Annotated in this window: 70 protein-coding genes, 4 tRNA genes and 1 riboswitch (1 of these 75 running past the window's edge); of the genes, 58 read left to right on the top strand and 16 right to left on the bottom strand. The window is 38.2% G+C overall.

The window, feature by feature from the left end:
- The 12 genes from rplR to rplQ all read left to right on the top strand — a co-directional run.
- Window positions 1–297, top strand: the 3' portion of a protein-coding gene (rplR, locus tag M4974_RS06370; RefSeq protein WP_089939642.1) for a 50S ribosomal protein L18. 57 nt of this gene lie to the left of the window's left edge; 297 of the gene's 354 nt are visible here — the last part of the coding sequence; its start codon lies beyond the left edge, outside the window; it ends in the stop codon at window positions 295–297.
- A gap of 18 nt (window positions 298–315) precedes the next feature.
- Window positions 316–822 (top strand): 30S ribosomal protein S5, encoded by a 507-nt coding sequence (gene rpsE / locus M4974_RS06365; protein ID WP_089939638.1) that lies wholly within the window; start codon window positions 316–318, stop codon window positions 820–822.
- An 11-nt stretch (window positions 823–833) separates the two neighbouring features.
- On the top strand, window positions 834–1,016 hold the full coding sequence (gene rpmD / locus M4974_RS06360) for a 50S ribosomal protein L30 (protein WP_089939636.1): 183 nt from the start codon (window positions 834–836) through the stop codon (window positions 1,014–1,016).
- Window positions 1,017–1,041: 25 nt separating this feature from the next.
- On the top strand, window positions 1,042–1,476 hold the full coding sequence (gene rplO, locus M4974_RS06355; protein ID WP_248706734.1) for a 50S ribosomal protein L15: 435 nt from the start codon (window positions 1,042–1,044) through the stop codon (window positions 1,474–1,476).
- On the top strand, window positions 1,476–2,777 hold the full coding sequence (gene secY, locus M4974_RS06350; protein ID WP_248706735.1) for a preprotein translocase subunit SecY: 1,302 nt from the start codon (window positions 1,476–1,478) through the stop codon (window positions 2,775–2,777). The genes rplO and secY overlap by 1 nt, the downstream gene beginning before the upstream one ends.
- A 26-nt stretch (window positions 2,778–2,803) precedes the next feature.
- Window positions 2,804–3,370 carry an adenylate kinase gene (locus M4974_RS06345; protein WP_248706736.1) on the top strand — a complete coding sequence of 189 codons (567 nt, stop codon included), beginning with the start codon at window positions 2,804–2,806 and terminating at the stop codon, window positions 3,368–3,370.
- A 90-nt stretch (window positions 3,371–3,460) separates the two neighbouring features.
- On the top strand, window positions 3,461–3,676 hold the full coding sequence (gene infA, locus M4974_RS06340; RefSeq protein WP_089939625.1) for a translation initiation factor IF-1: 216 nt from the start codon (window positions 3,461–3,463) through the stop codon (window positions 3,674–3,676).
- 50 nt (window positions 3,677–3,726) lie between these two features.
- The gene (rpmJ, locus tag M4974_RS06335) at window positions 3,727–3,846 is read left to right on the top strand and encodes a 50S ribosomal protein L36 (RefSeq protein ID WP_089939621.1); all 120 of its coding nucleotides are present in this window, start codon (window positions 3,727–3,729) and stop codon (window positions 3,844–3,846) included.
- A gap of 77 nt (window positions 3,847–3,923) precedes the next feature.
- A complete protein-coding gene (rpsM, locus tag M4974_RS06330) occupies window positions 3,924–4,295 on the top strand; it encodes a 30S ribosomal protein S13 (protein ID WP_089939618.1) in 372 nt (123 codons plus the stop codon).
- A 182-nt stretch (window positions 4,296–4,477) separates the two neighbouring features.
- Window positions 4,478–4,864 carry a 30S ribosomal protein S11 gene (gene rpsK / locus M4974_RS06325; RefSeq protein ID WP_089939615.1) on the top strand — a complete coding sequence of 129 codons (387 nt, stop codon included), beginning with the start codon at window positions 4,478–4,480 and terminating at the stop codon, window positions 4,862–4,864.
- Window positions 4,865–4,911: 47 nt separating this feature from the next.
- Complete coding sequence (locus M4974_RS06320; protein WP_248706737.1) at window positions 4,912–5,856, top strand: DNA-directed RNA polymerase subunit alpha; 945 nt, start codon at window positions 4,912–4,914, stop codon at window positions 5,854–5,856.
- Between the two features lie 38 nt (window positions 5,857–5,894).
- Window positions 5,895–6,278, top strand: coding sequence for a 50S ribosomal protein L17 (rplQ, locus tag M4974_RS06315; RefSeq protein ID WP_089939609.1), 384 nt, complete (start codon window positions 5,895–5,897; stop codon window positions 6,276–6,278).
- A gap of 44 nt (window positions 6,279–6,322) precedes the next feature.
- On the opposite strand, the gene M4974_RS06310 is transcribed toward rplQ, so the two are convergent.
- Window positions 6,323–7,342, bottom strand: a complete 1,020-nt coding sequence (locus M4974_RS06310) for a polyprenyl synthetase family protein (RefSeq protein WP_248706738.1) — start codon at window positions 7,340–7,342, stop codon at window positions 6,323–6,325.
- 71 nt (window positions 7,343–7,413) lie between these two features.
- The gene (locus M4974_RS06305; RefSeq protein ID WP_248706739.1) at window positions 7,414–9,090 is read right to left on the bottom strand and encodes an FAD-dependent oxidoreductase; all 1,677 of its coding nucleotides are present in this window, start codon (window positions 9,088–9,090) and stop codon (window positions 7,414–7,416) included.
- A gap of 171 nt (window positions 9,091–9,261) precedes the next feature.
- Between M4974_RS06305 and M4974_RS06300 the strand changes: the two genes are divergently transcribed.
- The 10 genes from M4974_RS06300 to M4974_RS06255 all read left to right on the top strand — a co-directional run bounded on the left by M4974_RS06300 (window position 9,262) and on the right by M4974_RS06255 (window position 16,647).
- A complete protein-coding gene (locus M4974_RS06300; protein ID WP_248706740.1) occupies window positions 9,262–10,083 on the top strand; it encodes an energy-coupling factor transporter ATPase in 822 nt (273 codons plus the stop codon).
- Window positions 10,059–10,916 carry an energy-coupling factor transporter ATPase gene (locus M4974_RS06295; protein ID WP_248706741.1) on the top strand — a complete coding sequence of 286 codons (858 nt, stop codon included), beginning with the start codon at window positions 10,059–10,061 and terminating at the stop codon, window positions 10,914–10,916. The genes M4974_RS06300 and M4974_RS06295 overlap by 25 nt, the downstream gene beginning before the upstream one ends.
- On the top strand, window positions 10,909–11,712 hold the full coding sequence (locus M4974_RS06290; protein WP_248706742.1) for an energy-coupling factor transporter transmembrane component T family protein: 804 nt from the start codon (window positions 10,909–10,911) through the stop codon (window positions 11,710–11,712). Before M4974_RS06295 ends, M4974_RS06290 begins: the two co-directional genes overlap by 8 nt.
- A 10-nt stretch (window positions 11,713–11,722) precedes the next feature.
- Window positions 11,723–12,490: a tRNA pseudouridine(38-40) synthase TruA gene (gene truA / locus M4974_RS06285; protein ID WP_248706743.1), complete on the top strand. Its 768-nt coding sequence runs from the start codon at window positions 11,723–11,725 to the stop codon at window positions 12,488–12,490.
- Between the two features lie 22 nt (window positions 12,491–12,512).
- Window positions 12,513–12,920, top strand: coding sequence for a pyridoxamine 5'-phosphate oxidase family protein (locus tag M4974_RS06280; RefSeq protein WP_248706744.1), 408 nt, complete (start codon window positions 12,513–12,515; stop codon window positions 12,918–12,920).
- Window positions 12,921–13,072: 152 nt separating this feature from the next.
- Window positions 13,073–13,516 carry a 50S ribosomal protein L13 gene (rplM, locus tag M4974_RS06275; protein WP_248706745.1) on the top strand — a complete coding sequence of 148 codons (444 nt, stop codon included), beginning with the start codon at window positions 13,073–13,075 and terminating at the stop codon, window positions 13,514–13,516.
- A gap of 17 nt (window positions 13,517–13,533) precedes the next feature.
- Window positions 13,534–13,929 (top strand): 30S ribosomal protein S9, encoded by a 396-nt coding sequence (gene rpsI / locus M4974_RS06270; protein WP_089939580.1) that lies wholly within the window; start codon window positions 13,534–13,536, stop codon window positions 13,927–13,929.
- A gap of 156 nt (window positions 13,930–14,085) precedes the next feature.
- On the top strand, window positions 14,086–14,943 hold the full coding sequence (locus M4974_RS06265; RefSeq protein ID WP_248706746.1) for a DNA adenine methylase: 858 nt from the start codon (window positions 14,086–14,088) through the stop codon (window positions 14,941–14,943).
- Window position 14,944: 1 nt separating this feature from the next.
- Entirely contained in the window at window positions 14,945–15,730 is a 786-nt protein-coding gene (locus tag M4974_RS06260; RefSeq protein ID WP_371831397.1) for a DNA-methyltransferase, read from the top strand.
- Window positions 15,727–16,647, top strand: a complete 921-nt coding sequence (locus M4974_RS06255) for a type II restriction endonuclease (RefSeq protein WP_248715867.1) — start codon at window positions 15,727–15,729, stop codon at window positions 16,645–16,647. The genes M4974_RS06260 and M4974_RS06255 overlap by 4 nt, the downstream gene beginning before the upstream one ends.
- A 29-nt stretch (window positions 16,648–16,676) precedes the next feature.
- Here the strand turns inward: M4974_RS06255 and M4974_RS06250 are convergent, their stop codons facing one another.
- Together M4974_RS06250 and M4974_RS06245 are read right to left on the bottom strand one after the other, a co-directional pair.
- Window positions 16,677–17,246, bottom strand: a complete 570-nt coding sequence (locus tag M4974_RS06250; protein ID WP_248706748.1) for a xanthine phosphoribosyltransferase — start codon at window positions 17,244–17,246, stop codon at window positions 16,677–16,679.
- Window positions 17,243–18,541, bottom strand: a complete 1,299-nt coding sequence (locus M4974_RS06245; protein ID WP_248706749.1) for a nucleobase:cation symporter-2 family protein — start codon at window positions 18,539–18,541, stop codon at window positions 17,243–17,245. Before M4974_RS06245 ends, M4974_RS06250 begins: the two co-directional genes overlap by 4 nt.
- Before the next feature lie 49 nt (window positions 18,542–18,590).
- A riboswitch (purine riboswitch) is annotated at window positions 18,591–18,688 on the bottom strand.
- 94 nt (window positions 18,689–18,782) lie between these two features.
- On the opposite strand from M4974_RS06245, the gene M4974_RS06240 reads away from it, so the two are divergent.
- The 6 genes from M4974_RS06240 to M4974_RS06215 all read left to right on the top strand — a co-directional run bounded on the left by M4974_RS06240 (window position 18,783) and on the right by M4974_RS06215 (window position 24,556).
- Window positions 18,783–19,490 carry a CPBP family intramembrane glutamic endopeptidase gene (locus M4974_RS06240; RefSeq protein ID WP_248706750.1) on the top strand — a complete coding sequence of 236 codons (708 nt, stop codon included), beginning with the start codon at window positions 18,783–18,785 and terminating at the stop codon, window positions 19,488–19,490.
- 233 nt (window positions 19,491–19,723) lie between these two features.
- Window positions 19,724–21,079: a sugar porter family MFS transporter gene (locus tag M4974_RS06235; RefSeq protein ID WP_248706751.1), complete on the top strand. Its 1,356-nt coding sequence runs from the start codon at window positions 19,724–19,726 to the stop codon at window positions 21,077–21,079.
- Window positions 21,080–21,206: 127 nt separating this feature from the next.
- Window positions 21,207–21,671: a PASTA domain-containing protein gene (locus tag M4974_RS06230; RefSeq protein ID WP_248706752.1), complete on the top strand. Its 465-nt coding sequence runs from the start codon at window positions 21,207–21,209 to the stop codon at window positions 21,669–21,671.
- Window positions 21,672–21,860: 189 nt separating this feature from the next.
- Window positions 21,861–22,583: a hypothetical protein gene (locus tag M4974_RS06225; RefSeq protein ID WP_248706753.1), complete on the top strand. Its 723-nt coding sequence runs from the start codon at window positions 21,861–21,863 to the stop codon at window positions 22,581–22,583.
- 56 nt (window positions 22,584–22,639) lie between these two features.
- Window positions 22,640–23,941 carry a serine-rich family protein gene (locus M4974_RS06220; protein ID WP_248706754.1) on the top strand — a complete coding sequence of 434 codons (1,302 nt, stop codon included), beginning with the start codon at window positions 22,640–22,642 and terminating at the stop codon, window positions 23,939–23,941.
- 78 nt (window positions 23,942–24,019) lie between these two features.
- On the top strand, window positions 24,020–24,556 hold the full coding sequence (locus M4974_RS06215; protein ID WP_248706755.1) for a YiiX/YebB-like N1pC/P60 family cysteine hydrolase: 537 nt from the start codon (window positions 24,020–24,022) through the stop codon (window positions 24,554–24,556).
- Here M4974_RS06215 and M4974_RS06210 read toward each other — a convergent pair whose 3' ends face one another.
- Window positions 24,557–25,063 carry a TetR/AcrR family transcriptional regulator gene (locus M4974_RS06210; protein WP_248706756.1) on the bottom strand — a complete coding sequence of 169 codons (507 nt, stop codon included), beginning with the start codon at window positions 25,061–25,063 and terminating at the stop codon, window positions 24,557–24,559.
- Window positions 25,064–25,190: 127 nt separating this feature from the next.
- On the opposite strand from M4974_RS06210, the gene M4974_RS06205 reads away from it, so the two are divergent.
- From M4974_RS06205 to M4974_RS06185, 5 genes are all read left to right on the top strand, one after another.
- A complete protein-coding gene (locus M4974_RS06205; protein ID WP_248706757.1) occupies window positions 25,191–27,470 on the top strand; it encodes an MMPL family transporter in 2,280 nt (759 codons plus the stop codon).
- A gap of 126 nt (window positions 27,471–27,596) precedes the next feature.
- The gene (locus M4974_RS06200) at window positions 27,597–29,387 is read left to right on the top strand and encodes a glycerophosphoryl diester phosphodiesterase membrane domain-containing protein (protein WP_248706758.1); all 1,791 of its coding nucleotides are present in this window, start codon (window positions 27,597–27,599) and stop codon (window positions 29,385–29,387) included.
- Between the two features lie 61 nt (window positions 29,388–29,448).
- Entirely contained in the window at window positions 29,449–30,801 is a 1,353-nt protein-coding gene (locus M4974_RS06195; protein WP_248706759.1) for a DHA2 family efflux MFS transporter permease subunit, read from the top strand.
- Between the two features lie 64 nt (window positions 30,802–30,865).
- A tRNA-Tyr gene (locus tag M4974_RS06190) sits at window positions 30,866–30,948 on the top strand.
- 38 nt (window positions 30,949–30,986) lie between these two features.
- Window positions 30,987–31,058: transfer RNA gene (locus tag M4974_RS06185), tRNA-Gln, on the top strand.
- Between the two features lie 69 nt (window positions 31,059–31,127).
- Here M4974_RS06185 and hflX read toward each other — a convergent pair.
- From hflX to M4974_RS06170, 3 genes are all read right to left on the bottom strand, one after another.
- Window positions 31,128–32,414, bottom strand: a complete 1,287-nt coding sequence (hflX, locus tag M4974_RS06180; RefSeq protein WP_248706760.1) for a GTPase HflX — start codon at window positions 32,412–32,414, stop codon at window positions 31,128–31,130.
- A 16-nt stretch (window positions 32,415–32,430) separates the two neighbouring features.
- Complete coding sequence (locus M4974_RS06175; protein WP_248706761.1) at window positions 32,431–33,096, bottom strand: histidine phosphatase family protein; 666 nt, start codon at window positions 33,094–33,096, stop codon at window positions 32,431–32,433.
- 98 nt (window positions 33,097–33,194) lie between these two features.
- The gene (locus M4974_RS06170) at window positions 33,195–34,613 is read right to left on the bottom strand and encodes a hemolysin family protein (RefSeq protein WP_248706762.1); all 1,419 of its coding nucleotides are present in this window, start codon (window positions 34,611–34,613) and stop codon (window positions 33,195–33,197) included.
- 279 nt (window positions 34,614–34,892) lie between these two features.
- Here M4974_RS06170 and nrdH point away from each other — a divergent pair, with 279 nt between their 5' ends.
- The 4 genes from nrdH to nrdF are packed head-to-tail and all read left to right on the top strand — an operon-like array spanning window position 34,893 to window position 38,759.
- Window positions 34,893–35,120, top strand: coding sequence for a glutaredoxin-like protein NrdH (gene nrdH / locus M4974_RS06165; RefSeq protein ID WP_248706763.1), 228 nt, complete (start codon window positions 34,893–34,895; stop codon window positions 35,118–35,120).
- Between the two features lie 36 nt (window positions 35,121–35,156).
- The gene (nrdE, locus tag M4974_RS06160) at window positions 35,157–37,328 is read left to right on the top strand and encodes a class 1b ribonucleoside-diphosphate reductase subunit alpha (protein WP_248706764.1); all 2,172 of its coding nucleotides are present in this window, start codon (window positions 35,157–35,159) and stop codon (window positions 37,326–37,328) included.
- A 19-nt stretch (window positions 37,329–37,347) separates the two neighbouring features.
- Window positions 37,348–37,794 (top strand): class Ib ribonucleoside-diphosphate reductase assembly flavoprotein NrdI, encoded by a 447-nt coding sequence (locus M4974_RS06155; protein WP_248706765.1) that lies wholly within the window; start codon window positions 37,348–37,350, stop codon window positions 37,792–37,794.
- Window positions 37,791–38,759 carry a class 1b ribonucleoside-diphosphate reductase subunit beta gene (gene nrdF / locus M4974_RS06150; RefSeq protein WP_248706766.1) on the top strand — a complete coding sequence of 323 codons (969 nt, stop codon included), beginning with the start codon at window positions 37,791–37,793 and terminating at the stop codon, window positions 38,757–38,759. The genes M4974_RS06155 and nrdF overlap by 4 nt, the downstream gene beginning before the upstream one ends.
- Window positions 38,760–38,791: 32 nt before the next feature.
- Here nrdF and M4974_RS06145 read toward each other — a convergent pair whose 3' ends face one another.
- Window positions 38,792–39,460, bottom strand: coding sequence for a phosphatase PAP2 family protein (locus M4974_RS06145; protein WP_248706767.1), 669 nt, complete (start codon window positions 39,458–39,460; stop codon window positions 38,792–38,794).
- 109 nt (window positions 39,461–39,569) lie between these two features.
- Window positions 39,570–39,713: a hypothetical protein gene (locus M4974_RS06140; protein ID WP_165806786.1), complete on the bottom strand. Its 144-nt coding sequence runs from the start codon at window positions 39,711–39,713 to the stop codon at window positions 39,570–39,572.
- Between the two features lie 93 nt (window positions 39,714–39,806).
- On the opposite strand from M4974_RS06140, the gene mutY reads away from it, so the two are divergent.
- From mutY to M4974_RS06120, 4 genes are all read left to right on the top strand, one after another.
- Complete coding sequence (gene mutY, locus M4974_RS06135) at window positions 39,807–40,850, top strand: A/G-specific adenine glycosylase (protein ID WP_248706768.1); 1,044 nt, start codon at window positions 39,807–39,809, stop codon at window positions 40,848–40,850.
- Window positions 40,837–41,937: an AI-2E family transporter gene (locus tag M4974_RS06130; RefSeq protein ID WP_248706769.1), complete on the top strand. Its 1,101-nt coding sequence runs from the start codon at window positions 40,837–40,839 to the stop codon at window positions 41,935–41,937. Before mutY ends, M4974_RS06130 begins: the two co-directional genes overlap by 14 nt.
- 58 nt (window positions 41,938–41,995) lie before the next feature.
- Window positions 41,996–42,077: transfer RNA gene (locus M4974_RS06125), tRNA-Leu, on the top strand.
- Window positions 42,078–42,147: 70 nt separating this feature from the next.
- A tRNA-Thr gene (locus tag M4974_RS06120) sits at window positions 42,148–42,220 on the top strand.
- Window positions 42,221–42,368: 148 nt separating this feature from the next.
- Here the strand turns inward: M4974_RS06120 and M4974_RS06115 are convergent.
- The 4 genes from M4974_RS06115 to M4974_RS06100 form a co-directional block, all read right to left on the bottom strand.
- Window positions 42,369–43,439: a site-specific integrase gene (locus M4974_RS06115; RefSeq protein WP_248715866.1), complete on the bottom strand. Its 1,071-nt coding sequence runs from the start codon at window positions 43,437–43,439 to the stop codon at window positions 42,369–42,371.
- A 586-nt stretch (window positions 43,440–44,025) separates the two neighbouring features.
- Entirely contained in the window at window positions 44,026–44,385 is a 360-nt protein-coding gene (locus tag M4974_RS06110) for a hypothetical protein (protein ID WP_248715865.1), read from the bottom strand.
- Window positions 44,386–44,432: 47 nt separating this feature from the next.
- Window positions 44,433–45,668 carry a DUF4041 domain-containing protein gene (locus tag M4974_RS06105; RefSeq protein ID WP_248715864.1) on the bottom strand — a complete coding sequence of 412 codons (1,236 nt, stop codon included), beginning with the start codon at window positions 45,666–45,668 and terminating at the stop codon, window positions 44,433–44,435.
- A gap of 4 nt (window positions 45,669–45,672) precedes the next feature.
- Window positions 45,673–46,356 (bottom strand): helix-turn-helix domain-containing protein, encoded by a 684-nt coding sequence (locus tag M4974_RS06100; RefSeq protein WP_248715863.1) that lies wholly within the window; start codon window positions 46,354–46,356, stop codon window positions 45,673–45,675.
- Window positions 46,357–46,484: 128 nt separating this feature from the next.
- Here M4974_RS06100 and M4974_RS06095 point away from each other — a divergent pair, with 128 nt between their 5' ends.
- Window positions 46,485–46,709, top strand: coding sequence for a helix-turn-helix domain-containing protein (locus M4974_RS06095; protein ID WP_248706554.1), 225 nt, complete (start codon window positions 46,485–46,487; stop codon window positions 46,707–46,709).
- 168 nt (window positions 46,710–46,877) lie between these two features.
- Here M4974_RS06095 and M4974_RS06090 read toward each other — a convergent pair whose 3' ends face one another.
- Window positions 46,878–47,069: a hypothetical protein gene (locus tag M4974_RS06090; RefSeq protein ID WP_089940464.1), complete on the bottom strand. Its 192-nt coding sequence runs from the start codon at window positions 47,067–47,069 to the stop codon at window positions 46,878–46,880.
- Window positions 47,070–47,164: 95 nt separating this feature from the next.
- On the opposite strand from M4974_RS06090, the gene M4974_RS06085 reads away from it, so the two are divergent.
- Complete coding sequence (locus M4974_RS06085; RefSeq protein WP_248706775.1) at window positions 47,165–47,314, top strand: hypothetical protein; 150 nt, start codon at window positions 47,165–47,167, stop codon at window positions 47,312–47,314.
- Window positions 47,315–47,317: 3 nt separating this feature from the next.
- On the opposite strand, the gene M4974_RS06080 is transcribed toward M4974_RS06085, so the two are convergent.
- Window positions 47,318–47,557, bottom strand: coding sequence for a hypothetical protein (locus tag M4974_RS06080; RefSeq protein WP_248706776.1), 240 nt, complete (start codon window positions 47,555–47,557; stop codon window positions 47,318–47,320).
- 78 nt (window positions 47,558–47,635) lie between these two features.
- On the opposite strand from M4974_RS06080, the gene M4974_RS06075 reads away from it, so the two are divergent.
- The 15 genes from M4974_RS06075 to M4974_RS06005 all read left to right on the top strand — a co-directional run.
- On the top strand, window positions 47,636–47,842 hold the full coding sequence (locus M4974_RS06075; RefSeq protein WP_116585382.1) for a hypothetical protein: 207 nt from the start codon (window positions 47,636–47,638) through the stop codon (window positions 47,840–47,842).
- A 129-nt stretch (window positions 47,843–47,971) separates the two neighbouring features.
- Window positions 47,972–48,133 (top strand): hypothetical protein, encoded by a 162-nt coding sequence (locus M4974_RS06070; protein WP_248706555.1) that lies wholly within the window; start codon window positions 47,972–47,974, stop codon window positions 48,131–48,133.
- 82 nt (window positions 48,134–48,215) lie between these two features.
- Window positions 48,216–48,539 carry a hypothetical protein gene (locus tag M4974_RS06065; protein WP_248715862.1) on the top strand — a complete coding sequence of 108 codons (324 nt, stop codon included), beginning with the start codon at window positions 48,216–48,218 and terminating at the stop codon, window positions 48,537–48,539.
- Window positions 48,539–49,336, top strand: a complete 798-nt coding sequence (locus M4974_RS06060; protein ID WP_248715861.1) for a recombinase RecT — start codon at window positions 48,539–48,541, stop codon at window positions 49,334–49,336. The genes M4974_RS06065 and M4974_RS06060 overlap by 1 nt, the downstream gene beginning before the upstream one ends.
- On the top strand, window positions 49,333–49,995 hold the full coding sequence (locus M4974_RS06055) for a hypothetical protein (RefSeq protein ID WP_248715860.1): 663 nt from the start codon (window positions 49,333–49,335) through the stop codon (window positions 49,993–49,995). Before M4974_RS06060 ends, M4974_RS06055 begins: the two co-directional genes overlap by 4 nt.
- Before the next feature lie 15 nt (window positions 49,996–50,010).
- A complete protein-coding gene (locus M4974_RS06050) occupies window positions 50,011–50,874 on the top strand; it encodes a helix-turn-helix domain-containing protein (RefSeq protein WP_248715859.1) in 864 nt (287 codons plus the stop codon).
- An 11-nt stretch (window positions 50,875–50,885) separates the two neighbouring features.
- On the top strand, window positions 50,886–51,353 hold the full coding sequence (locus M4974_RS06045; RefSeq protein WP_248715858.1) for a helix-turn-helix domain-containing protein: 468 nt from the start codon (window positions 50,886–50,888) through the stop codon (window positions 51,351–51,353).
- The gene (locus M4974_RS06040; protein ID WP_248715857.1) at window positions 51,328–52,041 is read left to right on the top strand and encodes a putative HNHc nuclease; all 714 of its coding nucleotides are present in this window, start codon (window positions 51,328–51,330) and stop codon (window positions 52,039–52,041) included. Before M4974_RS06045 ends, M4974_RS06040 begins: the two co-directional genes overlap by 26 nt.
- On the top strand, window positions 52,038–52,244 hold the full coding sequence (locus tag M4974_RS06035; protein WP_248715856.1) for a hypothetical protein: 207 nt from the start codon (window positions 52,038–52,040) through the stop codon (window positions 52,242–52,244). Before M4974_RS06040 ends, M4974_RS06035 begins: the two co-directional genes overlap by 4 nt.
- Window positions 52,245–52,247: 3 nt before the next feature.
- Entirely contained in the window at window positions 52,248–52,622 is a 375-nt protein-coding gene (locus M4974_RS06030; RefSeq protein WP_248715855.1) for a DUF3310 domain-containing protein, read from the top strand.
- Window positions 52,588–53,001, top strand: a complete 414-nt coding sequence (locus M4974_RS06025; protein WP_248715854.1) for a dTDP-glucose pyrophosphorylase — start codon at window positions 52,588–52,590, stop codon at window positions 52,999–53,001. Before M4974_RS06030 ends, M4974_RS06025 begins: the two co-directional genes overlap by 35 nt.
- Before the next feature lie 24 nt (window positions 53,002–53,025).
- A complete protein-coding gene (locus M4974_RS06020; RefSeq protein ID WP_248706870.1) occupies window positions 53,026–53,475 on the top strand; it encodes a hypothetical protein in 450 nt (149 codons plus the stop codon).
- Between the two features lie 8 nt (window positions 53,476–53,483).
- Window positions 53,484–53,891: a YopX family protein gene (locus M4974_RS06015; RefSeq protein WP_248715853.1), complete on the top strand. Its 408-nt coding sequence runs from the start codon at window positions 53,484–53,486 to the stop codon at window positions 53,889–53,891.
- 140 nt (window positions 53,892–54,031) lie between these two features.
- Window positions 54,032–54,307 carry a hypothetical protein gene (locus tag M4974_RS06010; protein WP_248715852.1) on the top strand — a complete coding sequence of 92 codons (276 nt, stop codon included), beginning with the start codon at window positions 54,032–54,034 and terminating at the stop codon, window positions 54,305–54,307.
- A 97-nt stretch (window positions 54,308–54,404) separates the two neighbouring features.
- On the top strand, window positions 54,405–54,914 hold a 510-nt coding region (locus M4974_RS06005), incomplete at its 3' end, for an N-6 DNA methylase (RefSeq protein ID WP_248715851.1).

Raw genomic sequence — 54,914 nt, 5'->3', positions numbered from 1 at the left:
GGTAAAATTTCTGGTACTGCTGCTCGCCCACGTTTGAACGTTTTCCGTTCTAATGTTAACATCTACGCTCAATTGATTGATGACGTAGCGGGTGTAACGCTAGCAAGTGCCTCATCACAAAGTGCCGATGTTACCGGTACAAAAACTGAACAAGCCGTTAAAGTCGGTGAATTAATTGCTAAACACGCTCAAGCAGCTAACATTGAAGAAGTTGTTTTTGATCGTGGTGGTTACGTTTATCATGGTCGTGTAAAGGCTTTGGCCGATGCAGCCCGTGAAAACGGATTGAAGTTCTAAGGAAAGGAGGAATATAAAATGGTTGAATTCGTTAGTCCTAATTCAGTTGGTGAATTAGAAGAAAACGTTGTTGCTATTAACCGTGTTACCAAGGTTGTTAAGGGTGGACGTCGTTTGCGTTTTGCTGCCTTAGTTGTTGTTGGTGATAAGCAAGGACACGTTGGTTTTGGAACTGGTAAAGCTCAAGAAGTTCCTGAAGCAATCCGTAAGGGTGTTGAAGATGCTAAGCGTAATCTTATAACTGTGCCAATGGTTGGTACAACTATTCCTCACGATATTATCGGTGAATGGAGTGGTGGTAAGATTCTTGTTAAGCCTGCCAAGGAAGGTGCTGGTGTTGCTGCCGGTGGTTCTACTCGTTCTGTTATGGAATTGGCTGGAATTAACGATGTGACTGCTAAGTCTCTTGGATCTTCTACTCCAGTTAACGTTGTGCGCGCAACATTTGACGCTTTGTCAAAGCTTAAGAGTGCTGACGAAGTTTCTAAGATGCGTGGAGTTTCACTAGAACACTTAGCTGAATAAGGAGCGATAATATGGCTGATTTAAAAATCACTTTGATTAAGAGTGCGGCTCATCGCTTACCCAAGCAACGTGCCATTGTTAAGTCTCTTGGACTTAATCGTGTGTCTAGTTCAGTGGTGAAGCCTAATAACGAAGCGATCCGTGGCGCTATTTTCCACATTGCTCACCTTGTGAGTGTTGAAGAAGTAAAGTAAAAAAATAAAAAGGAGGGACCAAAAGATGAATTTGAATGAATTACAGCCAGCAGCTGGTTCACGTCAAGTACGTAACCGCGTAGGTCGTGGTACTTCATCCGGAAACGGTAAAACCGCTGGACGTGGTCAAAAGGGTCAAAAGGCCCGTGGAAAGACACGTTTGGGGTTTGAAGGTGGACAGATGCCATTGTACCGCCGTATTCCAAAGCGTGGATTCACAAACATTTCTCGTAAAGAATTTGCTATCGTGAACTTGGAAAAGTTGAATACTTTTGCCGATGGTACTGAAGTTACTCCAACTTTGCTAATTGAATCAGGTTTGGTAAAGAACGCAAAATTTGGAGTTAAGATTCTTGGCGAAGGTAAGATTGAAAAGAAGTTGACTGTCAAGGCTAATAAGTTCTCTAAAGCGGCAGTTGAAGCAATCCAACAAGCTGGTGGCTCAACCGAGGTGATTTAATGCTTAGCACGTTATTTAATGCAGTACGTGAGAAAGACATTCGGAAGAAATTGGGCTGGACTATTCTAATTCTTTTTGTTTATCGAATTGGAATTCATATCACAGTGCCTGGTGTTAATCCGGCCGCTATGAATTCGATGGCTAGCAATGGGCTTTTGAATATTCTAAATATTTTTTCTGGTGGTGGACTACTGAACTTCTCGTTATTTGCAATGGGAGTTTCGCCGTATGTTACTGCACAGATTGTTGTGCAACTTTTGCAATTAGATATCGTGCCTCGCTTTGTTGAATGGAGTAAGCAAGGGGAAGTTGGTCGACGAAAGTTGAATAATGCAACGCGTTGGTTAACCATTGTGTTTGCTTTTCTACAGTCAATCGGTATTACAGCCGGATTTAATTCCCTTTCCGCTTATGGATTAGTTAAGCAGACGAATAATGTTATGTCCTTTGTTATTATTGGGGCAGTTATGACCATAGGTACATTTTTTGCTGTTTGGCTGGGTGAAATGATTACTGAAAAAGGTTTAGGTAATGGGGTTTCCATGATTATCTTTGCTGGTATTATTTCCCAAATTCCAGATGGCCTTTATGAAATTTATAAAGAGAATGTCCTACAGGCTGGGAGTCAAAGTGATTTGATTACTGGTTGGGTATTTACCGCAGTGATTATCGCTGCCATTATTTTGGTTGTTGGTATAACGACTTGGTTCTATGAAGCAACTCGTCGGTTGCAAATACAATACACTAGGTCGGCTGCTTCTTATGGAAGCGAAGCCTATCTACCACTTAAATTAAATGTTTCTGGAGTTATTCCAGTTATCTTTGCTTCTTCATTTATTAGTACACCACAGACAATTTTGTTTGCCTTTCAAGATAAGTTTGGAACTGCGCAGTGGTATAAGGTGCTTCAGCAAGTCTTTAGCATGACTACTGTTTCAGGTGCCATTTTCTATACAGTATTGATTATTATCTTTACTTATTTTTACGCCTTTGTTCAAGTTAATCCTGAAAAATTGGCAGAAAATCTTCAAAAGCAAGGGGCTTACATTGTCAATGTGCGACCCGGCTTAGAGACACAAAAGTTCATCACGCAGATGCTTTTGCACCTAAGTTTTGTGGGAGCGTTGTTCCTTGGTTTTGTGGCATTGGTTCCTTTAATTGCCTCAGATGTTTGGGGCTTAAACGAAAAAATTGGATTGGGTGGTACCAGTTTGCTAATTACAATCGGGGTTACACTTGATTTAATTCGACAAATTGAAGGTCTGATTCAAAAGAAGAATTATGTAGGATTTATTCAATAACTTTTTAGCTTAATAGGAGGCTATTAATGGCTATTAATTTAATTCTCTTGGGTTTGCCTGGTGCAGGTAAAGGAACTCAAGGTGATTTAATTGTCAAAGATTATCCCGTTGTTCATATCAGTACAGGCGATATTTTCCGTGCTAACTTAGCCCAGAATACTGAATTAGGTGAGCAAGCGCGTTCGTATATGGATGCTGGAAATTTGGTTCCTGATGAAATAACAAATGCTATGGTTGCTGATCGACTAGGTCAAGCAGATGTTCAAGAGCATGGCTTCATGCTTGATGGATATCCTCGTAATGAGGACCAAGCGCGTTTCTTAGATCAGTACTTACAAGAGCATGGCACCAGTGTGTCAGCTACTCTTTATTTTGAAGTTTCAGATGACATTTTGCGTCAACGCTTGTTAGGGCGTGGTCGTGCTGATGATACTCCTGAGATTATCGATAATCGTTTGGCTGTTAATAAGGCTGCTAATTTACCATTGGTTGATTATTACCAAGCTGAAGGTGTTTTACACACTATCAATGGTAATGGTGATTTAGATGGTATCTATAAGTCAGTTAAAGAAATCCTAGATGCTTTAGCATAGACTAAGTTTCTTGATAAAGATTAATAATTCTGATATAATTCGATAGGTTATGCACTTATCAATTGTGTCGTTTACTTGGAGGTAACGTGCGTGGCTAATGATGTCATTGAAATTGAGGGTAAAATCAAAGAGACGATGCCCAATGCAATGTTTCAAGTTGAACTTGAAAATGGGGCGGTAATTTTAGCTCATGTTTCTGGTAAGATTCGTAAGAATTTTATTCGTATTTTACCTGGAGACCGTGTTACAGTGGAAATGTCGCCTTACGATCTAACTAAGGGTCGTATTACTTACCGTTTCCGTTAATTTAAACGGGACGGTCTAATAATCAGTTAACCGAATAGGAGGAATAGATTATGAAGGTACGTCCATCAGTTAAAAAAATGTGTGATGCTTGCCGTGTTATCAAGCGTAATGGTCGGACAATGATTATTTGCCCTGCAAACGCCAAGCATAAGCAACGTGCTGGTAAGTAAACTTACCAGCTTCATTAATATTGATTGAAATTAAACATAAATGTTATTTTCAAAATACAACAAGGAGGTAAATTGTTATGGCTCGTATTGAAGGTATTGATTTGCCACGTGACAAGCGTATTGTCATTGGCTTAACATACATCTACGGAATCGGTAATTCAACTGCACAAAAGATTTTAGCAGAAGCTAAGGTTTCAGAAGACGTGCGCGTACGTGATTTAAGCATTGATCAAGAAGATGCTATCCGTAATGCTATCGGTGAAATGAACTTGCAGTTGGAAGGTGATTTGCGTCGTAAGGTGTCACTTGACATCAAGGGATTGCAAGAAATCGCTGCTTACCGTGGTATTCGTCACCGTAAGGGATTGCCCGTTCGTGGACAACACACGAAGAACAACGCCCGTACTCGTAAAGGCCCAGCTACAGCAATTGCTGGTAAGAAGAAGTAAAGATTACTTCTTTAGCAGTACTCGTTTTTGGAGAATAGCATTTGTAGGGAAGGTCTAACTTTCGTTATAAGCGTTGTATCCTAATCGATGCCGCACATGATTATCACAACCTTAGTTGTGTAATGTTGGTTATTTAATTAACCCGAGAAATTATAAAAAGTATTGAAAAGGAGGCAAATATTATGGCAGGTCGCACAACGCGTAAGCGTCGAGTGAAAAAGAATATTGAAACTGGCGTGGCTCATATCCATGCTACTTTCAACAATACCATCGTCATGATTACTGATGCTCAAGGTAATGCTGTTGCATGGTCATCAGCCGGTGCATTAGGCTTTAAGGGAAGTCGTAAATCAACTCCCTTTGCTGCTCAAATGGCAGCTGAAGCTGCAGCCAAGGGCGCTATGGAAATGAACATGCGCTCAGTTGCAGTTACTGTTAAGGGCCCTGGCTCTGGTCGTGAATCAGCAATTCGTGCTTTGGCAGCAGCTGGTCTGGAAGTTACATCTATTAAGGATGTTACGCCAGTTCCCCATAACGGATCACGTCCACCAAAGCGTCGTCGTGTTTAATTGAATTTCATTGCTTCTGCTTTGAAAGAGGGGGTACGAATTTACTGATGATTGAATTTGAAAAGCCAAAAATTCATCCCATTGAAGAGGATGCCAGCTATGGCCGTTTTGTCATAGAACCCCTTGAACGTGGTTATGGTACGACACTAGGAAATTCCTTGCGTCGAGTAATGCTATCATCGCTTCCTGGTGTGGCAATCAACACTGTTCAAATTGATGGTGTCGTGCATGAATTTTCAACTGTAGATGGTGTTGTTGAAGATGTGACACAATTAATTTTGAACCTTAAAAAAGTTGTTTTGGCAACTGATTCAGAAGAAGAACACAGCTTAGAGATTGATGTTCAAGGTCCATTGGATGTCACAGCTGCTGATTTGCAAGGAAGTGCAGATATTGAGGTGCTTAACCCTGATTTGCACATTGCTACATTAGCTTCTGGTAAGTCACTGCACATGACAGTTACTGCTGTAAAGGGTCGTGGATACTCTTCTGCCGATGAAAATAAGAATTTGCGTGAAGAAATGCCAATTGGTGTTTTGACAGTTGATTCTATTTATACGCCAATTGATCGTGTTAATTATCATGTAGAAAACACTCGTGTGGGTTCTCGTGATGATTATGATAAGTTGACGATGGAAGTTTGGACAAACGGTTCAATCACACCTAGTGACGCTTTAAGTTTAGGTTCAAAGGTTTTGACTGAACACTTAAATTTGTTTATGGACATTTCACCTGTAGCTTCTGAAGCTAGTGTAATGGTGGAATCAGAACCTGTTGTTGCTAGTTCAACCGATTCAGCACCAATTGAAGATTTGGATTTATCAGTTCGTTCATACAATTGTCTGAAAAGAGCTGGTATCAATACCATTGTTGAATTAACTGATCGAACTGAAGATGATATGATGAAAGTTCGTAACTTGGGTCGTAAGTCATTAGACGAAATTCAAGAAAAGTTAACTGACATGGGATTGGGTTTCCGTAAAGAAGATTAATTGATCTTTTAAAATATTTGGAAAAGGAGGATTCACTGATGGGATACCGTAAGTTAGGCCGTACATCTTCTCAGCGTAAGGCAATGTTGCGTGATTTGACTACTGATTTGCTAATCAATGGTCGTATTACTACAACTGAAGCGCGCGCTAAGGAAGTACGTAAGACTGCTGATAAGATGATTACCCTAGGTAAGCATGGAGATTTGTCTTCACGTCGTAAGGCAGCTGCCTTTGTTCGTAACGAAATCGCTGACGTCAAGGAAAATGATGGTGACATTAAGGTTCAAACTGTCTTGCAAAAGTTGTTTGATGATGTTGCTCCTCGTTTCTCTGAACGAAATGGTGGTTACACTCGCATTCTAAAGACTGTTCAACGCCGTGGTGATGCGGCTCAAATGGTTATTTTGGAGCTTGTTGATTGATTTATATGAAAAACCCTGTTACTTATAAGTAACAGGGTTTTTTATTAGCTTTGGCGTTTAATTAGTTTATTAACTAATCGCTGTAGGTTTTGTTGTAAGTCTGGTGAAGGTAATTTCTCGATGAGGTCGTTTAAATCTTGCTGGTACTTATATAATAAGTCTTCCAAACGTTCCATGGCCGATGTTGCCAGAATCAATTCCTGTAATTCATCTAGTTGTTGATCACTGATATTATCTCGTAAGTTCAACAAATCTAAAATGGCTTCACGATATTGTTCGTCCTCTAGGCTAAACAGTACAGGAGCAGTATATATGCCATTTCGAATATCTTGATTTTTGGGCTTACCAAGGGTACTTAAGTTACCATTATTACTGAAGTCTAGATAGTCATCAAACAGCTGAAAAGAAATTCCTAATTTACGACCAAACTCGTTGACCAATTCGTTGATTGTACTTGAAGCATTCCTAGTCCCGGAATGAATACCGTAAAACATAGCAAGTTCAAAGAGTGCACCGGTTTTACCATCCATTTGTTGGACATAGTTTTCAAAAGTGTTTTCTGTATTATAGCGATTTTGTTTTTGATATAATTCGCCAAAAAGAATACGTTGAATACTGTGGATGACTTGGTTGTTTAAATTGGGTTTATTAACTTGACTAATTAAAGAAAACATACCAGTTAATAGATAATCACCAGCGTAGACGGCAGTGTCTTTGCCAAAAGCACTCTGGATACTAGGACTACCTCGGCGAAGCTTGGATTCGTCGATAATATCATCGTGGATAAGAGTAGCTAAATGTAAGAGTTCTACACTGGCAGCCATCTTAATCGCTTGTTCGTGGCTATTCCGGTCTGGTTCAACACTTAATTCAGTAAATAACAGAGTTAGAGCTGGTCGTAGTAGTTTACCCGCAGCTAGCTGGCTGCGAATAGCTTGGTCAATTTCTGAAAAATTGATTTCCCAGCTGTCGTTAATTACAGCGATTACTTCTTTTAATTCAGTTTTTAATCTGGGAAAATCATCCCAAATTGAGGATAGGGTAAAGTCGTTGGGCATTGCCATATCATACTTTCTTACTTAATTTATTATGTACAAAAGGGTCTGGATAAAAATCCACACCCCTCTATTATACGCTATTTATCAAGATCATCGTATTGTGATTTACTTTGACCATACCAAGCTTTTCCGAAAATCTTTTGAAGTAGTGGTACGGCAAAGAAATCAACACCAAATCCGCGACCAGAACCGTTCATTACGGCTAAACTACCAAAGATGATAAAGAGTTGAGAAATATCAAATCCATTAAAGATCCAGGCAGCTAGAGCCAAAAGAATTGAAAGAAAACCGGCCGACCAAGTAAAGAGACCAATTAACAAACCAGCACCAGCAATGATTTCAAGGAAGCTAGCTAGGCCACCTTGCCAGTAGAAGTTGCCCAAATGGCCTAGACTTTCCACCGCAGCCAAAATCCAAAATATACCTAAGAAAATTCGAAGTGGCGTCGCCCAGAGTACATTTCCCTGACGTGAAACTGTACCACGGAAAGGATTACGCCCGTCGGCTGTGCGAAAGAATTCATCGAGCATGTAGTGGAAGATTGAATAACCAGAACGAATTTGAGAATAGAAGTAAAGATTGATGCCGTGCTTAGCCAAGCTAGCAAAGAAGCCAGAGAAGTTCCAGTTTTTTATTAGAGAGGCTACCGTATAGTGCGAACCGATGGAAACGGCATAACCATGGTACTTAACCAAGTCACCAAAAGTCTTAGCATCAACGACTAAACCAAGGTCATTTAAAATATTATTGCTGGCAGTCTTAGCGGCATTTTCAGCACCTTCAACTGTTTGTGGTACGGGTCCAGTTTTTTCATCAACATAGGAAATGGTATCACCAGCTGCGTAAATGTCCTTGTTGACCTGTTCGTCATCATTGATGGCATGCATGTAGTCATCGACTTCAATTCGACCGCCACGACCGGTTTTAAAGCCCCAGCCAGCAACTGCTGACTTAGCTTTAACTCCAGCAGTCCAAATCAAAGACTTGGTTGGTAGGGTGCTACCATCATCAAAGATAACGCCGTTTTCATCGACACCAGTCACTTTTGAGTTCATGCGCAGGTCCACACCGTTGTTAACCATGTATTGGTAGGCTTTATCGGCTAAACGGCGGTCACTAAGCATCCGCAAAATGGCATCACCAGCTTCTAACAAAACTAACTTGATTTCACTTTCATCAAGTTTGTAGGTTTGAGCAAGAACTTTACGTTGATCAATAAATTCACCCATTAATTCAGCACCGGTAAATCCAGAACCAACGACTGCGATGGTTAGTAGTTGTTCACGGCGCTTAGGATCTGATTCGGCCGCCCCTTGAGCAACAATATTTTCAATTTGTTGGCGAATACGTAATGATTCTTCCATTGACCAGAGTTCAAAACCAAACTCTTTAACACCGGGTGTACCAAAGTCATTGGATTGTCCTCCGACTGAAATGATTAACTTTTCATAAGGGAGGGTACCGCGCGTTGTTGTAATGGTTTTATTGTCTTTGTCGATAGACTCAACTTCAGCAGTTACTAATTCAACATTAGTATCGTGGGCAAAAAGATGTTCTAAATCTTCTTGGACGTGGCCTGGTTTAACTCGTTGAGCGGCTACTTCGTGCAACTCCGTCATATAAGTCATGTAGGAGTGCTTATCAATTAAGATAATGTTGTAATCTTTTTTAGCGCGGAGTTTCTTAGCTAGTTTTTTGGTAGCAAAAACACCACCGAAACCGGCTCCGACGACTATGATATTTTTTTTAGTCATATTTTTTCCTTGTGAAATATTATTTTTTAATACATAACTCAATTTATAATTATAATCCCTATAGAGCATTTTTTGAACCGTTATTAGGTGATAAGTTTGTGAAAAATGAAAACTGGACTGATAGTTAGTGAGAAAGTCATTGTTATTTTAATTATGATAAAATAGCCTTTAATGGAAAAAGCAATTACAATTAAAAATTTAAAATATCAATATGATCAAAATCAACCTCTATTCGATGGATTGAACCTGAATATTGAGCAGGGACAATGGGTAGCTTTAGTCGGTCACAATGGCTCCGGAAAGTCGACCTTAGCTAAGTTGATTTTAGGCTTATTAGTAGCCGATGAAGGCGAGATTGCAGTTCTGGGTCAGACTTTATCAGAAGATTCCGTGGATGAAATTCGGGGTCAAATTGGTATGGTTTTTCAAAATCCTGATAACCAATTTGTCGGTGCAACGGTTGCTGATGATGTTGCCTTTGGTTTAGAAAACTTAGAGGTTCCTAGTGAAGCAATGTCGGCTAAAATTCAGGCTGCTTTAGAAGTGGTCGGCATGGAAGAATTTACTGATCGTGAACCGCATCATCTTTCTGGTGGACAAAAACAACGGGTGGCCTTGGCCAGCGTCTTGGCCCTGGAACCTAAGATTATTATTTTGGATGAGGCGACGGCCATGTTAGATCCTGATGGGCGACAAATGGTTCAAGCTACTTTAAAAAAATTAAAGCAGTTATATGGATCAGAGTTGACCTTAATTACGATTACCCATGATATGGATGAAGCCAGTTTAGCCGATCGAGTGGTGGTTGTTAATGATGGTCAGTTAGTTATGGACGGGCAACCTAATCAAGTCTTTGCCCAAGGAGCTACTCTAGCAAAAATTGGTTTGGAGCTACCCTTTAGTATGCAGTTGATTCAACGATTAGACCCACGGCCACAAAATTATATGAACCAGCAGGAGTTGTTAGCATGGCTATCACCTTTGAACAAGTAAATTTTAGTTATGGCCAGGGTAGTTTATCTCAGCCAATTTTAAAAGACATTTCAACGACAATTCCATCTGGAAAAATAACCGCTATTATTGGACAAACTGGTTCGGGTAAATCGACCCTAGTTCAGCATATTAATGGTTTATTGAAACCCACCAACGGAAAAGTAATAATCAATGACTTTGAGTTAACCTCACAAACAAAAGAAAAGCAATTAGTAGCCTTGCGGGCGCAAGTAGGGATGGTTTTTCAATTTCCTGAAAGTCAGCTTTTTGCTAACACGGTGCTAGAAGATGTGATGTATGGTTCTTTAAACTTTGGGCAAGACCACTTGGCCGCCAAAGAAGCTGCTCAAGCTGCTTTAACGATGGTGGGTTTGCCCAGTCAACATTGGGATAAGTCCCCGTTTGCTCTCTCTGGAGGACAGATGCGTCGAGTAGCGATTGCCGGGACCTTAGCCTTGAATCCGCCAATTATCGTTTTAGATGAGCCGGCAGCTGGTTTAGATCCATTGGGACAAGCTGAATTAGTTAAGCTGATGCTTAATCTAAAAAAGCAGGATAAGACGGTAGTATTGATTTCACATCAAATGGATCAAGTGATGACTGTTGCTGATTGGACCTTAGTCATGCACCAAGGGCAAGTTATTGCTGCTGAAACTCCGACAACATTGTTTAATCGGCCCTTATCTTGGTTTAAAAAGGTACATTTGGATTTACCTACGGCCGGACAGTTTGCTCAGCAATTAATGGCGCAAGGATGGCAATTTAAAGAGCGGCCATTGACGCTTGAACAGCTGGCTCAAGCCATTAATCAGGAGGTTACAATCCATGAATAGTATTGTGATTGGCCGTTATATTCCTGGCAACAGTTGGATTCATCGGTTGGATCCACGGACGAAAATTATCTTAACCTTTGTCTATATTATGATTTTACTGTTTGCTAACAGTTGGGGAACCTATTTAGTGGCGACGATTTTTTTAGCCGGTGTGATTTATCTGACCAAACAGCCATTAAATCTGTATTGGCAAGGGATTAAACCGATTCTATGGTTGATTCTTTTTACTGTTATTTTACAAATTTTTTTCACAGATGGGCAGCCAGTTCTATGGCAGTGGCGATTTATCAAAGTTACACTACCTGGTTTGATTAACGCTATTTATGTGGTGATTCGCTTTGTTTTAATTATTTTAATGTCGACGATTATGACCTTAACAACACCACCAACTAGTATTGCATCAGCGCTGGAGTCATTACTTGGTCCTTTAAAAAAACTGAAAGTACCCGTTGCTGAATTGGCCTTAATGTTGTCAATTGCCTTACGATTTGTGCCCTTGCTAATGGATGAGACGCAAAAAATTATGAATGCGCAAAAATCACGGGGGATGAGTTTTTCTACCGGAGGACCGATTAAGCGGGCTAAGGCAGTTGTACCGTTATTAGTACCACTTTTTGTCGGAGCTCTACAACGGGCCTTAGATTTGGCCAATGCCATGGAAGTGCGTGGCTTTAAAGATGCTGATCATCGAACTCGGTACCGAATTTTGGCCTATCATCGAGCTGACTATATCAGTGGCTTAATGATGGTGCTGTTTATTATTGTTTTTAGTTTAATTAATTTAAAGGGTTGGTAAGGAGTGAGAAATGCCACGTTATCGAGCAGTTGTTGCCTATGATGGCTCCGGTTTTGCCGGCTTCCAAGTGCAAAGTAAACGCGGAGTAGAGCGTGAACGTACGGTTCAAGGCGAACTAATTAAAGCAGTTAATCAAATGGGGAAAAATCCTCAGCCGGCTATTAAGGTGGTAGGCGCATCAAGGACTGACACGGGGGTGCATGCATATGGCCAGGTCATCCACTTTGACTTACCCTTTAACATTCCAGCCGAAGGGGTTCGCAAGGGCCTCAATACTATTTTGCCCCGTGATATTTTGATTAAAGAAGTTTTGGTAGTTTCAGACAACTTTCACGCTCGCTTTAGCAGCCACTCTAAGCGCTATTTTTACCGCGTGTCAACTCAGGATTACGTTGATCCCTTTAAACGAGTTTACACAGGCCATTTCCATTGGCATTTAGATGCCAAACGGATTGAAGAAGCTTTACCCGATTTAATAGGCGAGCACGATTTTGCCTCCTTTGCTGCTTCAGGTAATGAAACGGCCACGACCGTGCGGACAATTACTCGAGCAGATGTAATCGTTAAAGCTGATGAGCAGGAATTGGTTTTTATTTTTGAAGGAAATGCTTTTTTATATAATCAAATCAGAATCATGGTGGGTGTGCTCTTAGAGATTGGTACTGGCCGTCGACCAATACATGATATTGTGCGCTTGATTGAGGTTAAAGATCGTGAACAAGCCCGTTATACTGCCCCAGCCGCTGGCTTATATCTGGACGAAATAGCGTATAATTAATATCAAATGGAGGTTATTACTGATGACATTATTTGAAGAGTATATGCAAGCAGCTAAAGGTTTGGTTGTGATTTCAACTGCTGCTGATAATCAACCAAGTTCTCGCTTAATGGGCTTTGCCCCAGATCCTCAGCAACCGAATGTTTGGTATCTGGTAAGTCAGCCGGATGCTACTAAGGTTAAGGAATTGGCCCAAAATGAACGAGTTGCGATTTTAACTTTATTAAATGAAAATGGTGCTCGGATTGAGTCTAATCAAGCAACCATGGCACCTTCTGAGAAGCAGTGGTCCGAGGTGGCTAGTTACTTTAAGGCGCCAATCTTTTCTAAGATGCACCCTCATCCAGAAGAAGAGATATTGTACCAATTAACGATTCATTCGGCTCGGTTGGCTTCCTATGCCGGTAATGAAAATGTAACCTTTGATTAGTAGAATTTCAGTGTAAAACATTGACATAACTACCTGGTTTGGGTAGAATGAGAAACGGTATTGTTTACCTCACGATAAGCCCCGGAAACTTATTGTAATTATCTTGGTAAGGAACGACCAAGTCTGTAAACAAGAAATTAAAGGAGCGCACTATGCGTACAACATTTTTAGCCAAGCCAGGCGAAATCGAAAAAAAGTGGTACATCATTGATGCCAAAGACGTCGTAATGGGACGTTTGTCAACGGTTGTTGCCTCAATCTTACGTGGTAAGAACAAGCCAACTTTCACACCAAACGTTGATATGGGTGACAATGTTATCATCATCAATGCTAGTGAAGTAAAGTTGACTGGTAAGAAAGCTACTGACAAGATTTATTACCATCACTCAAACCACCCAGGTGGTTTGAAGGAACGGACTGCCGGTGACTACCGTCAGAAAGATCCTGAAAAGCTCTTGGAACTTTCAATCAAGGGTATGTTGCCTAAGAACACTTTGGGACGCGCACAAGGCTTGAACTTGCACGTGTATGCCGGTGCTGATCACAAGCATGCTGCACAAAAGCCTGAAGTACTTGACATCGACAAGTTAATCTAAGAAAGGAGAATCTAAATATGACTGCAACAGTACAATATGCCGGAACAGGTCGTCGTAAGAACTCAGTTGCCCGGGTACGTTTGGTACCAGGAACTGGTGCAATTACTATGAACGGTAAGTCCATCGAAGATTACATCCCTTTCCCTAACTTGCGTGAAGTTGTTTTGCAACCATTCAACGCTACGGAAACATTGGGTAACTACGATGTATTCGTTAACGTTAATGGTGGTGGTTTCTCAGGTCAAGCAGGTGCAACTCGTCACGGTATCGCCCGTGCCTTGTTGGTTGTTGATCCTGACTTCCGCTCAGCTTTGAAGGCTGCTGGTCTTTTGACACGTGACTCACGTATGAAGGAACGTAAGAAGCCAGGTCTTAAGAAAGCCCGTAAGGCATCACAATTCTCAAAGCGTTAATATCAATATTTTCGTTTTTAAAACCACCAGCCGAGAGGTTGGTGGTTTTTGTTTAAATAATAATAGTTTGTTTAGTGCTACTCTAATTCATATAATGTTAGAATTAATAAAAAAAGTAGCTGAATCACGTATATAGAATAGTGGGTTTAATATTAGATGATAGATAAAAATAATAGCTTTGAATTAAGCCCATTTATCAAATGGGTTGGAGGGAAAAGGCAATTACTTCCGGAATTATCAAGATTTATTCCAAAAAAATATGGTACTTATTTCGAGCCATTTGTTGGAGGGGGAGCGTTTTTGTTGGATCTCCATCCTAAAAAAGCGGTTGTAAATGATTTTAATGTTGAATTAGTTATTACATGGAAAGTAGTTAGGGATAATCCCTATGAACTATTGGATATTCTTAAATTACATGAAAAATATAATTCTAAAGATTACTACCTAAATTTAAGATCTGCAGATCGTGATGGACGTCTTTTAGAGATGACAGATATTGAAAGAGCAGCACGCTTTATATATATGGTTAAAACAGGGTTTAATGGGATGTGGCGTGTGAATAAAAAAGGACAGAATAACATACCTTATGGAAAGTACAAAAACCCCCTAATAGCGGATAGTAAGCGGATTTTATCAGTATCAAGTTATTTAAATGATGCAGAAATCAAATTTATGAGGGGTGATTTTAGTAAATCTGTTTTAGAAGCAAGATCAGGTGATTTTGTCTACTTTGATCCTCCGTATATACCTGTTAGTAAGACTAGTTCATTTACATCGTATTCTGGAGAATTTGGATACGAACAACAACTTTTATTAAGAGATACATTTCTAGAATTACATGAAAAGGGTGTGTTTGTGTTGCTATCCAATTCGGATGTACCATTAATAGATGATTTGTATGGTCAAATACCAGGAATTAGAGTAAATAGGATTTTAGCTAATCGTAGTATTAGTGCTAATGGTACTAGTAGGGGGAAAGTAGGTGAAGTTCTAATAACTAATGTTGGAGTATAAATTGGAAAAAAATAAAAATTATTCACTAGTTTATGAAGATGCTGATTCCCAGTTGGTATTAGGCGATTCATTGAAAATATTGAGTCTTATTCCCGATAATAAGATAGATGTTATTATTGCTGACTTACCCTATTTTTTAAGTAATGGAGGCTTTAGTAATAGTGGTGGCAAAGTTGTATCAGTTAATAAGGGGAATTGGGATAAAACGGATGATCCAGAAAAGTTTTATTCTACTTTTCTTGAAGAAGCCTATAGAATACTAAAAAAGGACGGAACAATATGGGTTTTTGGCACAATGCATAATATTTATACACTTGGTTATCTTCTTAATAAAGGAAATTGGAAGATTTTAAACAATATTACTTGGCAAAAATCTAATCCAGCCCCGAATTTAAGTAGAAGAATGTTTACTCACTCAACTGAAACCGCTATTTGGGCCAAAAAAAAGCACGGATATCAAACGTTTAATTACGACCTAATGCGATCAATCAATAATAATAAACAAATGAAAGATGTTTGGATAACAAGTAATACGTCAAGGAGTGAAAAAATGTTTGGAAAACATCCTACTCAAAAACCCATTGCATTAATACAACGGATTATAGTAGCTAGTTCTCAGCAGGGGGATTTAATTCTTGATCCTTTCGTGGGAAGTGGAACCACAATGGTAGCTTCAAAATTATTAAAACGGCAAAGTATTGGTATAGATATTGAAAGTCAATATATTGAGATAGCAAAAAAGAGAATTACAAACCTTGATAAGGTATATGTGGGGAAAATTATATGATGGAAAGTTATGATAAATATATGCAAAGGACGGCTGAACAAAAATTTTGTGATTTTGTGAATAGCCGTCAGACGTTGGCTTTACCGGCAAATTATTGGATAAATTTTGAGAATGTAAAAAGAAATGCTGCGAAATATGGTCCGGGTATATTTACACTAGATTATTTAATTGGAAAGGATAAAGCTGCCTTAAAAAAATTGTTTTTAGATCAACCAAACTTATTAAAATTAATTCCTCCATTACTCGGAATTCGAAATGATAAGTTTGAAAAACCAAAATCAGATAAAAAATTAAAAGTTGAAGGTTTAACTGGAGATTACCTGTTAGATTTTAAGGAAATACAATTGAATGATATTGATTTATATTTACAATTCATTCATGATTCTGGGCTAGAAGAGTTATTGTTGAAAGGTATTACTAAATCATTAAAGGATTATTCCACCGGGGTAGAGGCTGGAATGGATAGTAATGGCCGTAAAAATAGGAGCGGACAGCGTGGCGAATTATATATTGAATCTGTTTTACGAAATTTGGCAGATAAATATAATTTTCAGTGGCATGGACAGTCGACGTATCAATATATAAAAGATAATTATAAGGTTGTACTTGATCAAAGACTATTTAATGTAAGATTTGATGGTAGTTTATATGATGTAAAGAAAAATAAATTATATCTGTTTGAAATTAATAATTTTTCATCACAAGGATCAAAACTTAAGGCAAGTGGTGGAGAATTTAGTTTGCGACAGCAAATATTTGATGATTCTATTCATGATTTTATTTATATTACTGATGGGCAGGGGTGGGATTCAGACTTAAGCCATTTAAAAAATATTATTAAATCGATAAAATATGTTTTTAATTTCTCCATGATACAAGCGGGATATTTGGAACATCTAATTCAATCAAGTAATTAAAGTTCACAATAAATTTTTTTGACTATTTCTCACCCAAACACAACCTCACCATCTTCAAACGCCTTAATCTTTGCCAAACTTTCCAAATGGATACCTCGCTCAGCTAAGAGCTGGTGCCCTTTTTGAAAAGTTTTTTCAATGACAATACCCACGCCGACTACGTCAATCTTAGCGGCATCAGCAATTTCTAGTAGTCCTAGGACGGCTTGACCATTTGCTAGGAAGTCGTCAATAATCAAAACCTTATCATCAGCATTAATGAACTTACGGTCAATCATAATCTGATTGGTCGTTTGTTTTGTAAAGGAATAGACTTCGGCGGTATAGACATCATCGGGCAGGGTCAATGATTTGTTTTTACGAGCAAAGACGACTGGTACTTGTAAGGCTAAGCCAGTCATCACCGCTGGAGCAATCCCGGAAGATTCAACTGTCAAAATTTTGGTAATCCCTTGATTGGCAAATAAATCAGCAAATTCATCCCCGATGGCCTGCATTAACATTGGGTCAATCTGATGGTTTAAAAAGCGATCAACCTTTAAAACATCGGTTCCTAATATGCGTCCCTCGTTTTTAATTCGTTCTTCCAATAACTTCATACTGTTTGCTCCTTTTGTTTATGAAAACCATTTAAAATTATATTTAAACCAACTGCTAGAACTGTGGTCACCACTACACCATTGGTTAAGACCAATTGCCAGGTTTGAGGAAGGTGTTGGAAAAATTCGGGATGCACCGTAATCCCAATTCCCCCACCAATCGATAGAGCCGCAATCACTAAATTTTTCTCATTATCAAAATCAACATTACGTAAAATGTTAACTCCTTGTACCCCAATCGTACCAAACATGACAAACATGGCACCACCTAGAACAGCACTGGGGATGATGGTCACTAAAGCCCCAAATTTAGGTAGGAGACCAATTAAAATTAATAGGCTAGCTGCAAAATAGATTGGGCGCTTACTTTTAACACCGGATAACCTTACCACACCAACATTTTGACTGAAAGTTGAATAGGGGAAGGTATTGAAAATCCCGGATAGAATAACCCCTAATCCTTCGGCTCGATAACCGTTGGCTAGGTCGTGGTCGCTAAGCTTACGACCGGTTAGATCGGCTAAAGCAAAATATACACCAGTGGACTCAATTAAACTTGTCATGGCCACTACAATCATTGTTACAATGGAAGAGGTGTGAAAAGTAGGCATACCTAAGAAAAAGGGTTGCGGTAGATGGAACCAACTAGCCTGAGCAACGGAGTCTAGGCTAACCTGTCCCATCATGGCAGCAACAATCGTGCCCATGATAATGCCAAGCAAAACGGCAATGGCTTTAATAAAGCCACGGCCTAGTAACATAAAGGCTAAAATGATGACAATGGTTATCATTCCTAAGAGCAGGTTTGTCATGTTGCCATAAGAAGTAGCCTGATTATTACCGCCCCCCCAATTTAGCAAGGCAATTGGTACTAGGGTAAAGCCGATTACGGTGATTAGTGATCCGGTAACTACTGGTGGAAAGAAGTAGCGTAATTTGGCAAAGAGGACACCAATTAGAAAGACGAAGATACCGGCCGAAATAGTCGCCCCATACATGGCCCCGACTCCTAGGGTGGTGCCAATGTTAATTAGGGGTGAAACTGATTGAATCGCTGATCCAAGTACCACCGGCATGGCAATTCCGGTAATTGGTGTCCGTTTGACCTGTAAAAGGGTGGCAATTCCGGTCATGAAGATATCAACGGAAATAAGATAGGCCATCTGACTGGCTGAAAAATGTAAAGCGGTTCCGACTAGCAGAGGAACTAAGACGCCACCAGAATACATAGCTAAAACGTGCTGTAGACCGAGAATCAAATCCTGACCTTTACTCTTAATGCTACTAATTTCCATGATTTTCCTCCAAAAAAATAGTGCTGTCCATCGCGGGGCCAGCACTAAATCACCAGTGTCCGTTGCGATAGTCGCACATTTAGGTGTGCGGTAGAAACTTGGTTACCATTTTTAACCGATTATATCTGCAAACTATAATTTCAGTGTAGCAGGAAAAGTTGGGGTTAACAACGAACAAATTAATATACTTTTTATGATACATTTATAAAAGACGAATAAAAGGATAGTTTAAGTAAATAATATGACACGTTTAAAACAAATATTAATTTTTATTAGCTTTTTTGTCTGGGATATTCTTGTCTCCGGCCTGATTCAGGTTTCCGTCTTACCACGATTCTCAGTGCTGCAACGATTGGGACTGTTAACGGCTGGCTTGATTGGATCGTTACTCTATGTTTTGGTGATAATTCGGGTTATTAAAGTTCGTCAGCCTGATTTTTCAATCTTACCAATCAATTTTAAAAACTTTCAAAAAGCTTGGTGGCTAATTCGAATGTGGTTAGTCTGCTTATTAGGTTTGGTCGTCTGTGGTATGATTCGAGTCACCTTGTTAGGAACTAAGGGCGCTGTTTCGGCTAACCAAGAAGGCATCACTGAATTGATAACTTCTTCCGGAACTTATTCTTTACTGGCAATGCTTTTTTGTATTATTATTTTGGCACCCATTATGGAAGAATTACTCTTTCGAGGCTTGGTATTTGATTACTTTGATAGCCAGAAAAACTGGTGGTATGGTCCCATACTCTCGGCCTTTCTTTTTGGTCTAGCTCATGTCATCTTAACTAAATGGCAAGTATCCACTTTGTTGGACCTACTAACCTATACTACTTTAGGTTTGGTATTAGCCTTTGTTTATAAGAGAACCGGTCGAATTAGTAACAGTATGGCTGTCCACCTTATGCAAAATCTTTTTTCAACATTACCTTTTATCATGATGACGCTGCGTTAAAATTGCATTTATGAAACATGTAACGATTTTTTGATTACATGTTTTTTTATGGCCTGCAGTTAAGATTTTTAAAAGTGAACAGAATATTAAATGTAAGCGATTTCATTTTACTTATTGCAATCCAAATAGTGTTCATGTATATTTAAAAAGGCCAGTAAACCGTTATCATAAATTGATGCGGGGAGGGAGATGGCAGCAGCCATGAACGGCTAATATTTCAATAGGAGTTTGCTATGCGAGCAAATGTTATTTTTATCTTTATTTTTGGTGCCTTGGGCGGTCTTTTGTTTGGCTTTGACACAGGTATCATTTCCGGAGCGTCTCCATTAATCGAAGGAGACTTCCACTTGTCTGTTGAACAAACTGGATTTATTACATCATCTGTGTTGATTGGTTCAACAATTGGCGCCTTTGCGGTTGGACCTTTGTCAGATCGTTTTGGGCGTAAGAAATTATTGATTGTGGCGGCATGTTTCTTCATTGCCGGCTCACTGTTAACTGCTTTTGCTGTAGGCTTTGTCACAATGGTAATTGCTCGAATTATTTTAGGTTTGGCCGTGGGAGCAGCCTCAGCCTTGACACCAGCTTATCTAGCCGAATTAGCACCGGCCGAGCATCGTGGTTCTCTAGGAACTATGTTCCAACTGATGATTACTGCAGGAATTCTTCTGGCCTATGTTTCTAACTTGGCCTTCCTGGGACACAACCTTTTGGATGTTCGTGATTGGCGCTGGATGTTAGCGTCGGCTTTGATTCCAGCCGTTTTGCTATTCATTGGTGGCTTATTGTTGCCTGAGTCTCCTCGTTTCCTATTTGCACAAGGTAAGTCAGAGGATGCTCGTAAGGTTTTGCTTCGTTTGCGTCAGGATAAGCCCCAAGAAGTTGACGTGGAATTAAAGGAAATGGCTGAGATTCAAAAGCAGCCTAAGGGTGGTTTAAAAGATCTCTTTACCATTGCCCGTCCAGCCGTAATTGTAGCGGTGGGGATTATGTTTCTTCAGCAGTTGGTAGGTATTAATTCAGTAATTTACTTCCTACCACAAGTCTTTATCAAGGGCTTTGGCTTTGATGCTGGACAGGCTATTTGGATTTCAGTTGGGATTGGTGTTGTTAACTTTGCCGTAACGATTTTGGCTACGATGATTATGGATAGCTTTGACCGCAAGGCGCTGTTGATGTTTGGTTCAGTAGTTATGACTGTTTCCTTAGGCCTTTTGACCATTCTTAACTATACAGTTAGTGTGAAGATTGCAGCCATCCCAACGATGCTTTTGATTGCAACATATATCTTTGGTTTTGCAATTTCATGGGGGCCAATTGCGTGGTTGCTAATCGGTGAGATTTTCCCAGTCTCTGTTCGAGGGATTGGATCATCAATTGGTTCTGCAGCCAATTGGATTGGAAACTTTTTGGTTTCCCAATTCTTCTTGGTTCTACTAGCTGCTTTCCATAATAATGTTGGTGGGCCTTTTGGGGTCTTTGCCGTCTTTGCCTTTATTTCACTCTTCTTTGTTAAGTACTTAGTCCCTGAAACACGCGGTAAGTCATTAGAAGAAATTGAAATGGAATTACGCGAAAAGAATTCTTAAATTTAAGAGCCAATTTAATTTGGCTCTTTTTTATTGCCTTAATCTATGAAAACTTCTATCATATTGGCTAAAGAATTTGTTACAATTGATGGCATGTTTAAATTCATATTATCGAGGAGGTAATGGCTTGGCCAAGAATAGATTTGTGGAGTCTTTAGAAAAAATGACGGTTGGAATTATGAGCCCAGCTGTGTTAGAAAAAGTCGCGTTGACTGTTAATTCAGAAGTTGCTAAGCGTAAAAACTATATTAAAATTCCCAATGTAAAGGGATTATCACCACAAGAAGCTGGTAAATTGTTAGAAAGTTATGGTTTCGAGTATTCTAGCTCTTTAACTGTTCCTGGTTCACGTTTGGCAAATAAAAAAGCTGATAAAATTATTACTGTTCGTCCTCATTCAGGTCTAGTTGTTAGTCCTGACACCCACATTAAGCTGTACTATGCCGATGAACAGATTATTGAACGCAGCAAGGAAATTGCATTAGAAGAAGAGGAAGCCAAGCAACGCAAGCATCAACAACGGGAAGCAGTTGCTAAAGAAGTTAACGGTTTTTCGAAAAAAATATTAAAAAAATTACCATTTAAAAAATAAAATCAACTACGGTTGATTTTTTTTATTTTCATTTTTTACTACCTTAGTGAACTAAATTAGGGGTGAGTAGTTCCCCCAGCCAATTTTAAATGAATTATGATATACTTGAAAGGTATATCAGATTGGGAAGAATGTATGTAATTAATATTCAACACTGTTATCTATTATCATTTGAGAGGGAGTTTAGATGTGGCTGATTTATTAGTTCACTGGATTTTATATATTAGCTTAGCTTTAATTGCGTTAGAAGTTATTTATGCTTTCTTTCGTAGACAAGCATCGGCAAAACCAGCGCGAGTTCGTTACCGCTATGGACTATTGATTGCCATTGTTTTGACTACTATATTATTGATTTTAAATCAATTTGTTCAGAGTATGAGCCAAAGTATTTTATGGTTGGGTTATTTTAGTTTGTTTATTTCTTTGGTTCAGATTGCAACAGCTTTTCTGGGCAAGCGGGGTCTTAAGCCTTCTAATTTTCAAAAATTTTTACGGATTGCCTCAGTGGGGATGATTTTTATGACACCAATTCTATTGTTGTCAGATAATATAAAGGCCATGACTACTAGTCAAAATTCAAAAGAAGAGCAATCTGATTCAAGAACGAGTTCTAAAAAATCGACTGCTAAAAAAAATAGCAGCAACGCTAGTTCTAAAACAGCTAATCCGGATAAAAAGGGACAGTCTCAGAACTCTGATAGCAATCAAACCGGTACGAATACTGGTGTCACTGGAGCAGGGCAAGGAGTCGCTAATGCTTCTGGAAATGGTTCATTAGGTGGTAATAGTAGTCAGATTCCAAGTTACTACGGCGGTCCAGCAGCTAAGCAAAATCATATTAATGGCACCATGGGTAATGGTGATAAAGCTAATGATTTACCCGCTACTGGTGTAACCACTAATAACAATTAATTAAACGCCTAGTAAAGTTCGGTATTTAGAATAAAATTTATTTGGAGATGGTAAACATGAGTAATAATTCAGACTTTTCACCTTTTGTTGCAGACTCAACTAGTGCACAAGAATCAACATTCATGAGTCAATCGACATCTGAAAAAGAATCAACAGTTAGTGTAATTAGCCAATCAAATGCAGTTAGTATGATTTCATCCTTGTCTTTGTCTTCTTCAATTTCACGAGCAGAAGAAGAAAGTCAAATGCGTAGTGTTGAAACATCAGTTTCTGATAGTGTTTCAACGTTAAATAGTCAATTGGTGGAGGATTCGGTTAGTGTTTCTAATTCAAGTGTAGCTAGTGAATCGGTTTCACATAATTATTCGACGTCTAACAAGGAATACTTATCACGTTTGCAATCTGACATGGAATCGCAATCTCTTAGTACTGAAGCGCATTGGTCAGAATTACGGTCAACTTCTGTTGCAATTTCTGAATCTAACTTACAGAGTATGGTTGAGTCTGAACAAAGTTTGGAGTCACGTTCTGACAGTGTTGTTCGTTCGACCTTCTTCTCTCAGTCGCATTCTAATGAGGCTTCTCTTTGGACTAGCCAGTTGAATTCAAGTGTACAAAGTACTTCAACTTCAGATTCATTAATTTATTCATTGTCAACAAGTAGCTCTGATTCTGGTTCAACCAGTGCGTATAACTCCATTAGTAACTCGAATGCTAGTGTACGTAGTACTTCTGAGTCCTTGTCACAGCTTAACTCTGAATCAGTACTCCATTCTGAGATGGAGATGCGTAATTTTTATGCTACCGCCGGAGCTCGCTTTGAACCCCGTTCAGAAAGTACGATTTTTAGAGTAAATGAGAGCCAGTTAGCACATACTTCAACATCGGAAAGTGAATCGATTGCTCAGTCAACTAAGACGCAAGAATCAGAATCATTAAAGCTTTCAAATTCTGATAGTTTATCAATGTTGATTTCTGAAAACTTAACTTCGATTCGGACATCGCGCTCAGTTTCTAATTCAGCCTCAGAATCTGAAAGCGTTTCGCTATCATCATCAGATAGTACTGCTTCAATGAGTACGTCACAGGCTAATAGTGAATCAGTGGCTTCTATGGATGAAGAACAGTCAGCCTCAGAATCTCTTTCTACTTTCAACAGCAGCTATCACAGTATTTCCTTAGAGGAATCACAGTCACATGCTGGGTCAACGAATGAACAGCGTTCTGAAAGTGAAGCCCAAAATTCGGAAAGTACCAATAAAGAGTCAAGTAAAGATAATGCCGAAGCGGACGACAAGAAAAAGCGTCCCCGTCGTGGCGCTAAGCTAATGGAATATTTCGGTGTTGACCAAGATTAATGTATAAGATGAAAAAATCAGTTCATACAAAATGAGCTGATTTTTCTTTAGTTAAATTTTATATTGGAGAGTATGCAGATGGAAATTCGTGAAGGTGATTTACTCTTTGTGCGAAGTGGTCATAAAAAATTAGACCAAATGATTGCGCAAAGTACAGGTCAAAATAGTTATATCCATGTTGCACTTGTGACTCAGATTGAACCAGAAATATGGGTCATCCATGCTAGTATGCCAGACGGATGTTTAACAGAAACATTAACTGATTTCCTGGTGAAACGGAAAGGATTAGTTGATTTGTATCGGATTAATGCTCGGGGAAATAATATTTCTCGGGCGGTTGTCAGGGCGCAAGATAATTTAAATCGCCCCTATAATTATAGCTTTTTGCCAAATGATGAAGGCCTATACTGCTCAGAGTTGATTACTGAAGCCTTTAAGGGACAGAATATTTTTAAATTAAATCCTCTGGAATTTGGTGGCCCCAAAGAACAGGATTATTGGACGAAATATTATGCCAAGTTGGGAATGGATTTGCCACAAGGAGTATATGGTAGCAGCCCTAATTCTTTAGTGAAAAGTCCTCAACTACATTTTATCGGTGAACTGTCAGATTGATTAATCAGTTGGGAAACGTTTAGTGCGAATAATTTCATCTAAAATGCGGTAGCCATCGGCTTTGTCATAGGGATGTTTACGTTGCTGATTCCAAATGCTGACTACATAGATTTCGCCGAGAGTCCAAATAAATTCAGGATCATCGGATAATTTGAACAGGTGTTTGAACACTGCTGCATCAAAAATTTTTTTGAATTCGGTATCCTGGAGTTGAAAATCTAAAATATCAATATATTGATTCATCTGCAAGTCTTGTAGAATTGAAAACGGTGAAGCTTTAAATGTATCTAAATCAACGTGTTCAAAAAATTGTTTAAAGGTAACTGATAGGATGGCATTCATAAGGTCATATTTATCATGGAAATGGCGATAAAAGGTATTGCGATTGATGTCGGCAATATCACAAATTTGTTTGATACTTAATTTAGAAAAGGGTACCGTTTGTAAAGTTTGCATGGTAACACTGGTGATATGTTGGTTCATTAATTGGGATCGTTTGGTTGACATTTGTTCACCTATACATTTTTTAAAATTTGTCTACTTTATAGACAGTATACCATTTTTATCTCTTTACCCAGCTAAAACACCCTAGTAGAATAACCCACAGTTACTTTTTTATATATAGGAGGAGCAAATGATGCTCAAACGGTTAGGAAAATGGATTTATCATAATAAATTCAAAACCCTATTGGCATGGCTAGTGCTACTAGTTGCATTTGTCTGGGGTGCAGTTGGTATGGGGTCACATTTCGTCACTAATCTGTCGATTTCTGGGATTCCCTCCACTGAAATTCAATCAACCTTGGAAAAGGAATTTGATTTAAATCCGAATAGTGGAACCTTGAAAGTAGTTATTCAGCATAAGGATGGCGATGGCGTTAATAGTGATGAAATCAAAAGCCAAGTTGCTCAAGCTATCCAAAAGGCTCAGGATAAATATGGCTCAGATATTAAGTCAATTTCTAATCCTTATGATTCTGGTATTATTAGTGAAGATAAAACGACTACTTATGTGGACGTGACCTTTAAACAAAGTGGTCAAAACGTTCCTTACACATTAGTTAATAATGTTCGTAAGATTTTTGATGATAAAGTTAAGGACAAAGGCACTACCTTGGCTTATACTGGTTCAGCCCGAGTAACGCCAATGGATTTGGGTGGTACATCAGAAATTATTGGTGTAACCATTGCCTTTATCTTACTGTTAATTCTCTTTAGATCCTTTGTGACTGCTGGTATGCCAATTGTTAGTGCATTGGTTGGTTTGGGTAGTGGTGTCTTACTGATTACGATTGGGACAAACTTCTTTGATCTAGCTAACGTTGGTGAAACTTTGGCAGTTATGTTGAGTTTGGCAGTTGGTATTGACTATGCCTTATTCATTTTGAACCGCTATAAGACTGATTTAGCTGATACCGATGGTGATCAAGCCGAAGCCTTGGGTCGGGCTTTACAAGAGGCTGGTAAGTCAGTTATCTTTGCCGGTGTGACAGTTATTATCGCAGTATGCGGTTTGAGCCTTTTGGGCATTGACTTTGTCTCAGCTATGGGATTTGCCGCAGCTGTAGGTGTATTCTTTGCCCTCATTTCGGCCTTGACCTTCCTACCAGCTATGATTAGTTGGGCTCAGAAGTTTATCAAGCCTAATACAAAGACAGTTGATGAAATGGCTGCTAATCCAAGTAAGGCAACTTCATTTTTGGTTAAGCACCCTTGGACAATTGTAATCGTTGGTGTTGCAGTCTTGCTTGGATTGGCTGTACCTGCTGAACATATGCGTATGGGTATGCCATATAATGGCTCTTTACCCGAAAATCGTACTGAACGTCAAGCTTATGATATTATTTCAGATAAATTTGGTGAAGGGGTCAATTCACCTTTGATTGCAGTGGTGGAATTAGATAAAACTGCTGATGATGAAGAGAATTTGGCTAAAATTGCTGATCATCTGAATGGGCTTGATGGCACTAAAACAATGCTACCAATGGTTGATCAGGCTAAGGCCCAAGCCTTAAAGGCCCAGTTAACTCAACAGATGCAGCAACAAGCTATGGCTCAAGCTCAGGCAACCGGGCAGATGCCTACTGATCAGCAAAAGGCCGAGGCTGCTGCTAAAATTAAGGCAACTATTCTGCAGCAAGCATCAAAGCCTTATAAAGTAAGTGCTGATGGTAAGTATGCCATGATGGTTGTGATTCCTAAGAAGGGATCAGAATCTGAGCAAACTGAAAAGTTAGCTAATCAGATTAAGAATTATTCTAAGACCACTGAAAGCAGCTATCATGCTAAAATCACTTTGACTGGTGTTAGTGCCGTGAACCTAGATATTACCGATAAACTTAACCGGGCCACCCCAGTATTTGCCGGTATTATCATTGGTTTGGCATTCATCTTATTGATGTTAGTATTCCGATCATTTGTCATTCCTTTGATTGCAATGGCTGGTTTTGGTATTTCCCTCTTAGCTTCATTTGGCTTCACTACCTTGGTAATGCAAGACGGCTTCATGAAAGGTTTCTTTGGTATTAGTAAGGGTGCACCATTGATTTCCTTCTTACCGGTGGTCGTAATTGGTATTTTGTTCGGTTTGGCGATGGACTATGAAGTCTTTATGGTTTCTCGTGCTCGTGAAGAATACTTGAAGACAGGTGATAATAGCCGTGCTGTGATTGTGGCTTTACAGGATAGTGGTCCAATCGTTATTACAGCAGCTTTGATTATGATTGCGGTCTTTGGTAGTTTTGCCTTGAATCCTGATCCAACTATTAAGTCAATGGGACTAGCATTGTCCTTTGGTGTTCTATTCGACGCCTTCATTGTTCGGTTGATGATTGTGCCATCTATGATCCAAATTTTTGGTAAGTGGAATTGGGCTTTCCCTGGCAATAAGCGGAATTGGATTTCTGAAAAATAAATAGCATCATAACAAAAAGCACAGCATCGATTGATGTTGTGCTTTTTGTTATGATGAGGTGTTTTTAAAATGCCTAGCTTATGCTATTCTTAAGAAAATTAAATTGCGATGGGGTAGAGCTTTATTATGAAAACATTACGATATTTATGGCGTGGCAATAGCGCCTTTTACAAAAACTGGTGGCAATATGCGATTTTAGTGGTGGTTGTGCAAGCTGTCATCAAGCATCTATTTATTCCACTTTATACTTTAGCTTTGGAAGCTATTTTAGCTGTTTTTCGAATTAATTATATTTCTTATAATAATTTAGGTGTGTTACTGAAATATGGCGGATTACCCTTGATATTAATAATTATCTTAGCGGTATTGATGTTATTAACAACCTATCTTCAATTTGCCTTTATGTTGACTAGTATCTATCGAATTTCTAGTGGTAAAGGGTTGGAATTATCGGCCGCTGGGCGGGCCGCCTGGAATAGCTTACGATCATCTTCACTTCTAGGTATTTTTGTTTTCTTACTATATGTAGCTTTGGTATTACCAACTTCTTCGTCTTTTTTCACATCAAGTTTACTTAAAAAATTAGTTATTCCAGATTTTATTTTAGAATTTTTATCTCAAAATATATATTATGAGGTATGTATTTTTGCTGGTTTCTTAGTTTTAACTTACTTTTCGATTCGATTAGTACGCGTTTTACCATTGATGCTAGATAATAATTATGGTTTTAAGGAAGCAGTTCATACTAGTTGGGCCGAAACGAAAGGGCACTTTATCCGCTATGTTATTCGGGTAGGAATTATTGCGGCATTAACTGTGACTAGCATCACTATGGCCAAATTGGCCGGGGTTACCTTGCAGGAAATGTTTGATGTTCATTGGAAGCATTTGGCCTTTACTTCGGGTATTTTCTTAACTTTTTCAGTTGAAATTATTGAAGTGTTATTAAAAATATTTGAAACGACTTTATTAGCCTTTATTATTATTTTCCCAAATGAAATTCCACTTAAAAAGAGTCCTACTATTTGGGCGACTTTCCGACGTCAAAAACGGGCTAAAACAATTTTTGGTATTAGTATTACTATCTTTGCAGCGGTTCTAGTACTATTTAATATTTCCTACTTAGTTGGTTCGTTCGGTAGTGCTAAGGATATGTTGACAATCTCACATCGTGGGGTTGACGCTGGTAATGGTGTTCAAAATACTTTACCGGCTTTAGAAAGAACAGCTAAGGTTAAGCCGGATTATGTCGAGATGGACCTGCACGAAACTAAAGATCATCAGTTCGTTGTCATGCATGATGAGAATTTAAAGGCCCTAACGGGGGTTGATCGGATTCCTCATGATATGACTTTGGCTGAGATTACCAAGCTGACAGCCCATGAAAATGGCCAAACGGCTCGGATAGTTAGTTTTGATGATTACTTAGCGACAGCAGAAAGATTGAATCAAAAACTTTTGGTTGAAATTAAGACAACTAAATATGATAGTCCACAGTTAATGGATAACTTTAAAAAGAAATACAGTAAACGGTTGATGCAAGATCATGACATGATTCATTCTTTAGATTATCGTGTTATTTCTAAATCAGAAGAACTGATGCCGAAAATACCGGCTAGTTTTATTTTGCCGTATACTTTAATCTTGCCCAATACTAATGCTAATTTGTACACGTTAGAAGAAACCACTTTGAATCAAAAAATTGTGGATGAGGCTCATAGTCATAATCAACGGGTGCTGGCTTGGACAATTAATGATGAAAGTGACATGCAACAAATGGTGTTCTTGAACACAGATGGTATTATTACTGATAATCTAACCACTTTAAAGGAAGTTCTAAAAGATCAAAATGATAATCCATCGTATGCTAAACGAATGTCGCAGTTATTAGACGTTAATTGGCAATCAGCCTTTTAGATTTATTAACACTAGTGTAGAAACTAGTGTTTTTTTATAAAAAATAGGTGAGATATAAGTTATGAAATTAAGCTATAAATTAAGATTAGCAATTATGGTTGTGGGTTCGTTTTTGGGAGCTTTTAGTTCCACTTTAATGAACATTGCCTTGCCAAATTTAATGGCTGCTTTTCATATATCGGTTTCCCAGGTTCAATGGGTAACGACCGGTTATATGCTGATATCGGCCTTGGTAATTCCAGCCAGTTCTTATTTAATTAAAAAATATTCAATGCGAAATTTATATTTGAGTTTTGCGACGATATTTTTATTGGGATCAATTTTAGGGGCCCTAGCGCTAACTTTTTGGTTAGTTGTTGTAGGTCGTATGATTCAAGCTCTAGGAGCCGGAGTATTGTTCCCGTTGGTGATGGTTGCTGGCTTAAAATACGCCCCTAAAGAACATCGGGGCATGGTCATGGGGATAGTGGGGATGGTGTTTAATTTTGCACCAATTATTGGCCCTAGTATTGCTGGCATTATTCTAAACGTGGCTTCTTGGCGTTATCTTTTTATTGTGTTGATTCCTGTTATGGCAATAACAATTATAGCTGCGGGGCTATGCTTGCCCAAGGAACAAAAGCAAGGCGATGAACATTTAAATTATCAGGGACTGGGATTGCTGTCGTTTAGCTTAACTGCAATTTTGATTGGCCTTTCTAATATTGGCACGATGAGCTTTATTTCTTGGCCAGTGCTAGGTAACATACTGGTTGGGATTGTATGTGGCTTTTTATTTTTACACTATCAAGAACACGTCTCCAATCCGGTAATCGATTTACAAATTTTTAAAGATCGGCAATTTAATTTAGCTAACAGCATTAATTTTTTGTTAACTTCAACTATGTTTAGTAATACGATTATTTTGACACTCTTGATTCAAGGTGTTATGAAACAGAATCCACTTGTTTCAGCCTGGGTAATCTTACCAGGAGCCGTATTAACAGGGATATTGTCACCACTTTCTGGCCGTTGGTTTGACCGTTATTCCATCAAGAAGTTAACTTTAATTGGATTAAGTTTAGATATTTTGGGTACGATTTTACAACTTAATGTAAAGCTGAAGTTTGCCTTTTGGATTTTATTGGGGGCTCAGCTTATTCGTCAGTTAGGTTTAGTAATGGTCTTAATTCCGATTCAAACGCAGGCGGTTAAATCGTTATCACCCGACTTAATTCCAGATGCTATCCCAGCTTACAGTATGTTTCGCCAAATCGCTAGTTCAGTTGGAACAGCAATTATCGTAGGAATTATGTCGATTGCTGCCTCACTGGTTGGTACTGAAGCCGGCGAAGTGGCAGGTATTCGAGTTGGATTTGCCATTTCTTTAGGGATGATTATTATAGCCTTAGGTCTCTCACGGCGATTAAAATAGTTTGGGCAAAATGATTGATTATTAATTTGTAAATTGTTATAATATAAAGGTTGTTTGAGACAGCGGGAGTGTAGCGAAGTCTGGCTAAACGCGACGGACTGTAACTCCGTTCCTTCGGGTTCGTAGGTTCGAATCCTACCGCTCCCATACCGTATCATAGCTAACGGTTATAAATAAATAGCTATTGCCCCTTGGCCAAGTGGTAAGGCAGAGGTTTTTGGTACCTCCATGCGCTGGTTCGATCCCAGCAGGGGCAATTAAATCAAACAGTCAGAGATGGCTGTTTTTTTGTACATAAAAACCGATTCACTAAGAATCGGTTCTTTTTAAATTTGGTACGCTTGATATTTAGCCAATTCTTGCGGTGAAAGTATTAATTCAATAATTGTGCCTTCTTCGGTGTAGTCTTCCTGTAAGAAGACATGTTGGCTACTCAAAGTAGCGACTAGTTTATTTTCACTAAAAGGAATTTTTAATTTAACTGGTTGACTATCAGCAAAAATATTTTGCTCAATCAGCTGAATTAATTCATCTTGCGATTTTAAGTCCAGTGCTGAGATAGTAATTGCATTTTCGCCATCAACTGTGGGATAGGGTAAGTTGGTTTGATCGGCCTTATTGAAAACGGTAATCATTGGTCGACCAATTACACCAATCGACTGAAGAGTTTCTTCAGTCGTTTTCATCATTTGCTGATAATTTGAATCAGAAACATCAACAACTTGTAATAACAAGTCAGCTTGACCAGCAGCCTCTAAAGTCGAGCGAAAGGCAGCAACTAGGTTGTGGGGGAGTTTAGAAACAAAACCAACCGTATCACTTAATAGCAACTGACGTTTATCGGTCAAGGTTAACTTACGAACCGTAGTATTTAAAGTGGCAAAGAGCATGTTCTTTTCAAAGACTTGTTTTGTGGTGGCGTTAACTGCACCCACACCAAAGCGTTCTAATAGCCGGTTCATCAGGGTTGATTTACCGGCATTAGTATATCCAACTAAAGCGACGGTCGGAAGTTGGCTAGCTTGACGTTGAGTGGTACGAGTATCTTCGTCTTTAATTAGTTCAGCAAGTTCCTGTCTAATATGAACCATTTCACTGGTGATACGACGACGGGATTGTTCTAGCTTAGTTTCACCGGATCCACGGCTGGTAAATCCTGCGCCACCAGCACCAGTCTGCTGGTCAAGACTGACCGACATGCTAGTACGTAAACGTGGTAGTTGGTATTGCAAACGAGCAAGTTGGACTTGGAGTTTAGCAACTTTAGTTTGAGCTCGTTGGGCAAAAATATCTAGAATTAAACCAGTTCGATCAACAACTGTAGCATCGGTTAATTTTTCTAAGTTACGAATTTGTGAAGGGGAAAGCTCATCGTTTACAACGATTAAATCTACTTCATAGCTTTGAACTGCTTGTCCTAGTTCTTCGACTTTACCTTTGCCAAAATAAGTCGCTGGGTTGGGCCGGTCTAGTTTTTGTAAGAATGTTTCAACTGGCTGGAGATTGTTTGCTTCAGCTAAGTTAGCTAATTCGGCCAATTCATAATCAATATTTTGATTTTGTTGACCTTGAAGCCCGGCTAGTAAAACCGGACGGAGTGTATCATCTGTCATTTAGACTGCCTTTTTCTTAAAAATAAGTTTCAGTATCGTTGAAGGAAATTACTTCAGCTGCGGTATCGGTTAGTGATAGTTGCATCACGGCTCCATTTTTGACTGAGTCCAAGGCTAGGTCACTGTGACCAAACATATCAGCAATTGCACGGATTGTCGTACCATGAGCGACTACTAAGACTTGATCACCATCATGATGTGCTTGACGAAGTAATTCAAATCCGTGCTGAATACGCTCATAGAAGTGTTCATAGTTTTCAGCCAATTGATAGGGGTCATGATCGTGAAACAAGTTCATGACAGCCTTCATACCAATGTCCCTCACCATGGCGCTATAGTCATTATAAATAGGCTGAACAAAACCATTTAGATAGGTAACAGTGACCTGAGAGTCGACTCCTTCAAAAGAGCCAAAATTCTCTTCACGAAAATCGGGTAATTGGACGGGCTCTTTGGGTGATTGGGCTTGGTTTTCAGCTAAAATAAAGCGGGCCGTGTGGATAGCTCGCGTTAAATCGGATGAGTAGGCGCCATTAAAAGCTATTTTAGCTAAGCGTTGCCCAGCTTGATGAGCATCTTGGATACCTTTGGTTGTTAGAGGAGCATCCGAATGTCCCTGAAAGCGACGTGTTAAATTAAAATAGGTTTCACCGTGGCGGACCATGTAAATAGTAATTGCCATAAAGTATAGTTTCCTTTCATCGTATGAGTCTTTTCCTCCAGTTTATCATTATTTGAGAGTACATAAAAAGCTCACTAATTATTGGTGAGCTAGATTGATTAATCTTTTTGAGAATTTGAACTAGATGTATTAGGAGAACTGGTAGCACTTTCTGACAAATCCTCATCATGATCATAAATACCATTACTATTAACATCCTGGAAAGGTTTAGGAAGTTCCTTAACGGCAAATTCAGGAATAAAGGCGTTATCATAGTCCAAGGCCATAATTTGGAAATTAGCAATTTGCATGGTGTCGCCGGTTCTAAAGTCCGGATCTTTTTTCAAAACATAGCCGGTTAAAGTAACCGCTTCATCGTCATCTAATTCTTTAACGTTTGTATTAAAGTAGCGCTGGAAATCATATAAGGTTGTCTTACCAGATACCTTATAGCGATGATCACCAAGTTTTTCGATGTATTCATCGGATTGATCATCCATTTCGTCTCGAACACTGCCAAATAACTCTTCATAAATATCTTTGTCGGTAATGATTCCGGCCGTTCCACCATACTCATCAACTACAACGGCAATGGGTGAGCGCTTCATAATCATTTCATCCATTACATCATGTAAATCCATATTTTCTGGTACGGCGGGGATGTCACGCATAATTTTAGCGATTGGTTCGTTGCCACTAATTCGGCCTTGGCGAACTAAATCATAATTAAAAACATAGCCCAAAACCTTATCTTTATCATTATCAGCCACAACCGGAAAACGTGAATGACGTTTTTGAAGATAGAGATCAACCCCCTGGTTAATCGTATCCTTGACGTCAATAACGTCCATTGATGTTCGATCAATCATAATATCAACGGCGACCTTATCGTTCATTTCAAAGGCACGTTGCATGAAAGTTAAATCTTCATCATCTAACTCACCGGCTTCAGCAGCATTTCTTGATAGAGATAAAATTTCAGTTTGAGAGTAGATATCATGATCGTTATCTACTTGGAAGCCAAGTAAACGAGTAACAGCGTTTGACAGATGGTCTAATATCCAAATCAGCGGAAAAAGAGCGATATGGAAGAAGCGTACCGGACGAACAATTAACAAAAGGACTTTTATAGGTTCTTCAATAGCGATGTTTTTAGGTACTAAGTCAGTAAATACGGCGTGAATGACTGTAAAGATGACAATAGCAGCTACAGAAGCAACTGCGTGAGCGTATTCACTAGGGATAATATGTGACGATAAGATTAAATTGGCAACGGTTTCTTCTCCAATCCAACCTAAAATCAGACTAGTTAAAGTAATACCAACCTGGGCGGTCGAAAGATATTCTGTTAGATGCTCCACCATATGAATCGCTTGGCTGATTTTTTTTGATGGGGTTGTACGATCTTCTTGCATAGCTTGTAAAGCGCTCAATCGTACTTTGACTAACGAATACTCAGTTAGGGTAAACAAAATAGCCAGTAATAAGACAAATAAGATGATAATAAAATTAGTCATCATCGAGGGGCCAGAGTCCAAAAGAAATACCTCTTTCTTTAAATAGTAAAAATAAATGTTACACTAGGGCATATTATAACAAATTTCACCAAAATTGGTAAAAATTAGCCTACTGAAAAATGAGTAAAATTTTGTTTTATTAATATTAATTTATGAAAGCTATTGCTGTCGGGCTTTAATGGGAACAAATGTTTGAGAGGCTAAATTTTGACCTTGAAGTATCAAGGTAAATAGGTAAACTAGTAGATAGCTTTTCCAATGGAAAAATGCAAATCAAAAAAATTAAAGGAGGTCGTTACTATGTTAGCCGTGACTGTTTATACTAAAAATAATTGTGTGCAATGTAAGATGACAAAGAAATTTTTAGATCAGAAGGGTATTGAGTATCAAGAAATTAACATTTCCCAAGAGACCCAATACATAGATCAATTGCGTGAAAAAGGTTTCCGTCAGACTCCAGTGGTCATGAGTGGAGAATTGAATTTCAGCGGCTTCCGTCCAAGTGAGTTAGAGAAAATTCAAGCTTAACGGATTTTATTGCCATATAACTAGAGTGGAGCATGTATGTCTTTAAAAAATATTAATATCGACGAAGTTACTTACTTTGATTTAAATAATCAATTAAACATTCCTCAAGATGGTCGTATTCAGTTGGATAAGGATCAAGAAGCTCTTGAGGCTTTTTTAAGCGAAAATGTAAATCCTAATTTAAAGCACTTCGACTCAGTGGCAGAACGTTTCGAATGGATGATTGATAATCAGTTTTTGGAGCGAAATTTTATTGAGAAGTATGATATGGATTTCATCGAAAAGCTATACGACTTCCTTGAAAAACAAAATTTTCAATTTGGTTCCTTTATGTCCGCCTTTAAATTTTATAATCAGTATGCTCTTAAAACCAATGATGGCGCCTATTATGTTGAACGATATTTGGATCGGATTGTTGCTAATTCATTGTTTTATGCTGATGGGGATGAGCAGTTGGCTCTTAATATTGCCAATGAAATGGTGCACCAACGTTATCAACCGGCTACACCGTCCTTTTTAAATGCGGGGCGTGCCCGTCGTGGAGAGTTGGTTTCGTGTTTTGTTTTACAATCGTCTGATGATATGAATTCAATCGGCCGAGTGGTTAACTCAGCTTTGCAACTCTCTAAAATGGGTGGAGGTGTTGGTATTAACCTTTCTAATGTTCGTGAAGCCGGTGCACCGGTCATGGAAATTGACAACGCTGCTGGTGGGATTGTACCTATCATGAAGTTATTGGAAGATTCTTTTACCTTTTCATCGCAGGTAGGTGCTAGACAAGGTGCTGGTGTTGTTTATCTTTCTATTTTCCATCCCGATTTGCTAACTTTTTTGGCCACAAAAAAAGAAAATGCTGATGAAAAAGTCCGGGTTAAGACCCTTTCTTTGGGTCTTACAATACCTGATAAATTCTATGAGTTAGTAAAAAATAATCAGATGATGGCTTTGTTTAGCCCGGCTGATGTTGAAGCAGAATATGGTGTACCTTTTAATTATGTTGATTTGACTGTGGAATATGACAACATGGTGGCTAATCCTAAAATCAATAAGCGTATGCTTTCTGCTCGAATGGTCGAGGAAGAAATATCTAAACTACAACAGGAATCTGGCTATCCTTATGTGATTAATTTAGATACAGTTAATCGGGCTAACCCAATTGCTGGTAAGGTAGTGTCATCTAATCTTTGTTCTGAAATCCTACAAATTCAGTCTCCTTCTAAAATTAATGATGAGCAACGGTATACGCAATTGGGGGAAGACATTAGTTGTAATCTAGGATCAATTAATATTGTTAACATGATGCAAAGTCCTGATTTTGGGGCATCAGTTGAAGCAATGGTTCGGGCGTTAACTTATGTGTCGGATACTTCTAATTTGAATGTTGTACCATCCGTTGAATATGGTAATCAATCTAATCATGCGATTGGTTTGGGCGCCATGGGATTGGCAGCGTTCTTTGCTCAAAATAAGATGTTATATGGTGATCAGGAATCGTTAGACTTCACTAATGTCTTCTTTATGATGCTTAATTTTTATTCATTAAAAGCGTCAATGCGTATTGCCCGTGAGCGTCAACAAACTTTTAAGGACTTTGATAAATCATCTTATGCCGATGGCTCATATTTTGAGCGTTATATCAATAACAGTTATCAGCCTAAAACTGCTAAGGTTGCTCAGCTTTTACATGATTTACCAGTACCAAATCAAGATGATTGGTTGGCTTTGAGTAATGAGGTCCAAAAGTATGGGTTGTACAATGCTTACCGGCATGCCATCGCACCAACTGGATCAATTTCGTATGTTAATAATACGACAGCTTCATTGCTCCCAATTGTTAATCGTGTCGAAGAGCGGCAAGAAGCAATGATTGGTAAAATTTATTATCCAGCTCCAGGTTTGAATAATGAAACCATGCCATACTTTATTTCGGCCTATGATACTGATATGCGTAAGGTCATTGATATTTATGCAGCGGCTCAAGAGCACGTCGATCAGGGAATGTCTTTGACGTTATTCATGCGCTCTACTATTCCAACCGGTCTATATGAATGGAAAGATGGTCGCACCAATAAAATGACGACTCGTGATCTTTCTATTCTCAGAAACTATGCTTTCCGAAAGGGAATTAAGTCGTTATACTATGTACGGACTTTCACTGATGACAATGAAGAGTCTGGTGTAAATGAGTGTGAGAGTTGTTCGATTTAATTTTGAAAGGTTTAATTACATGGTTGCCATCAATGTCTTATATGCTTCAATAGAAGGAAATACTGAATCGTTTATTAATAAATTGCGGGAAGTAACTGAGGCAAACGGAGATATTTTAAATAGTAAACTGATTGGTGATGAAACTGAATTCGAACAAGTAACGAAGCCGTTTGTAGCTATTGTACCAACCTATTTAACCGGTGGGACGGGTACTGGACCAGAAGTAACTGAAATATTTACTAACGCCTTAGACGATTATATTGATTTTTCGGATAATCGTAAGTTTTTGGTCGGTATTGTTGGATCGGGTAATCGAAATTTCAACGTTCAATATATCTTAACTGCTAAACGTTATGCCCAAAAATATCAGGTACCGCTTTTAGCCGACTATGAATTACGTGGAAGTCGTTTTGATGCTCAAAAAATTTATCAAAAAATTAAAACGACAGTAGAGGAGTTAAAATGAGACATATACAAGATGGTTCTTATGTAGCAATAAATTGGAATCATATTGAAGATGAACTAGATAAAGCAACTTGGGAAAAATTAACACAGCAATTTTGGTTAGATACTCGAATTCCAATTTCTAATGATTTGAGAACTTGGCATGGGGAGCTTTCTGCTCAAGAACGCGATGTTGTTAATCGAGTTTTTGGTGGTTTAACAACGTTGGATACTCTACAGTCACAAGACGGTATGGCGGCTTTACGGGCTGATGCTGTTAACCAAAAAGAAGAGGCTGTCTTAAATAATATTCAATTTATGGAGTCCGTGCATGCTAAGTCTTACTCATCTATTTTTGAAACTTTAAACTATAAAGCTGAAATTGAAGAGATTTTTGATTGGGCCAACCATGATAAATTTTTACAATTTAAGGCCAACCGGATTAATGATATCTATCAAAAGGGTACATCTTTGCAAAAGAAGGTAGCTTCTGTTTTCTTAGAAACTTTCCTATTCTATTCTGGTTTTTATACACCCCTATATTACTTGGGCCATAACTTGATGAATAATGTGGCAGAAGTGATTAAGTTAATCTTGCGTGATGAATCGGTCCATGGAACCTATATTGGTTATAAATTCCAAATTGGCTTTAATCGTTTGGATGAAGAACAGCAGGGAAAGTTACAAGAGTGGATGTATGATCTGTTATATGAATTGTACGAAAATGAAGAAAAATATACGCATGAATTATATGATGGGTTGGGTTGGACAGAAGATGTGCTAACTTTCTTGAGATATAATGCCAATAAGGCTTTAATGAATTTAGGACAAGAACCACTCTTTCCGGATGGAGCAGAGGATGTTAATCCGGTAGTTATGAATGGTATTTCGACGTCGACTGCTAATCATGATTTTTTCTCTGCAGTTGGGAATGGTTACTTGTTGGGTGAAGTTGAATCCATGAATGACGAAGATTATCAAATATAAAAAGAACGAGGATAATTAAATCCTCGTTCTTTTTATATTTCTTCATGCTGGAACATTCGGAAATTATTTTTAAGGTAGTTAGCCATTTTAGGATAACAGGCTGCAGCTAAAATTACCCAAGCATAGGCAAACAGTAAACCTGCTATTACATCAGAAAGGAAATGAGCACTAAGGTACAAACGTGACAGCATCACCATAAAGCCAATGGTAATGATTGCCCACTTAGCTAAGATTCTTGTAACAGCTGAAGAAATGTTAGGCATTACTAACAGGAACATGATGAAGATAACAACAAAAGCTCCGAAAGTGTGTTGACTAGGAAAGGAAGAACCACTATCCGTCAACAAATGCCCCACGGGACGGTCACGGTTAACGAGAATCTTAATGATTCGCATTAATCCTTGTCCCAATAGCATGGTTGAAATGGTCCAGATTGCTGGTATTTTCAAATCAGCCAGTAGCAAAATAACTGCTAATATAATGACATAAATGATATCCATTGCTGGAGAACCAAGGAAAGTTGAAATAGCCATCATGATATCTCCGTAAGGAGTTTGAATCGTTGTCATGAATGCTCGAACAGCTTCGTCGATATTACCAGGAAATGGAAAGTTTGTTCCTATTAAGGCACCTAAAATAATAGCTAATAAAGCTACAAAGACTGCCCGCCGTTTTTGTTTTGGTTGGACCGCGATAATCATATGTAAACTTCTCCAAGGCCGTAATCAATTTCTAGTATTTAGTATACCGATGAATTTAGTGCTAAACAAGTATATAGGTAAATAAAAAACTAGCTGCTAAGCTAGTTTTTTATTTAGTATTAGGAATTTCTTCAACTTTACCCTTGGCCCATTGTTGTAGTTGGGCGATTGCACTTTGGCGCTTTTTCTTTGCTGCGTTATGTCCGACCTTACGAGCACGGGCAAATGAATTAAGAGGCTTCTTTAATGCCATAATACACTCCTTATTTCTAAATTTAAAATATACATAATACAAAATTTTATTTTACTCTAAAAGGAAGTCGATTTCAAGTGTATAATATCAGTTATGGAAATTTGGAATCAGGAACAAATTAATTCTTTTAGAGCTACTTTATTAGCATGGTATGACCAAGAAGGTCGTGGTCAACTTCCATGGCGTTTAAATCATGATCCCTACCGTGTTTTGGTATCAGAAATAATGTTGCAGCAAACGCGGGTAGAGACAGTTATTGAGTATTTTAATCGCTTTATGGCGGCTTTACCTACGGTAGAGACTTTAGCGCAGGCGGATGAAGCAACGGTCTTAAAGCTATGGGAAGGGCTCGGCTATTATTCCCGTGCTCGTAATTTACAACGAGCGGCTCAGTATGTCGTAAACAACTTGCAGGGACAATGGCCAAACAGTAGCGATGATTTACAGGAATTACCTGGCGTAGGGCCATACACGGCAGCAGCGGTTGCATCAATTTGTTTTGATGAGGTAGTACCAGCTGTGGATGGTAACCAGTACCGAGTATTTGGTCGTTTATTAAAAATTGATGCTGATATCAGTCAGCCCAAGTCGCGAAAAATATTTTATAATGCGATTGCTCCAATTGTTGATCCTAAGCGGCCAGGAGACTTTAACCAGGCTATTATGGATTTGGGATCGACCTATATGAAGGCTAGCAACCCAGATACGCTTAATTCTCCCGTAAAGGAGTACAATGCGGCTTATCGAGATGGCGTGGAAGATAAATATCCGGTTAAGACTAAACGAGTTAAACCGCGTAAAGAATTGTGGCAGGCTCAGGTAGTTTATAATGAAGCAGGCGACTTGCTATTTGAAAAACGACCGGCAACAGGTCTGCTATCAGATTTTTGGACCTTTCCATTACGAAAAATTGATAAAATTGATGATCTTGATGGACAACAACTAACCATTAAACCTGTTGTTCATATTTTTACTCATCGACGTTGGGAAATATGGTTGGTGGCAGTTAAAGCCCCAACTAAGTTAGCAATCAATCAACGTTATCTAAGTAGTGAAGAGTGGCAAGCTCTTTCGCTCCCTAAGGTGCAACATAAACTATTAACGAAATTACACGAGGTCACGGATGTTTCCGAATAAAAAAAGTAAAAAACTTTTCTTTTGGACTATTGAATTATTAGCTTTAGCCCTTCTGTTATACGTAGTTTTGCGGTTTGACTTTGTCATGCACCCAGTTTCAGTATTTATTTCTACTGTTTTCATGCCTTTGTTGATTTCAGGTTTTTTGTATTATTTGTTAAAACCATTGTTAAAATTAATTGAGAAAGTTCGGATTAAGTCTTGGATGATATCGCATAATTTAGCAGTAATATTGACTTTTCTGGTGTTTTTATTCGTAGTTATTGGTGCCTGTTTAATTTTTGTACCAATTATTATTAATGAAATAACTAATTTAATTAATTCTGTTCCATCTTTTATACGTCAGGGACGTGAAATCACCGACCAGCTGATGCACAGTCATTGGTTTAAGCGGTTAAACATTACAGTTAGTGAAGATGATTTGAAAAATAGCATTAATCAATATGCTAGTTCTGCCGTGTCTATCACAGCTGGTACGTTAAAGAACGTCATCGTTACAACAACCACGGTAACGTTAAACATTCTAACAGTGCCAATCATTTTATTTTACATGCTTAGTGATGGCGATCGATTAATTCCGGCTATTCAAAAGTTTTTTTCTGATCGACATAATGATCAAATAGCCGAGTTAGCTGGTCAAATGGATCAGACGATTGAACGCTATATTTCTGGACAGGCAATTCAAATGGTGTTTGTCGGATTATCCATGAGCTTAGGTTACTGGATTGCAGGTCTGCCTTATATTTGGTTATTGGGCTTGATTGCTGGGATTGCCAATATTGTGCCTTATGTGGGACCGGGAATTGGTGTCATTCCAGCCCTTATTCTGGCTATTCCGTTGTCTTGGAAAGCAGTTATTATTGTTCTAGTAGCAATGGCTGTTGTTCAGCAGATTACTGGAAGTATTATCTATCCGGCTGTATTGGGCAAGAGCCTGCAAATTCATCCCTTAACGATTATGTTATTACTATTAGGGGCTGGTAATTTATGGGGAATTGTTGGTATGATTTTGGTTGTGCCAGTATATGCTATCAGTAGAACGATTGTTTTATATGTAGTTGCTATGAGAAATATTGATAAATTATAAAAAAAGCTTGACGATTTTTTTTATTTTTTGTAAAATAAAATGGTTGTTTAAAAGCAATGCGGGTGTGGCGGAACTGGCAGACGCGCTGGATTTAGGTTCCAGTGGAGTAATCCGTGCAGGTTCGATTCCTGTCACCCGTATCTCAACATTTGAAGAAAATGTTGTTGAAGTATCTGATACTATGTGATATAATATCTGAGTGCTTCTTTTGCCGACTTAGCTCAGTTGATAGAGCACCTCACTAGTAATGAGGGGGTCGCCGGTTTGAGTCCGGCAGTCGGCATTCTTATATGTTTTAATAAAACTCTTAAAACCCCGGTATAATCGCCTTTAACGTGATTACACCGGGGTTTTTCTTTGTTATAGTTAACTGTGTTTTTCGGTATTTTTATGTTTAATTCTGTGTAGTTCTGTAAATATTTAGACACTTTTTAGACGGATTTAGACTTAAAAACGGATGTCATAATCTGTTGTGTCTTTTCCTCCTCACTTTCCTTTTGAGAATTAAGAAGGTGGGTATACACGTCGATTGTAGTGGATATATTCTTGTGACCTAGGCGAGCAGAAACGTATTTAATATCAACACCTTGGCTGAGTAATAAAGAACCGTGAGAGTGTCTTAGAGCGTGAAATGATACGGTCTTGATACCAAGCTCCTTGATTGCCTTTTTTAATGTCTTACCAGCTCCATAATTGCTAACATCTGCTATTGGCCCATCGATTCCTTTAAGTTCTTCTAGTAAGTCGTCATCAACAGAAATAACCCGGTTGCTTGACTCTGTTTTGGTTGATTTAACATGACGGTACTGGTCAAGTGCTTTATTAACAGAAATAGTCTTATTTTTAAAATCAATATCATCAGATTGTAGCGCCATAATTTCACAAATACGCATTCCGGTATGGATTGAAATATAAATAGCTAGGTATGATTTTGAATGTGGATATTGAATCAATTTTTCCTTAACGTAACGATCCAATTTTATTAGTTCCTTATCTTCTAGGAACTTGTCATAAGCCGACTTACCAGGCGTACCTACAAGCTGAATACGGATAGTGGGGTTATTCTTAATGATTCCGTCAGCATAGGCGTCTTCTAAAGCCTGGCTAATATGATTTTTTCTTTTAGCTACGGTTTCCTTTGAGTGGTCCTTGCCAAACTCGTTAATAAAATTTTGAAAGTCGGTGCGGGTGAAATCCAGTAGCTTCACATCGGGCAGATACTTAACGATATTATCGAGCGTGTTTTGGTACTGATATTGAGTAGCTGATTCCATCTTTGATTTATAGGTGTCGACCCATTTTTCAAAATATTCTGATAACAGCATATTTTCATATTTATTTTTTACTCGATCAACATAGCCTGCTTCGATTTCAGATGCCCACAAAATAGCTTCCTTTTTTGTGCGAAAACCTTGCTTACTAATTTGTTTATATTTACCATTTTCTTTAACAGATACTCTAGCTCGGTATTTTCCGCCTTGTGTTTTGGTATATGTCGCCATATTTATTTCCTAACCAACTTTTGAATAATTGTAATTTTTAAACTTTTGCATGGCATACAACGTGATGTAAATTGACAAAAACGCCATTTTGACAATTTACAATGAAGAAATAGTTGTAATAAACCTTAAAATTTAACAAATTGGGACAAATAAAAAGGCTTATGCCCTATGTACGCCCCGAAGAGCATGTAGGTTAGCACTCCTCTATAACAGAGAAGTTAGGTTGGCTTTTAACGTGGTTCCCCAGCACTATGTAGTAGGACTTACATTGTCAGTATGGGAAATGTAAATATTCATCAGGAGTCACTGAAAAATGCCTATATGTAATTGGGACTTATATCATCATCCAGGAAGCATATTCGGAGTTATTGGGATAATTTTTAGAACGAATGATGAATGCCCGGTATGTATTAGGACTTACATCACTAGCATACACAAGGATAATAGTGTTATTGCTTACTGGAGAATAAGTGAGTTAGTTCTAGTGAATGCCTATATATCGGGACTTACATCGTCAAGAGGAATTGAGCGTATTAAAGAGAGAAATTGGTTGACGAATGCCCTATGTACGCCCCGCGGGGCTTTTTTATTTAGTACTAACAACAGTTCCTTTAATAAACCAAGATCCAAGTGATGATTTTGTTTCTGATATTTTAAACTTGATATGTTGTCCCTTTTTTAAGTTGTGTTGCTGTTTATCTGGATAGAAATTCAGGTGTTCTCCAGCCCATATATTCTGACCAAGAGGAGTATTATTTTCTACACTGGCAATTTCAACATCTATTATTTTTCCGTCCAAGTTTTCACCGGCATTTAATTTTTTCTCTGCAACCGTCGTAGTATAGTCTGCCTTTACATTATTATCACTGTAAACTTTAAAACCAATTACTCCGATAATTGCGATAACAATTACTGCTAATATTGGAATTAATACTTTTTTGTTCAAATTTCCTCTCCCTATAGCTTTTAACGTGGTTCCTGCCTGCACGTTGATTATCTATTGGTTCTTTGATTGCTTTTCTGAGATAACTCAAATTCAGAATTTTCTGGATGATCATGCCATTCGATTGTTATATTTTTTTGTTCTTTAATAAATTTCTTGATTTCATCTAAAGATACATTAAAATATTCTTTTCTATTGTTAATATGATTAACACGACTATTTGTAAACTCTTTATGGAGTTCTCTTTCTAGTTGGAATGCGTTTTCTGAAAAAATAAGTGCATGAACATCAAATTTAAATGGGACAGACGCACTTCCTAATTCATCGATTCTGTCCATCGGTGTAAGACGTCTAGTTACTCCAATTTTGTAGACATTCTGTCCAAATGAACCTATGTTGCTAATGATGTATACATAACCAGCTTTTGAATTTGAAATTCGATAATCAAGTTCTTTTGCGTCATCATCAAGTCGTTGCAATTCTAACTTCAATGAAGCAATTTGTTCGAGAATTTCGTCATTTTTTTCTTGTTTCTCTAGTTTGGATAATGCATTTTGGTACTGCTTTCGTTCTTTTTCAATTATCTTATGTTGAATTTCTACTTCTTTTTGAAGCTTTTTTTCCTCGATTTCACGCTCTCTTTGTTCTTTTAGAATGTCTTTTTCTTCTTGTTTTTTTAATGCGTATTCAACAGATAAAGTAAGTTCTTCAATTTTTAATTTTAAATATTCATTCGATATTACAACAAATGAAAAGCTGTCAAAAAGACTGTTTAATTTCTCATAGCTTTTTGTGAGAGATTCTAATTTATTTTCGTAATTATTTGCAGTTACTTTATTTATTATTCCAGTTGCTTCTCCGTTAAACGCTCTGATAAGTGCAGAGCCGCTTTTATTCTGCATTGTTTTGCCTTTGGCTATTGATTGATTGAAAGTATAGCTTTGGGTAATTATAAATGCTTGTTTGTTTCTAACAAGTAGCTTTTCAGATTCAATAATACCTTTTAATTTTTCTTTTAATGTCAAACTATCGGTTAATTGATATGTAGGTTCATAAAAACCCATTTCAATTTCATTATTAATATTCTCAAGGTCTTGATTTGCTAAAACAATCTTTTTTCTAATGATATTTAGCTCATTATTTTTTTCATCAATAGAATTATTAAGGGTTATTATTTTTTCTTCAAGTTTTTCATCTTTTCTTTTAAATAACTTCATTTCTAAACCTTTATTTACTCCAATTACAAACCATAGTATAGGCTTCTTATGTAATGTAGTTCTGTGCATAAATTTAAAATGACGATTGTTGATGTACTAACTTACCTATAATTTGAATAGGAGGGTTATCGTTTTCGACATCTTCTTTTTTGTATTCGAATGGTTTAAATTCAGATAACCAACTGTCCGGCTCAAACCTGATTTTGTCAGGGTATTGGTAAACGTGTTTAAGCGTCGCAGCTTCACTATCAATAATCACTCCACAAATGTCACCGTTGGTTATTTCACAAGTATCTAACTTGGCAAGAATAGCTACGGCACCGTTAGGTATGAATTTATTCATACTCTCACCGTTGACTCTAAGAGCTAGTAAATTATCTTTTCCATAACGCTGAATCAAATCATCATCTATTTTTACAGTACCCTCTATATCTTCCTTGGCACCTTCAGGGTACCCAGCAGCGATCCGACCATAAATTGGAATTGATACAGTGGCCGGTGTAGATGAAATGGTAAGCTCGTTTGGTATTTTTTCAGGAACGATTCCAGCCAGTTTCAATATCTCATCATTATCGATACGTAGTCCGGTTGCGATTTTATATAAAGTCTTTGGAGTAGGAATTTCAACTCTGCTATTTTCAACTTGTGATAAATATGATGATGACATCTTAGCTTGCATGGCTGTTTGTCTTAGAGAAAATCCCTTCATTTCCCTTATTTGTTTTATTTTGTTTCCGAAATTATTAGTATCAGTCATTTTATTAATCCTTTAATAACAAGAATAAACATAACAAATACAAAAATAAACAAAATAATATAAAAAGTGTTTGAAAAATAAAAGCATACGTGTTATGATAAATACATCAGATAGAGAGGGGGCGTAAAATGGCAACATCTATTAAGACTAGTAATGTTGGTTTGAAACATCCTGAACAGTTTAAAAAACTGATTATTAAAAATGGATATAATCTTTCAAAGCTAGCTGCTGACATTGGTACAGACTCTGCTGCAATGACTAGATATGTCAATGGCGGTAAGATGAGACCCATGAGAGCTAAAGCAATTGCCAAAAAGTTGAATGTTGATATTTCTGATATTTTTTTGGTTTAAATGTTCGAAAAATAGAAACAAACCAAGAACTACAGAACCAATAACCAAACAGAAAGGAGAGAACATAATTGCAAAATAAAAAACTATCTAAATTAAAAATTAGACAGCTTGATGAAATTTCAAGAAATGATGAGTATAGCTTACAGACAAGGATTAACGCCACCAATGCTATTTTGGAAAATTATCCTTCACGAAATCAAAAGAAACGTTCACTAATTCATAGGTTAATTTCATCAGTGTTTGGCCTTGTTTAGAGTTCTCATCAATGTCGTTGTCGGTTATGAATTTTTTAGATTTTTCTAGCATGATAATTTGCAATTCATAAGCTTCACGAGAAACAGGAAATTCATTTTTATTCATACCTAGTTATTCCTTTCCTAAATTTCAGCGTGGGGCTGATAAGGAAAGTATAGCAAATCTAAATAATAACCAAACAGAAAGGAGGCGATTGAGTGATGTTAATTGATAAAAAGCGTGTTATTAAATTATTAGATTTGGGTGATATTGCTGGTTTTAGAATAGGACGAACAAAGGAATATCCAGATGGGCTTACACTCATTGTTAAATTAAAAAGAACTCGACGTAAAAGTCAGAGTTCCGAATAACCATTAATTTGATTCTTCATAAGATTCAGCAATCCAGTATCTACTAGAAAGTGTTTTATTATCGTTTATTTTTACACTTGACCAATGACGATCATATAAGTTTACGAACGCCTGATCTAGGTCGATACCAGAGAATGAATCTTTAACTTGAGTATCTGAAAATGAAATATCAATTTTTTGAACATCTAGGATTGTTAAATGCTCATTCGTTTCTGCATTTTCAAATATAATTTTATTTTTCATGGTATTTTCTCCTTTCAATTTACTAGGCACGGCAATGCCAGTAACAAAAGGATAGCAAAATATAGAAAGGAGGGGAATATGGCTTTTGATCCAAATGGAAGCCGTATGTTTAACATTCAAGGCTTGATGGAAGAAATGCAGACATCTCGAGAAAAGGTTGAATCATTAGTCAGCATGCCGGGATGTCCTGAATTTTATTATCCCAATCAAAAAAGGCCAGTTTATCCAGAGTCGGAAATGTTGGCCTTTATTAAAGCAAAGACGACCTATAAGAGGCCGATGTAGGAGGTAAAACATGGAATGGGTTTTATTAGTTTTTAGCACAATATTGCTGTTCGTCAGCTTCTTAATGTTAATTAGCCTAAACGATAGAGTAGAACAGTTAACTAATTTGCTTAATGGAAAGGTAGACCGATGGGAGCTTTAAATTTGTGGCTGAATGACTTCATTATCTCGGTGATTGTTGTCGCAGCGATCGGTTTAATGATTATGGCATTTATGGTCGATGACAACCCAACTGATGATGAAATCAAGCGAGACGTGGAACGTAATGAAGAGCAACAAAAAAGCGCCTAACCAATAACGGCTAAGCGCAGGGTATAAATTGTCCGTGCAAAGAAATTTATACCTCTAATTGTAACACATGAAAGGGGTAAATATGGCTATTAGTAACATTTTAGAACAGCCGATGTATGGCGAGGGGTATATGCCTTTAAATCTTCCTAAACAGAAAGTTGTGCGGGCTTGGCGTTCAGAGCCTAATCAACTGGGTGGGTTCTGTTACATGACGATGGAAGACCTAGAAAATGATTATGACACTGTCTACGAATTAACAGAAGAAGACGGTCAAACGATCGTGGTTGGTTCATCGCTAGGAGACTATATCAAGCAAGTTCACGACGGCTATATCAATGTTGGTATCTTTGCACACGATGTTGACGGAGATGACATCTTAACGGATTTGGAATGGGAGGAACGCTAATGGCTAATAACTTAGTAAGGAAACTCAAGACTCCGGATGTGATAGAACAATTTAAAGCAACGGCTGGTAAAGCTGCTGAATCATTTGCTGGTGAAGTTGCAATTACAATTCTTAATAATCCAGCTCTTGAAGATGCTAGTTTGAATTCTGTTATTACAGAAGCTACCAAAGCCAGCGCTCTGGGACTTTCACTGTTACCAACAGTTGGAGAGGCTTATCTAGTTCCTTTTAAAGGAAATGCACAGTTTCAGCTCGGCTATAAAGGTTTACTGCAGTTAGCAATGCGCAGTGGCCAAATGAAATCATTTGGATCAGTAGCCGTTTATGAAGGTGAAAACCCAAAGTGGGATAAGTATTCTCAAGAACTGGTAACTGATGGAGAAGAGTCTGGGAAAGTAGTTGGATACTATGCTTTCTTCACATTAATCAATGGATTTAGAAAGTCAGACTACTGGACAATTGAAAAAATTGAGGCCCATCGTAATAAGTTTTCAAAATCAAAGAACGGTCCCTGGAAGACTGATTTTGATTCCATGGCGAAAAAGACCGTGCTTAAATCATTGATTCAATACGCACCTAAGTCTTCTGAAATGCAACGCGCTATGAGTGAAGACACCCAGAGCGAAATCAATCAAACGTTAGATGTCACACCGAATGATGTTTTTATTGGGTCAAGTGAACAAGGCAACGATAAGCAGTTTACAAATGGAACTAGTGACAATCCGTTCACTGACAACAATAAAAAAGAGCCGACGGACGGACAATTATTTGATGAATTGGGGGATTTAAGTAAATGACGGTTACAGAAGTGAAACCAATTATTGAAGTTCGAGATGGTGAATTAACTGGAACTTATGATGCACTTGCAAGTATTCAATCTTTCGATTGGTCTACCCCAGTTACTGATGAAAAACGTGCTGCCGAAATGCGCGGTAAGCGTGCTGATTTGAATAGATTTATTAAGCAAGGTAAGTCAGTTGCTAAAGCAGAAGAAAAAGAACTAGTTAAGCGTTGGAAAGAAGAAAACAGCCAATCATTTGCAGCGCTCGACACAATGGAATCAATCTTTGAGGATGCTGGTGAACAACTTACTGAATTTCAGAATAGTAAGTTATCTGAATGGCTGCCAACTCTTGAGGGATTTGTACAAAAACAAAATGAGACTCGAAAGCTTGATGATGACCACAAGTTAACTATTACTAAATGGCGTAAGATTGGATCATTTACGGCAACCGGAAAGCTTAAGCATGCGATTGAAAATGAAATCGTAAAAGAGGCTGAGCTACGACGATTACGCATGAATCAACCACCTAAGCTAACTGAGAAAGAAGTATTTGAGAAAGCAATTAAATACAAGTTCGGTAAGCTATGGGACAGCATTGACGACGACGGTTTATATGGTGGAAAAGACATCAAAGAGATGTTAAAACCAATTGCCGAAGCACTGAATAATTAGTAGTTTGGAGCAATAATGTCAGATCTTAAATATTTCACTCAAATACCTGCTTGGGTTGATGAGATAGACAATATTAATGATTTTCAAGTTAGGTTACTGGGATTTGTCTATACGTTGGAAAATACAACAGGCACGGCTTTTCCAAGTAATAAACGCCTTGCTGAAAAATATCATAAAAGTATCAAAACGGTACAAAATGCTTTGAGTGATTTGTACACAAAAGGGTTACTAAAAAGCAAAGTGGTATACAAGGAAAACAGCAAAGAAATTAGTAAACGTTATCTGTACATTGTTGAACCTGATGAAGGGAAATCTACGGGAGTACCTACCCCCAAAAATGAGGGTACCCTACCCCTAAAATCGGGAGTACCTACCCCCGAAATCGGGGCAGATAATATATCACTTAATAAATCATCTAATAAATCAATTAATAATACACCCCCTACCCCCTCACAGGGGGATGAGAGTGATGAGCAATTATTCGATCCATTCCTAGCGGAGAAAATGCTAGATGGATTTAACAAAGCAACTAGACGACAAGTTAAAAATAAAGGGACTTTCAGCAAGTTAGTCATGAACGGTGTTAAGTACCAGGAGTTTTCAGACGTGTTGCATTGGGTGTTTGATACATGGAGCGATCCAAGTATGTTGACGTCTAGCGGACTAGTTAAGAAATTTGACCAGTATTCCGATACGGCTAACGAACTTGGGTTTGTAAATGGTCAACGACCGAAGAAAAAGCCAAAGGTACAGTCGAATAACTTTGGTCGTCGACAAGTACAAGAGCCTGAGATGGTGACCGGCGGTGATAATCAGCAACCTAGTGACGACTTTCAAGCCGCATTGGATGATTTGAGAGGCATTAAAACCAAGGGATAGGAGGCCATAACATGCAGGAAGAAATCACTAACATTGATTTAAAAAAATATCGTGAGCGCATTGGATGGACACGTGACCAAGTAATTAGCGAGTTTAATCGCCGCTATGGTCATGATTTGAAGTATCTGACGTATGAAATTTTTGAAGATACAGGCGAGGTTAAGACTTACTTCGTAGATGAGTTTATTGAGCTTTTGAAGATTCCAGAAGTGGATGTTATCAACGGTAATTTTAGGAAAAACAAAGATTTGTCAGTCGATGACATGATTAACAACGGATTTGGCATAACGCTTAAGACCATTCGTAAGTGCCACCACATGACGTTGAAGCAACTTGCCAAGATGACCGGTATCTCTTATTCGTCAATATATTGCTATGAGAATGACAAGAAGGTGCCAAGCAAGGAATACTTTTGGAAATTGTACGAAGCCTTAGTTGCTTTGGAGTCTGGATATGGAACTAACCGGAAAGGTGCTTAGCCGTCGAGGTTCAGTTTTAACGATTGAATTAAACGACGATAGCGAGCTGTACAAGCTGGACAAATACGACCCACAGCATACACATCAAGTTGGGATATACATTGACGACAAGCGCCATGTGAATTCACAACAGCGTAACTTTGCTTGGGCGATTATCGGTGACATTGCCAAGAGTGAAATTGGTGGTTATTGGGCGAGTTATCCTAACCTGATTTACGACAATTTCAAAGCGATGTATGCCAGATATTATGGCGTGGAAGATTTCAGCCTAAGCGACCGCAAGGGTGTGAAAAGTCAGGCTAACGAATTTATCAGTATGCTGTTGCAATTCTGCTTGGACCACAATGTTGGTTTAAGTTTCCTGCCAATCCAAGAGTTGGCACCCGAAGAAGTCAGCAAGTGGGAATACGCCTGCTTGATGAATAAATCTTGTGTTATCTGCGGTAAGAAGGCCGACCTCCATCATTTGGAAGGTTCACGTATCGGACAGGGTAACAACCGCAACAAGGTGAATCACATGGGGCGCAGAGTTGAGGCGTTATGTCGTGTCCATCACGATGCTTGGCATTATGACGAAGCAAACTTAATGGCTAAGTACCATTTATCAGGTATTAGAGTAAACGCTGAAATAGCGCAATTATACCGACTTAACACGGTCGGTGGGAATGATGATAGGAGTTATGTATGACAGTCGCTGTTAGAAAGATGGACAGGATATACGCACTGTATAAGGGTGACGAGTATATCTGTGATGGCACGATTACTGAAATTGCTAGGAAGACAGGCAAGAAACCTAATTATTTGCAATATATGGCAACTAAAACTTACGAGAAAAGAATTAGTCATGGAACAAATCGTCTACAAATGATTGAGCTGGATGAGGGAGAGTAGTGCATGGAAGAGTTAGTACGCCCACAGCGTTACGTCGGTAAGAATGGCACAGAAGTATTCGATATTATCGATGAATGGGAACTGAATTATTACCAGGGAAATGTTGTTAAATACTTGATTCGTCATAGAAATAAAGGAGGGAAGCAAGACTTAGAAAAGGCTCTAGTTTATTTAAGACACATCCTAACTGAAAATGAACTAGGTCAAAGATTTCGCCGGCTAGTTGACTTTGAATATTTACAAGATGAATTCGATATCGGATTGAATGCACGAATGGCGATTGAGTGTATGGTTAGAGCTAAACAGACCGGAATGTGGAGTTATATTGACATCGCAATTGAATATGTCAAAAGAGAAATTAAGCAACGGTATGAATAAGTTGGTGTTTGATCCAGATATATTGCGACCTTACACGTTGAATAAATACATCTCGATGGAGCGTGCGAATCGTTATATCGCTTCCAAAGCGAAGAAAACGGCCACTAATTATTGTCGGGCGGTTGTCATGCAAGCGATGGTGGACGGTGTGGCATTCGACTGGCCGTGCGTGGTGCAGTTTAACTGGTATCTGACTGACAAACGGATTGACTCAGATAATTGGGCTTTTACGCAAAAATTTATATTAGACGGAATGCAGAATGCAAGCGTACAAGGTCGTAAGTTTCTGGTGAATGACAACATGGTACACGTTAGAGGGCTACATCACGATTTTTATAAAACTGATGGTGTGGCTAGGTTAGAAGTTATCGCAGTATAAGCAAATTGAGAAGGAGAAATAAATATGTTTTATATAAACCCAACACCGCTATCACTTTGGATTTGGTTAGGATTGTGGGCGTTAGTACCTATTACAGCATTGGTTTTCTACGCTATTTCAAAGTTACTAATTAAAGATGTATTTAGTGATAAGCCACTTGTTAATGCTACTATATCCGGAATTGTGATGTTAGTTGTGATTGGTATTCTAGCTGGAATGTCGGCTTATCATAATTACACACATTCATCTTCATACGTTAAGGACATAAAGGCCATGAAGATTGAATATGACAGCGACAAGCAAGTTCGAAATATTAAAGTATTAGATTACCAGGGTAAAGAAATTTACAACTATACAGGTAAGTTTAGCTTCGATCGTAGCGGTCACGGATTAAACCTAGTCGACAATCAAACAGGTAAGAAGATTTCGATTTACATTGGTGATAATGACTCAGTTATTGTCACAGATAGGTAGGAAATCATATGAGAGAAATTAAGTTTAGGGAATGGGACGAAACCCGTGCAGAATTTTATGGTGGAGAAATTCCTGGTATGAGTTATGGCGTTCGAGAGGATTATGACGATATGGTTGGATTCAGATTCGCTCACGAAGAAAACTCGTTTAAAGGTAAAAAACGCCTATTGGAACAATATATCGGACTAGTAGATAAGAATGGTAAAGAAATTTATGAGGGAGATATTGTTAAGTTTGACATCCTTATTGGAGTTCCAAAATTAGGAATTGTTGTATATGAAAAGTATTGCTTCAATATTAAAGGATTTTATGAAAGTGGATTTGATTATCCTACATTAGCATTTTCAGAATATGACCAAATGCAATTTGAAGTCATTGGCAACATTCACGAGAATCCAGAGTTACTTGAAAATTAATACACGGGCATTCCTAGAGATGTAAGACCCATCAAGCTAACTAGAAATGACCGGTGGAATGGTAATTTTTCTAAGTGTGCTTACTAATCAGTTACACGCCCTTCTAACGACGGGAGGGGCGTACATATGGAGTCTAAATTATGGTTAATAAATTTTTAAACAAAAACAAAAATAAATATTGCTGGTATGAGCCAAGTAAGCACCTTTATTTGACGATGTGGAAGCGTGATGAAGATGCTAAAGACTTAAATAAATTAGGATTTGTTGACGGATTTACAGACTATACAGATGAAGAGCCGTGGTTATTAGTTGCCTTAACAGAAGATGAGTTAATTCAAGCAAAAGTAGAAGATAAATTTAACGTTAAGATTAGTAACTTGGTTAAGCTCGACCCAAATACGTTAAGAGAAGTGTAAACATACGTGCTGGGGAAACACGTTAAAAGGCCTATGTATCATCAATAATGTTGACGTCCTTCGGGGCGTACATAAGGAGTTTATTAGAGGGGGCGACATGGCATTAGATTTTCTAAAATTGATTGACGTAAAAGAAAGCTATCAAGCTCCGATTAAGCTAGAAAAAATCATGTTGGATAGTGATCAGCGGACTAAGCTATTTGATTCTTTTTTAGCTGAGCAGTCCGACTTATCGTTTGATTGGTTTACGGAGTTCTTTCAGATGGAGCAGGCCGACCGTAAAGGCAAGAAGCAAGACTACACACCTGATGGGGTTGCAACGGTTGCTAATGCTCTATTAGGTACAACTACAAGTAATGCAGATATTTGCGCTGGTACTGGTGGTCTAACGATTAAGCGCTGGTGTGACAATCCAGCCGCTTATTATTACTGTGAAGAATTTTCAGACCGTGCCATTCCTTTCCTATTGTTTAATCTAGCTATTAGAAATATTGACGGTATTGTTTGGCATGGTGATAGCTTAACCCGTGAAGAATTTGCTACATACAAGTTAGCAAAAGGAGAGCGTTATTCCAGCATTGAACAGATATACGAACAAGCGTTCGAT

Origin of the sequence: Convivina praedatoris (genome assembly GCF_933208495.1) — a bacterium.
GTDB lineage: Bacteria > Bacillota > Bacilli > Lactobacillales > Lactobacillaceae > Convivina > Convivina praedatoris.
The sequence above is the reverse complement of the archived record's forward strand: the minus strand, read 5'-3'. Positions and strand labels throughout refer to the sequence as shown.

Excerpts from the sequence above, each read along its gene's own strand:
- M4974_RS06280 (WP_248706744.1), top strand. The coding sequence starts at position 12,513 with ATGACATTATTTGAAGAGTATATGCAAGCAGCTAAAGGTTTGGTTGTG.
- M4974_RS06145 (WP_248706767.1), bottom strand. The coding sequence starts at position 39,460 with ATGATTATCGCGGTCCAACCAAAACAAAAACGGCGGGCAGTCTTTGTA.
- M4974_RS06245 (WP_248706749.1), bottom strand. The coding sequence starts at position 18,541 with ATGGAAATTAGTAGCATTAAGAGTAAAGGTCAGGATTTGATTCTCGGT.
- M4974_RS06265 (WP_248706746.1), top strand. The coding sequence starts at position 14,086 with ATGATAGATAAAAATAATAGCTTTGAATTAAGCCCATTTATCAAATGG.
- nrdE (WP_248706764.1), top strand. The coding sequence starts at position 35,157 with ATGTCTTTAAAAAATATTAATATCGACGAAGTTACTTACTTTGATTTA.
- M4974_RS06250 (WP_248706748.1), bottom strand. The coding sequence starts at position 17,246 with ATGAAGTTATTGGAAGAACGAATTAAAAACGAGGGACGCATATTAGGA.
- M4974_RS06195 (WP_248706759.1), top strand. The coding sequence starts at position 29,449 with ATGAAATTAAGCTATAAATTAAGATTAGCAATTATGGTTGTGGGTTCG.
- M4974_RS06025 (WP_248715854.1), top strand. The coding sequence starts at position 52,588 with ATGTCAAAAGAGAAATTAAGCAACGGTATGAATAAGTTGGTGTTTGAT.
- M4974_RS06095 (WP_248706554.1), top strand. The coding sequence starts at position 46,485 with ATGGCAACATCTATTAAGACTAGTAATGTTGGTTTGAAACATCCTGAA.
- M4974_RS06100 (WP_248715863.1), bottom strand. The coding sequence starts at position 46,356 with ATGACTGATACTAATAATTTCGGAAACAAAATAAAACAAATAAGGGAA.
- M4974_RS06040 (WP_248715857.1), top strand. The coding sequence starts at position 51,328 with ATGGAACTAACCGGAAAGGTGCTTAGCCGTCGAGGTTCAGTTTTAACG.
- M4974_RS06090 (WP_089940464.1), bottom strand. The coding sequence starts at position 47,069 with ATGAATAAAAATGAATTTCCTGTTTCTCGTGAAGCTTATGAATTGCAA.
- rplQ (WP_089939609.1), top strand. The coding sequence starts at position 5,895 with ATGGGATACCGTAAGTTAGGCCGTACATCTTCTCAGCGTAAGGCAATG.
- M4974_RS06220 (WP_248706754.1), top strand. The coding sequence starts at position 22,640 with ATGAGTAATAATTCAGACTTTTCACCTTTTGTTGCAGACTCAACTAGT.
- M4974_RS06050 (WP_248715859.1), top strand. The coding sequence starts at position 50,011 with ATGTCAGATCTTAAATATTTCACTCAAATACCTGCTTGGGTTGATGAG.
- mutY (WP_248706768.1), top strand. The coding sequence starts at position 39,807 with ATGGAAATTTGGAATCAGGAACAAATTAATTCTTTTAGAGCTACTTTA.
- M4974_RS06045 (WP_248715858.1), top strand. The coding sequence starts at position 50,886 with ATGCAGGAAGAAATCACTAACATTGATTTAAAAAAATATCGTGAGCGC.
- rpsK (WP_089939615.1), top strand. The coding sequence starts at position 4,478 with ATGGCAGGTCGCACAACGCGTAAGCGTCGAGTGAAAAAGAATATTGAA.
- M4974_RS06235 (WP_248706751.1), top strand. The coding sequence starts at position 19,724 with ATGCGAGCAAATGTTATTTTTATCTTTATTTTTGGTGCCTTGGGCGGT.
- M4974_RS06310 (WP_248706738.1), bottom strand. The coding sequence starts at position 7,342 with ATGGCAATGCCCAACGACTTTACCCTATCCTCAATTTGGGATGATTTT.
- M4974_RS06085 (WP_248706775.1), top strand. The coding sequence starts at position 47,165 with ATGTTAATTGATAAAAAGCGTGTTATTAAATTATTAGATTTGGGTGAT.
- rpsE (WP_089939638.1), top strand. The coding sequence starts at position 316 with ATGGTTGAATTCGTTAGTCCTAATTCAGTTGGTGAATTAGAAGAAAAC.
- M4974_RS06075 (WP_116585382.1), top strand. The coding sequence starts at position 47,636 with ATGGCTTTTGATCCAAATGGAAGCCGTATGTTTAACATTCAAGGCTTG.
- M4974_RS06015 (WP_248715853.1), top strand. The coding sequence starts at position 53,484 with ATGAGAGAAATTAAGTTTAGGGAATGGGACGAAACCCGTGCAGAATTT.
- M4974_RS06295 (WP_248706741.1), top strand. The coding sequence starts at position 10,059 with ATGGCTATCACCTTTGAACAAGTAAATTTTAGTTATGGCCAGGGTAGT.
- rplM (WP_248706745.1), top strand. The coding sequence starts at position 13,073 with ATGCGTACAACATTTTTAGCCAAGCCAGGCGAAATCGAAAAAAAGTGG.
- M4974_RS06255 (WP_248715867.1), top strand. The coding sequence starts at position 15,727 with ATGATGGAAAGTTATGATAAATATATGCAAAGGACGGCTGAACAAAAA.
- M4974_RS06010 (WP_248715852.1), top strand. The coding sequence starts at position 54,032 with ATGGTTAATAAATTTTTAAACAAAAACAAAAATAAATATTGCTGGTAT.
- M4974_RS06080 (WP_248706776.1), bottom strand. The coding sequence starts at position 47,557 with ATGAAAAATAAAATTATATTTGAAAATGCAGAAACGAATGAGCATTTA.
- M4974_RS06055 (WP_248715860.1), top strand. The coding sequence starts at position 49,333 with ATGACGGTTACAGAAGTGAAACCAATTATTGAAGTTCGAGATGGTGAA.
- M4974_RS06175 (WP_248706761.1), bottom strand. The coding sequence starts at position 33,096 with ATGGCAATTACTATTTACATGGTCCGCCACGGTGAAACCTATTTTAAT.
- M4974_RS06130 (WP_248706769.1), top strand. The coding sequence starts at position 40,837 with ATGTTTCCGAATAAAAAAAGTAAAAAACTTTTCTTTTGGACTATTGAA.
- M4974_RS06305 (WP_248706739.1), bottom strand. The coding sequence starts at position 9,090 with ATGACTAAAAAAAATATCATAGTCGTCGGAGCCGGTTTCGGTGGTGTT.
- rpsM (WP_089939618.1), top strand. The coding sequence starts at position 3,924 with ATGGCTCGTATTGAAGGTATTGATTTGCCACGTGACAAGCGTATTGTC.
- M4974_RS06140 (WP_165806786.1), bottom strand. The coding sequence starts at position 39,713 with ATGGCATTAAAGAAGCCTCTTAATTCATTTGCCCGTGCTCGTAAGGTC.
- rplO (WP_248706734.1), top strand. The coding sequence starts at position 1,042 with ATGAATTTGAATGAATTACAGCCAGCAGCTGGTTCACGTCAAGTACGT.
- M4974_RS06215 (WP_248706755.1), top strand. The coding sequence starts at position 24,020 with ATGGAAATTCGTGAAGGTGATTTACTCTTTGTGCGAAGTGGTCATAAA.
- M4974_RS06065 (WP_248715862.1), top strand. The coding sequence starts at position 48,216 with ATGGCTATTAGTAACATTTTAGAACAGCCGATGTATGGCGAGGGGTAT.
- M4974_RS06020 (WP_248706870.1), top strand. The coding sequence starts at position 53,026 with ATGTTTTATATAAACCCAACACCGCTATCACTTTGGATTTGGTTAGGA.
- M4974_RS06210 (WP_248706756.1), bottom strand. The coding sequence starts at position 25,063 with ATGTCAACCAAACGATCCCAATTAATGAACCAACATATCACCAGTGTT.
- M4974_RS06300 (WP_248706740.1), top strand. The coding sequence starts at position 9,262 with ATGGAAAAAGCAATTACAATTAAAAATTTAAAATATCAATATGATCAA.
- nrdF (WP_248706766.1), top strand. The coding sequence starts at position 37,791 with ATGAGACATATACAAGATGGTTCTTATGTAGCAATAAATTGGAATCAT.
- M4974_RS06060 (WP_248715861.1), top strand. The coding sequence starts at position 48,539 with ATGGCTAATAACTTAGTAAGGAAACTCAAGACTCCGGATGTGATAGAA.
- M4974_RS06320 (WP_248706737.1), top strand. The coding sequence starts at position 4,912 with ATGATTGAATTTGAAAAGCCAAAAATTCATCCCATTGAAGAGGATGCC.
- M4974_RS06030 (WP_248715855.1), top strand. The coding sequence starts at position 52,248 with ATGGAAGAGTTAGTACGCCCACAGCGTTACGTCGGTAAGAATGGCACA.
- M4974_RS06035 (WP_248715856.1), top strand. The coding sequence starts at position 52,038 with ATGACAGTCGCTGTTAGAAAGATGGACAGGATATACGCACTGTATAAG.
- nrdH (WP_248706763.1), top strand. The coding sequence starts at position 34,893 with ATGTTAGCCGTGACTGTTTATACTAAAAATAATTGTGTGCAATGTAAG.
- rpmJ (WP_089939621.1), top strand. The coding sequence starts at position 3,727 with ATGAAGGTACGTCCATCAGTTAAAAAAATGTGTGATGCTTGCCGTGTT.
- rpmD (WP_089939636.1), top strand. The coding sequence starts at position 834 with ATGGCTGATTTAAAAATCACTTTGATTAAGAGTGCGGCTCATCGCTTA.
- M4974_RS06205 (WP_248706757.1), top strand. The coding sequence starts at position 25,191 with ATGATGCTCAAACGGTTAGGAAAATGGATTTATCATAATAAATTCAAA.
- secY (WP_248706735.1), top strand. The coding sequence starts at position 1,476 with ATGCTTAGCACGTTATTTAATGCAGTACGTGAGAAAGACATTCGGAAG.
- truA (WP_248706743.1), top strand. The coding sequence starts at position 11,723 with ATGCCACGTTATCGAGCAGTTGTTGCCTATGATGGCTCCGGTTTTGCC.
- M4974_RS06200 (WP_248706758.1), top strand. The coding sequence starts at position 27,597 with ATGAAAACATTACGATATTTATGGCGTGGCAATAGCGCCTTTTACAAA.
- M4974_RS06290 (WP_248706742.1), top strand. The coding sequence starts at position 10,909 with ATGAATAGTATTGTGATTGGCCGTTATATTCCTGGCAACAGTTGGATT.
- M4974_RS06070 (WP_248706555.1), top strand. The coding sequence starts at position 47,972 with ATGGGAGCTTTAAATTTGTGGCTGAATGACTTCATTATCTCGGTGATT.
- hflX (WP_248706760.1), bottom strand. The coding sequence starts at position 32,414 with ATGACAGATGATACACTCCGTCCGGTTTTACTAGCCGGGCTTCAAGGT.
- M4974_RS06105 (WP_248715864.1), bottom strand. The coding sequence starts at position 45,668 with ATGCACAGAACTACATTACATAAGAAGCCTATACTATGGTTTGTAATT.
- M4974_RS06115 (WP_248715866.1), bottom strand. The coding sequence starts at position 43,439 with ATGGCGACATATACCAAAACACAAGGCGGAAAATACCGAGCTAGAGTA.
- M4974_RS06240 (WP_248706750.1), top strand. The coding sequence starts at position 18,783 with ATGACACGTTTAAAACAAATATTAATTTTTATTAGCTTTTTTGTCTGG.
- rpsI (WP_089939580.1), top strand. The coding sequence starts at position 13,534 with ATGACTGCAACAGTACAATATGCCGGAACAGGTCGTCGTAAGAACTCA.
- M4974_RS06155 (WP_248706765.1), top strand. The coding sequence starts at position 37,348 with ATGGTTGCCATCAATGTCTTATATGCTTCAATAGAAGGAAATACTGAA.
- M4974_RS06345 (WP_248706736.1), top strand. The coding sequence starts at position 2,804 with ATGGCTATTAATTTAATTCTCTTGGGTTTGCCTGGTGCAGGTAAAGGA.